The following is a 55,752-nucleotide window of genomic DNA, read 5'->3' as shown; positions in this document are numbered from 1 at the left end:
CTCCGCTCGGTCATGGGCCCTCCTGCGTCGGAAGGAGTGACCACCGGAACGCGCCCTCGACTCCCTCACTCCGCTCGGTCATGGGCCCTCCTGCGTCGGAAGGAGTGACCACCGGAACGCGCCCTCGACTCCCTCACTCCGCTCGGTCATGGGCCCTCCTGCGTCGGAAGGAGTGACCACCGGAACGCGCCCTCGATTCCCTCGCTCCGCTCGGTCATGAGGTTTCCGTGCGCAGGGCGCGGCTGTTGCCGCGGAACTCGGCGACGACCTCGCCGTCGGCTCGGCGGACGGTCACGTCGTAGACCCCGGCGCGGCCGAAGCGGACGCGTTCGACGGCCTCGGCGACCAGGACGTCGCCCGCCCGCGCCGGCGCGACGAAGATCACGTCGGCGGCCGCCGCGACGGTGGCGATCTCGTAGGTGTTGCACGCGAAGGCGAAGGCCGTGTCGGCCAGCAGGAACACGTAGCCGCCGTGCGCGATGCCGTGCCCGTTGACCATGGTGTCCGCGACGGTCATCCGCGCGCGGGCGCGGCCCGCCGCGACGTCGCTGATCTCGATGCCGAGGTGCTGTGACGAACGGTCGGCGGCGTACATCTTCTCGGCGCAGCGCCGCGCCACCTCATCGGCCTCCGTCACGCCACCAGTGGACCACGCATCGGTGATCAAGGGAACACCTCGATGCTCATGATCCCGGTATGAGATATCTTCATGATTGTGTATCGGAGCGAGCCTCTCGTGGCGCGCCTGCACGTCGACCTTCGACGGCAGGCCAGCGCACTGTGTGCGGCCTGATCCAGTCTCTGAGCCTCCGCCCCTGATCACCAGGCATCTCGCGCCTCGGTCTTGATCTCCCCCTTTTCCGGTCAAGTTGCGGCTGTCATCCTCTGTGACAGTCGTGTCATGCCGCCGTCATCGCCCTGAATGGGAAACCTGTGATGCGAAGAAGCGCTGCCCTGCTCACCACCGCCGCCCTGCTGACCGCCGCCGCGGCCTGCTCCTCGGACCACGGCTCCTCCTCGTCGGGAGGTGCGGCGTTCGACCCGAAGAACTGCCAGGGAGGAACGCTCTACGTTCTCAACCAGAGCGACTCCACCGGTCACCACCTCGACCCCGCCCGGATCTACACCTCCGGCGGCGGCTCGGTCACCTCTCTGATCTTCCGTACGCTCACCACCCGGCACCGGGTGCCCGGTGAGGCGGGCGACCAGGTCGTGCCCGACCTGGCCACCGACACCGGCAAGGCGAGCGCCGACGCCAAGACCTGGACCTATCACCTGAAGGACGGGCTGAAGTTCGACGACGGCACGCCCATCACCGCCAAGGACATCAAGTGGGGCGTGGAGCGGGCGTTCGCGCCCGAGCTGCCCGGCGGCATCCCGTACCTGCGCGACTGGCTGGTCGGCGGCGAGGACTACAAGGGCCCGTACAAGGGCAAGGAGCTGGACTCGATCCAGACGCCGGACGACAAGACGATCATCTTCAAGCTGCGCAAGCCCGAGGGCGACTTCCCGTACGTGGCGACGGCGACGCAGTTCGCCCCGGTGCCCAAGGCCAAGGACGACGGCACCGGGTACGAGAAGCACCCGGTGGCCAGCGGCCCGTACAAGGTGCAGTCGCACGAGCAGGACAAGAACCTGGTGCTGGTCCGCAACCCGTACTGGTCGCGCTCGGTCGACGACCAGCGGCTGGCCTGCCCCGACCGGATCGAGGGCACCTACGGGCTGAACGCGGCCGTGATCAACCAGCGGCTCAGCTCCAGCGCCGGCAAGGACGCGAACGCCATCACCGCCGACACCGACCTGTCCCCCGCCGAGCTGGCCCGGATCAGCAATGACCCGAACCTGAAGAAGCGCGCGGTCAAGGGCGAGTTCGGCGAGACCGACTACATCGCCTTCAACCCCAAGGTGAAGCCGTTCGACGACATCCGGGTGCGGGAGGCGGTCGCGTACGCGGTCAGCCGCCAGTCGGTGGTCAACGCGGCGGGCGGCAGCTCGCTCGCCAAGGCCGCGACGACGTTCCTGCCCGACCAGGCCGCGTTCGGCTACCAGCCGTACGACTACTTCCCGGCGGGGCCGGGCGGCGACGCGGCGAAGGCCAAGGAGCTCCTCGCCCAGGCCGGGCACGCGAGCGGGCTGACCGTCACGCTCGCGCACCGCAACGCCGACTACAACCACGACGGACCGGCCGTGGCCACCGCCGTCCAGGCCGCGCTCAAGCAGGCCGGCATCAACGTGACCCTCAAGCCCTACGACGACGCCGCGTACGGCGACGCGATCCAGAAGCCCTCGACCGAGCCGGGCATGTTCCTCACCACCTGGGGCGCGGACTGGCCGACCGGCGGGCCGTTCCTCGGGCCGATCTTCGACGGCCGGCAGATCCTCAAGGACGGCGGCAACTTCAACGCCTCCCAGCTGAACGACCCGAAGATCAACGCCGAGTTCGACGCCATCAACAAGATCACCGACCCGGCCCAGGCCCGGCCCCGCTGGGGCGCGCTGGACGCCGAGATCGGCAAGCAGGCGCTCACCGTGCCGCTGATCCACCCGATCTACATCCGGCTGACCGGCAAGAACGTCAAGAACGCCTACCTCGACCAGTGGCGCGGCTCCTACGACCCGGCCATGGTCTCGGTTAAATGACCGCAGAACTGGTCACCGAGGTCGGCGCCGCTCCGGAGGCGCCGACCCGGGGCCGTCAGGTACGGCAGCGGCTGTTCGCCGACCGGATGGCCATGGCGGGACTCGTGGTGGCGGTCCTCATGATCGTCGCCGCGGTCGCCGCGCCGCTGCTCATTCACCTGGAGGGCCAGGACGCCACGTCGTACCACCCCGAGCTGCTCGACTCCGCGCGCGGCGGCGTGCCGCGCGGGGCGTTCGGCGGCGCGAGCGGCGCGCACTGGCTCGGTGTGGAGCCGACGACCGGCCGTGATCTGTTCGCCCGTGCGCTGGGCGGTGCGCAGATCTCCTTCCTGGTGGCCTTCGGCACCCTCATCGTGCAGATCCTGCTGGGCGTCGGCGTGGGGCTGGCGGCCGGGCTGGGCGGCAAGGTCGCCGACTCGGTGCTCGGCCGCCTGATCGACCTGGCCATCTCCTTCCCCCAGCTCATCTTCGCCATCGCGCTGCTGGCGATCGTGCCGTCGGGCTTTCCCCGGCCGCTGCTGCTCATGCTCGTCATCGGCCTGTTCGGCTGGGGCGGCACGGCCCGGCTGATCCGCGGGCAGGTGCTGTCGCTGAAGACCCGCGACTACGTGTCCGCGGCGCGACTGTCCGGCGCGAGCCGGGCCCGCGTCGCGGTGCGGGAGATCCTGCCGGGTGTGTCGGCCCCGCTGGTGACGTACGCCGCGCTGCTCATCCCGTCCAACATGATCTCCGAGGCCGGGCTGTCGTTCCTCGGCGTGGGCGTGCGGCCGCCCGGCTCCTCCTGGGGGCAGATGCTGTCCAGCGCGACGACGTGGTTCCAGGCCGACCCGACGTACGTGCTCGTGCCCGGCCTGCTGCTGCTCGTCAACGTCCTGGCGTTCACCGTGCTCGCCGACGGCGTCCGCACCGCCCTCGACCCGAAGGCGCGCTCACTGCGGGGAGGCCGGAGATGACGGAGCGAACCCGACGTAGCGAGCGGAGTGGGTGGCTGAGGAACGAGGCCACCCGCGGAGCGAGTGAGGAGTGGTGAGCGACCAATGACACGATTTCTGCTGCGGCGGTTCGCCAGCACGGTGGTGCTGCTGCTGGTCATGGTCGCGCTGGTCTACCTCATCTTCTACACGCTGCCGTCGGACCCGGCGGTGCTCGTGTGCGGGAAGGGCTGCGGCGGCGGGCAGCTCGCCGTCATCGACCACAAGCTGGGCCTCGACCAGCCGGAATGGGTGCAGTTCTGGCACTTCCTGGAGGGCATCTTCGTCGGCCGCGACTACAGCTCCGGCCCGGACGTCTCGCACTGCGCGGCGCCCTGCCTGGGCTTCTCCTTCCAGAACGACCAGCCGGTGCTGTCACTGATCGGGCAGCGCCTGCCCGTGTCCCTGTCACTGACGATCGGCGCCATGGTGATCTGGCTGCTCATCGGCGTGCCGGCCGGCGTCCTGTCGGCGCTGCGCGCGGGCCGGATCACCGACCGCGTGGTGACGGCGGCGTCGGTGCTCGCGTTCGGCGCCCCCATCTTCGTCAGCGGCATGCTGCTGCTGATGCTGTTCTGCGGCTACCTGCACTGGCTGAGCTTCCCGGTGTACGTCCCGTTCACCGAGAACCCGGCCGAGTGGGCCAAGAACCTGCTCCTCCCCTGGTTCACGCTCGCCATCGCGCAGGCGGCCATCTACGCGCGGCTCACCCGCACCGGGATGCTGGAGACCCTGTCGGAGGACCACATCCGCACGTTCCGGGCGTACGGGCTGCGGGAGCGGCGGATCGTCGGACGGCACGCGCTGCGCGGCGCGATCACGCCCGTCATCACGATCAGCGCGTACGACTTCGGCTACATCCTGGTCGGCGCGATGCTCACCGAGACGCTGTTCGGCCTGCCCGGTCTCGGGCAGCTCATCGTGCAGTCGTCCAACAACGTCGACCTGCCGGTCGTCGCCGGGCTCACGCTGGTGGCCGGCGCGGCGATCGTCGTCGCCAACACCGCCGCGGACCTGCTGTACGCGGTGGTCGACCGAAGGGTCGTGCTCTCATGAGCGAACCACTGCTGTCGGTCCAGGACCTGAGCGTGGAGTTCCCCACCGGGGACGGCGTGCTGCGCGCGGTCGACGGGGTCTCCTTCGACCTCGCCGCGGGCGGGGCGCTGGGCATCGTCGGCGAGTCCGGGTCGGGCAAGAGCACGACCGCGCTCGCCCTGCTCGGCCTGCACCGTGGCACCGGCGCCCGGGTGTCGGGACGGGTCCTGCTCGGCGACGACGACGTGGGCGCGCTCGACGACGAATCGGTACGCCGGCTGCGGGGCCGGCGCATCGCGATGATCTTCCAGGATCCGCTGTCGGCGCTGGACCCGTACTTCCGGATCGGCGACCAGATCGCGGAGGTCTACCGCAACCACACCGGTGCGGGCCGCCGGGCCGCGTGGGCGCGGGCCGTCGAGGTGCTCGACCGGGTCGGCATCCCGGACGCGGCGCGGCGGGCGCGGGCCCGGCCGCACGAGTTCTCCGGCGGCATGCGGCAGCGGGCGCTGATCGCGATGGCGCTGGCCTGCGAGCCGGAGGTCCTCGTCGCCGACGAGCCGACCAGCGCGCTCGACGTCACCGTGCAGGCGCAGATCCTCGACCTCATCGACGAACTGCGGGCCGACACCGGCATGGCGCTGCTGCTCGTCACCCACGACCTGGGCGTGGTGTCCCGTTCGGTGGATCGGGTGCTGGTCATGCAGGACGGCCGGGCGGTCGAGGAGGGGCCGGTGGGCGAGGTCCTCAGGGCGCCGACCGCCCCGTACACCCGTGCGCTGCTGGACGCCGTCCCTCGCATCGACGGGCCTGTCTCCCCCCGGCCGACCCACCAACCTCCCGGTGAGCCGTTGCTGACCGTGACGGGGCTCACGCGGGAGTTCCGGCGGCCGGGCGGCGGGTTGCGCCGCGACGTGCTGCGGGCGGTCGACGACGTGTCCCTGGAGATCCTCGGCGGCGAGACGCTCGGCGTGGTCGGCGAGAGCGGCAGTGGCAAGACCACGCTCGCCCGGATGATCGTGCGGCTGCTGGAGCCGACGTCGGGCGGCATCGTGTTCGACGGCCGCGACCTCACGGGGCTGCCGGAGCGCGCGCTGCGGCCGGTACGCCGCGACCTGCAGATGGTCTTCCAGGACCCGGTCTCCTCCCTCAACCCGCGGCGCACCGTGGGCGACAGCATCGCCGACCCGCTGCGGGTGCAGGGCACCGGCGACCGGGAGGCGCTGCGGACCGCACGCGAGCTGATGGAACGCGTCGGGCTGGACCCTGCGCGGCACGACCGGTATCCGCACGAGTTCTCCGGCGGCCAGCGGCAGCGCATGGGCATCGCGCGCGCCCTGTCGCTCCGGCCGAAGCTGCTGGTCTGCGACGAGCCGGTGTCGGCGCTGGACGTCTCGACACAGGCGCAGATCCTCGACCTGCTGCGCGACCTGCAGGAGGAGTACGAGCTGACGATCGTCTTCGTCTCGCACGACCTGGCGGTCGTGCGGCAGGTGAGCGACCGGGTGGCGGTCATGCGGAACGGCGCGCTGGTCGAGCTGGCCGACGCGGAGGAGCTGTACACGTCCCCGCGGCACGAGTACACCCGCACGCTGCTCGCCGCCGTTCCGGTCCTCGCCTAGGACGCGGAGACGCCGACGCCGGCCCTCCCGGGAGGACCGGCGTCGACATTCGTGAGAGCCGTGCTCCGCGGCCCGCTCGCGCCAACGAACCGCGCGGAGACCGGCGTGTCCGCGCCCTAGAACGCGCAGATGGCGTACACGCTGATGCCCACCGTGCTGTACCTGTTCTGGCGGCCCAGGGCGATCCAGCCGCGCCCGTCCGAGGTGGGGAAGCTACCCACCAGGATGGCGTCGTTGCCCTGTGCCTCGCCGCCTCCGCCGATCACGTGCTTGCCCGCCGGGCAGTACACCGTACGCCGGGTGAAGTTGCCGACGTTGGCGTTGGGCAGGACGACCACCTGGTAGCCGTCCACCTTCTTGCCGGCGCGGCCCGCGTCATCGGCGTTCGCGGCCGCCCCGCTGCCGAGGACGGCGGCGAGGGCCAGAACTCCGGTGCCGAGCGTGCACAGTTTGCGCATGCATGATCCCCATTCCGAGTAGAAGACTGCCGTGCGTTGAGGAATCCGGGTGCCCATCTCGAAACCGCACAGTCGAGCACCCGGATCCGGAGCGTCTTCTACCCGGACCGGCTTTGGTCACACTCCGTGATCACACATTTTCATTTCGCCGGGAAACTACATCCGGGATCTGCGGCGAATGTGCGGGACGTCTAGCGCGCCCACGTCCAGGCGTAGTCGCCCACCTCGACCGATGACGCCTGGTGGCCGATGTTCAGCGGGCGGAAGGTGTCCACCATCACGGCCATCTCGGTCGTTTCCGTGTGACCCTTGCGGACCGCCTCGATGACGCCCTCGACCGCGCCCGGCGCCGGACCGTGGGTGAATCCGGACGGATGCAGGCTTATCGAGCCGACATCGATGCCGGATCCCTTACGCGCCGAATAGTCACCACCGACATAGAACATCATCTCGTCGGAATCGACGTTGTGGTGGTTGTACGGAATGGGAATGGCTTCGGGGTGGAAGTCCAGTGGCCGCGGACAGAACGAGCAGATCACGAAATTGGGACCCTCGAACGTCTGGTGGACCGGCGGCGGCGCGTGCGTGCGCTTCACGACCGGCTCGAAGTCGTGGATGTTGAACGCGAACGGATAGAGGCAGCCGTCCCAGCCCACGACGTCGAGCGGATGGTTGCGGTACGTCAGGCGCGACAGCCCGCCGCGGTGACGGACGAGCACCGGCACGTCCTCGCCCTCCAGCACGAGCGGCTCGGACGGCGCGCGCAGGTCGCGCTCGCTGTACGGCGCGTGTTCGAGGAACTGGCCGTACTGCGACAGATAGCGCTTCGGCGGCCGGATGTGCCCGGAGGCCTCGAACACCATCAGCCGCAGCAGGTCCTCTCCCGTGCGGACGAAGCGGTGGATCGTGCCGGTCGGGATGACGACGTAGTCGCCCGGTCCGACCTCCAGCGCGCCGTAGGTCGACTCCAGCCGGGCCGTGCCGCTCTCGACGTACACGCACTCGTCACCGACGGAGTCGCGGTACAGGTGGCCGTCGGCGTCCGCGGCGACGTAGGAGATCCGCACGTCGTCGTTGGCCATCAGCAGGTGACGGCCGAGCACCGGGTCGCCGCCCGCGGTCAGGTCGTGCGGCTTGAAGTGGCGCGGCATCAGCGGGTGGTTCGGGCTCGCGCCGCCGGCGTGCGCGGGCAGGTCCACGCCCTCGCTCTTGACGATCGCGGTGGGCAGGTGCACGTGGTACAGCAGCGAGGAGTCGGAGGAGAAGCCCTCCTCCCCCATGAGCTCCTCGGCGTACAGGCCACCGTCGGGCCGGCGGAACTGGATGTGACGCTTGCGGGGGACCTCCCCCGTCACGCGGTAGTAGGGCATCTCGCCTCCCGCAGTTAATCAAAGCTTTGATTACTACTCGTCTTCGACTCTAAGCTGTGGTCCGTGACCGCACAAGACCTCGACTTCTGGTCATTCGTCGACGCCGCGGTCGAGCGCACGCGGGACCGGCTCCCGGCGATCGACCCGGAGGCCATGCGCCTCATCCTCACCCTTTACCGGGTGACGAACATGGTCGTGTACGACATGGAGTCGGTGGTGCACCGCCCGCGCGGCTGGAGCTACCCGGGGTTCCGGCTCCTGTTCACGCTCTGGGTCGCCGGCCCGATGGAGGCCAAGCGCGCCGCCGAGCTGTCCGGGATGAGCCGGCAGGCGGTCTCCGCGCTCGTCGGCACGCTCAGCCGTGACGGCCTGGTGAGCAAGGCGCCCGACGTCAAGGACCGCCGGGCCGTACGCCTCAGCCTCACCGACGCGGGCGAGGAGGCCATCAGCACGGCGTTCGCCACGCACAACGACCGCGAGCGGCTGTGGGCCGGCACACTGTCCGACGAGGAGCGCGACACCCTCGTACGGCTGCTGGGCAAGCTCGGCGCCCGCGAAGGGGTACGCCGACGCCGATAGGGTTTACCTCGTGTTCCAACGAGTGATGCGCGGAGGCGTACGCGTGCCGGCGGCGATCGTCGCGATCGGGATGCTGGCGGGGTGCAGCGACCCGGCCGGCGCGGTGCGGCGGGAGCGCACGGCCGCGCGGAAGGCGTCTCCGAGCCCCTCGGCGTCGGCCAGTGCCGGGCACCAGGCGGCCATCTGGTGGCAGGCCCCGGGCGGTCTGAAGACCGCGAGCGGCCTGCGCGTGCACACGGGCGCGCTGCGCTCCGGGCGGATGCGCGTCGCGATCACCGACGTCGCCCACCGAGCCCACCGGACGATCACCGCGACGACCGTCCCGCACGGCGCAACGATCGGGCAATTCACCCTCACGGGCATAAAGGTCGCCAAGTCCCCCAAGGCAGGGACGTACGGCGTGACCTTCCACTACCGCCAGCGCTGAGCGGTACCGGACGCGACGGAGAACGTCTTCCGGCACCTGAGCGCTGTTCTCCAGAACTCGATTCTGGTTTCATGCGGGTGGGAGGCCACTCATGTCCGAACCGCTCAGCATCGTCATCGTCGGAGCCGGCTTCGGGGGCATCGGCATGGCCATCCGGCTCAGACGCGCGGGAGTCCGCGACGTCACGGTGCTGGAGAAGGCCGGTGATCTCGGCGGCACCTGGCGGGACAACGTCTACCCGGGCGCGTCCTGCGACATCCCGTCCCACCTGTACTCCTTCTCCTTCGAACGCGGGCGCGACTGGTCGCGGCGCTTCCCGCCGCAGGAGGAGATCCTGGACTACCTGCGCGCCTGCGCCGCCAAGTACGGCATCGAGCCGCGGTTCGGCTCCGAGGTCGAGGAGGCGGCCTTCGACGAGGAGCACGGGCTCTGGCGGATCCGTACGACCGCCGGAGACGAGCTCACCGCACGGGCCCTCGTCGCCGCCTGCGGACAGCTCAACCGGCCCGCCTACCCCGACCAGCCGAACGCCTTCGCCGGCCCGGCCTTCCACTCCTCCCGCTGGAACCACGACTGCGACCTGACCGGCAAACGGGTCGCGGTGGTCGGCACGGGGGCGAGCGCGATCCAGTTCGTGCCGCACGTCGCGGAGCGGGCGGCCCGGGTGCACGTCTTCCAGCGGACGCCGCCGTACGTCATCGAGAAGGCCGACCGCCCGTACGCCCCCTGGGAGCGGCGCCTGCTGCGGTGGGCGCCGGTGCTGCGGACGCTCAGCCGGGCGAACCTCTACACGCGGCTCGAGGCGCGCGGGCTGGGGTTCGTCACCGCGCCGCGCCTGATGCGCCTCGTCGAGCGGGCCTTCCGCCGGCGGCTCGCCGAACAGGTTCCCGACCCGAGCCTGCGCGCCGCGCTGACGCCGGCGTACGTCATGGGCTGCAAGCGCATCCTGCTGTCCGACGACTACTACGCCGCCCTGAACCGCCCGAACGTCGAGCTGGTCACCACGCCGATCGACCGGTTCTCCGAGCAGGGAGTGATCACCGCGGACGGGCGGGAGTACCCGGTCGACGCGGTCATCTACGGGACCGGGTTCCGCACGCAGGCGTTCGTCGCGCCGATGACCGTACGGGGGCTGGGCGGGCGCACGCTCGACGAGGCGTGGCGCGGGGGCGCCGAGGCGTACCTCGGCATCGCGGTGAGCGGTTTCCCCAACCTGTTCCTGCTCTACGGGCCGAACACCAACCTCGGCCACAACTCGATCATCTACATGCTGGAGTCGCAGTTCAACTACATCGTCGGCTGCGTCCGCGCGCTGACCCGCGCCAGGTACATCGACGTGCGGGCCGACGTGCAGAACGCGTTCAACCAGGCGTTGCAGCGGCGGTTCCGGCACACGGTGTGGACCAGCGGCTGCCGCAGCTGGTACATGACGGCCGAGGGGAAGATGGTCAACAACTGGCCCGGCCACACGTTCGCCTACCGCCGCGCCACCCGCCGGCCCGACCCGCGCGACTTCCGCGTGCGGGCCTGATCCTGCCCTGATCGAGCTCAGGCGGGCGCCGACGTCGAGACGCGGTGATCGGCTCAGCCCAGGCGGGTGAGGTGGTCCAGCAGGCTGGGAGCGTGCAGCGGGCGCGTCAGGCGCAGGCGGGTGTGGTCGGGGCCCGCCGTGATCGACGCGACGGCACGGCCCGCCGGCGCGTGGCGGGGCACCCTGCCCTCGAGGCGCAGCCGTACCGTCAGGCCCGGCCAGCCCGTCGTCGTGACCGGTGTCGTCGCGGCGAGCGGGATCCGGTGGCCGAAGCCGTCGTCGACGCGGGCGAGCACGGCGCCGGCCCGTGCCAGCGTGACGCGGGTCAGGGCGTTCTCAGCGGCCACGACCAGCGGCTGGGCGGCGGAGATGGCGACGGCCGAGCTCGTGGCCTGCGCCTGTGCCATCACCGCGCCGACGATCAGCCGGCCGCCCGCGCGGGCCGCGAAGACGTAGTTGCCCCCGGCCTTGCCGGTGTAGCCGGTCTTGCCGCCGATCACGCCGTACGAGCCGAGCAGCGTGTCGCTGCCCGCGCGTGTCTCGCCGCCGGTGCGCGGCGTGAAGCTCGGCTTGCTCACCACCTCGGCGAAGGCCGGGATGCGCATCGCCGCCTGGAAGAGACGCACCTGGTCGGCGGCGGTGCTGACGGTGGTCGGGTCGAAGCCGCTCGGGTCGGTGTAGCGGGTGGCGGTCATGCCGAGCCGGCGCGCCGCGGCGTTCATCTTGGCCGCGAACGGCGCGTCGCCTCCGGCGTCCCAGCGGGCCAGCTCGTGCGCGATGTTGTTGGCCGAGACGACCATCAGCGCCTCAAGGGCCTCGCGCTCGGTGAAGGGCTGGTTCGCCACCACGTCGACGTGGCTCTCGTCGCGTGCGATGCGCCAGGGCAGGCGGGCGGCCTCTTCCGGCGAGATCCGGTACGTCGGGCCCTCCTCCCCGGTGCTCAGCGGGTGGTCCTGGAGGAAGACGTAGGCGGTCATCACCTTGGCGACGCTGGCGGTCGGTGTCGGCCGCCCGCTGCCGGAGGCGCCCATCCGGCCGACGCCGTCGACCTCGATCACGGCCTGGCCGGCGGCGGGCCAGGGCAGGTGCAGCGCTCCGGGGACCGTATGACTCGCGGGCGTGACCAGCCGCAGCCGGGCCGACGGCAGCGGCCGCACCATCTGGAAGACGACGAGCGCGAGCAGCAGCAGGCCCATCGCCCCGCAGACGATCGCCAGTATGCGGCCGGTGTGCCGCCGCGGACCGCCGGTCTCCTCGGCGGGCGGCAGCACCATGCGTTCCGCGATCCCCGTCACCGCACTACCCCCGTCGTTCTCCCAGAGCGGCGCAGAAATGCTCCGCGAACAGAGTAGATGCACGTGACGCCGTTTCGGTTCGCACCGGGCCGGGTGAGTCGGGAACAAGCGCACGGTGACGTACGGCGCGGCAGCGTACTGCGCGGTAACGTACGCGCATGCCCACCGCACTCATCACCGGCGCGACGGCCGGCATCGGCGCGGCGTTCGCCCGTCGTCTGTCCGCCGACGGCTTCAGCCTGATCCTGCTCGCCCGCGACGCCGAGCGCCTGGCCCGCGCCGCCGAGGAGTACGGGAACTCCGAGGTGGTGGTCGCCGACCTGTCCACCGAGGAGGGGATCGTCAAGGGCGAGGAGGCGGCGCGCCGCGCCGACCTGGTGGTGAACAACGCCGGGTTCGGGCAGAAGGGGCGCTTCCTCGACGTTCCGCTACAGGACGAGCTGACCATGCTGCGGGTGCACTGCGAGGCGGTGCTGCGGCTGACCCACGCGGCGCTGCCCGCGATGCGCGAGCGGGGCCGCGGCGGCGTCATCAACGTGGCGTCGGTGGCGGCGTTCTTCCCGCGCGGCACGTACGGGGCCTCGAAGGCGTGGGTGGTGAGCTTCAGCCAGGCGGTCGCGCAGGACTACCCGGGCGTGCCGGTCATGGCACTGTGCCCGGGGTTCGTGCACACCGAGTTCCACGAGCGGGCGCGGATCGACATGTCCCGGCTGCCCTCGGCACTGTGGCTGGACGCCGACGACGTGGTCGCCGCCGGTCTGCGCGACTTCCGCCGCGGCCTCACCGTCAGCGTGCCGGGCCCGCAGTACAAGGCCCTCGTCGGCGCCGGCCGGCTCATCCCGCGCGGCCTCATCGCGCGGTTCTCCAGCCGTACCGGCCGCACGTACCGCTGACGGAGCCGCCCGGAGGGGACGGTCGCGTCATCGGCTCGCGCACGGTGTCCGGTACCGCTAGGTTTGCCCCATCCGAACGGAGGTTCCCCCATGCCCCTGTTCCCACGTCGCCTCGCCGCCCTCGTCTCGGCGGCGCTGCTGTCCGCGGGCCTGCTCGCCGGGCCGTTCACCGCGCCGGCCGCGAACGCGGTCGTCGGCGGCACCGCCGCCGCCCCGCCGCCCTGGCTGGCGGCCGTGGGCACCCCCGCGTTCCTCATCCGGCCGTCCGGGCAGTTCTGCGGCGGCACGCTGGTCGCCGCGGACAAGGTCGTGACGGCCGCGCACTGCGTCGACTTCCTGCGCTCGGTGCCGACGCTGCTGAGCGCCACGTTCGGCCGCGCCGACCTGACCAAGAAGGACGGCGAGACCGTCCAGGTGAAGTCGGTGTGGGTGCAGCCGGGCTTCAAGGAGACCGAGTTCAAGGGCGAGACGGTCGAGCACCATGACGTCGCCGTGCTGACGCTGAGCCGCCCGATGCTGGACCGCCTCCCGCTGCCGCTGATCGGCCAGGGGGGCCTGTACCCGCCCGGCGGGGCCGCCCAGGTGCTCGGCTGGGGCACGACGTCCGAGTCCGACCTGGTCAACGCGCGGCTGCGCCAGGCCACGATCCCCCTGGTGACCGACGCGCGCTGCGCCTCCGCGTACGGCTCGTCCTTCGACCACCGCGACATGGTCTGCGCGGGCTCGCCGAAGGGTGACACGTGCCAGTTCGACAGCGGCGGCCCGCTGGTGGTGAACGGCCGGCTCGCGGGCATCACGTCGTGGGCGTACGGCTGCGCCCGCGACGGCTACCCGGGCGTCTACACCCGGCTGGCCCCCTTCACGCTCCCCCTCTGACCCCGTCCGGATCCGGACGTCAAGGCCGGATCCGGACGTTGACAGAAGATCGGCGGCGGGCCTTTGCTGGGCGGCACAACAAATGCCGGAGGCCCCCATGCGTCGTCCGCACATCGCCGTGCTCGCCGTCGCCCTCACCGTGCCGCTCGCCGGGACTCCGGCCGGCGCCGCGCACGCGGCGGACGGCCCGGGCGTCGTCTCCCACTTCGACCTCGCGCGCAAGGACTGTGTCGGCACCGCGCACGGCGGGTCGAAGATCTGGTTCACCGTGGCGGGCGGTGTGCTGTCCGACGTGTACGAGCCGACGATCGACAACACGAACATCGAGTCGATGCGGTTCGCGGTCACCGACGGGCGGACGTTCACCGAGTTGCAGGGCCGGGACACGACCTACAGCGTCGCGGCCGATCCGACCGGCATGGCCTGCACGGTCACCACGGCGAGCAGGGCCGGGCGGTACCGCCTCATCACGACGTACGTGACCGATCCACGCCGCGACGCCGTCGTCGTGCGCACGCGTCTGGAGGCCAAGAGCCCGCTGCGGCTGTACGTGCGGCTGGACACGAGCGTGAACGGCAACGGCGGCGGCGGGGACGCCAACGCCGGCGGCGACACCGCGACGGTCCGCCACGGCGTGCCCGTCGTCGGCGACGAGAACACCCTCACCAGCGCCACGAACCGCGACTACGCCGTCCCGACGTACGTCGCCCTGCGCGCCGGCCGGGCGCTGCCGGAGGCGAGCGTCGGCTACGCCGGCACCGCGAGCGACGGCGCGGCCATGCTGGACGCGCGGCACACGCTCACCCCGGAGGACGCGGCCCCGGACGGCAACGTCGTCGCGACCGCGCGGCTCCCGCTCCAGGACGACGAGACGACCTTCGCGCTCGGCTTCGGGCGTACCGCGGACCAGGCGACCGGCACGGCCGGTGACGCCGTCTCCCGGCCGTTCGCCGCGACGGAGAACGACTACCTCGGAGGCTGGCGGGCCTACGACCGCGGCCTGCGCCGGCCTCCCGCCGCGTACGCGAACGCCTACTACCGGTCCGCCAACGTCATCAAGGCGAGCGAGGACAAGACCTTCCCCGGCGCGGTCGTGGCGTCCTTGGCCAGTCCGTGGGGGCAGGCGATCGGCGCGGCGGACCGCTCCGGCGGGCGGCCGTTCTACTTCGGCTCCTACCGCGAGGTGTTCTCCCGCGACCTGTACGAGGCCTTCACCGGGTTCCTCACCGACGGCGACCTGGCGACGGCGCGGGCGTCCGCGCGGTTCCTGCTGGAGCGCCAGCAGCTGCCCGACGGACGGCTGCCGCGCAACTCGCTGCTGAACGGACAGGTCGCCCCCGACACGGGCGGCGACCAGCTCGACGAGACCGCGTACCCGATCCTCATGGCCGACCAGGCGGGGCTGGGCGGCGACGCGGCCCTGTGGCGCGACCACGTGCGCGAGGCCGCGGACTTCCTGGTCTCCCACGGCCCGTCGTTCGGCGTGGAGCGCTGGGAGGAGCAGTCCGGGTACTCCCCCTCGACCATCGCCGCCGAGATCGCCGGGCTGGTCGCGGGCGGGCGGATCGCGGCCCGGCACGGCGACGGCGCGCGGGCCCGGCTCTATCTCGCGACCGCCGACCACTTCGCGCGTTCGGTCAAGGGCTGGACGGTGACCACGACCGGGCCGTACGCCGCCCGGTACTTCTTGCGGCTGTCCAAGACCGGCGACCCGGACGCCGCCACGACGTACGGGCTGGGCAACGGCGGGCCCACTGAGGACCAGCGGCGGGTCGTCGACGCCGGGTTCCTGGAGCTGACCCGCCTGGGCGTGCTCGCCCCGGACGACCCGGACGTGACCGCCTCGCTGCCGGTCGTGGACAAGGTGATCGGGCATCCGACGCGGACCGGCCCGGCCTGGTACCGCTACGGCTCCGGCACGGCCGGCACCGAGGACGGGTACGGCGACTGCCACGTGGCCGACCCGACCGACTGCGACCCGGAGGGCAGGCCGTGGCCGACCGGGAACACCGGGTCCGGGCACGTGTGGCCGGTGCTGTCCGGCGAGCGGGCCGAACACGACCTCCAGGTCCACGACACGCGGTCGGCCTCGGCCCTGCTCGCCTCGATGAGCCGCTACTCCCCCACCGGACTGGTGCCGGAACAGGCCTGGGAGGACCAGGACGTGCCCGCGAGCCCGTACGGCGCGGACCCGGCCACCGCCTCGATCGGCTTCACGAACGGGCAGGCCGCCGGCTCGGCCTCCCCGCTCACCTGGGCGCAGGCGCAGGTCGTACGGCTGGCGCTCGACCTCGGCGCGGGACGTCCGCTGGAGCGGCCCGCGGCGGTCCGCGACCGGTACGCCCACGCGCCGGCCGCCCTGCCCCTGACGGTCACCGGCCCCACGGACGGCGCCTCGATCTCCGGCGCGACGACCGAGGTCACCGGCACCACGGCGCCGGGCGCGCGGGTCGAGGTCGCCTCGGCCGGCACGGACGTCGGCGCCGACACGGCGGTCGCCTCCGCACGGGCCGGTACGAACGGCGCCTTCACGGTACGGGCGCCCGTGAGCTTCGGCACGACGGTCCTGACGGTGTCGGCGACCGCCGGCGGGCGCACGGCGTACGCGCAGCGCACGGTCGTCGGCGAGCTGACGGGTGGCACCACCGCGCTGGACGTGAGCGACCCGGACGGCGACGACCACGGGCCGGGCACCTTCGCCTACCCGACCGCGGCCGACTTCCGCCCCGGCGCGTACGACCTGGAGCGATTCCAGGTGATCAGTGACGCGACGACCGTGTACCTGCAGGCGCGGCTGCGCGACCTGACGCCGACGTTCGGCAGCCCGATCGGCGCGCAGCTCCTCGACGTCTACGTCCGGCAGCCGGGCGTCTCGGCCGCCTCCGACCAGGCCGCGTCGCCCGCGCGGAACTACACGCTCGGCGACTCCTGGACCCAGCGCGTCGAGGTGCAGGGCTTCGCCGCGCCGGTCTGGGTGGACGCGGCCGGGAACGCGAAGAGCGGCGCGGCCGTACGGTCGTCGCAGACCGCCCGTACCATCACGATCGCGCTGCCGAAGGCCACGTTCGGCGCGCCGGGCCCGGGCTGGAGCTTCGCCGTCGTGCTGCACGGCCAGGACGGCTACAGCGCCGACCAGGCCCGCGGCTTCGCCGCGACGCCGCAGCCGTACGCCTTCGGGGTCTGCGGCCCGGATGCCTCGGGCCCGATCTGCGCGGCCGACCCGGCCGGCGTGCCACGGGCGATGGACGTGATCACCCCGTCCGGCGTCTCCCAGTCCGACGAGCTGGACCCGACGAAGGGCCCCGTGAACGTACGGTCGGTCCCGATCCCCTGAGCCCGGCCTCCCCGGCCCGGGCGGGATGATGGCCGGGACGAAGGAGGCAGGATGGCCCGGGAGAACCACCGCGTCGCCGTGCTCGTGCTGGAGGGCGCGAAGCCGCTCGACGTCGGCATCCCCGCGCAGGTGTTCGCCGGCCGGCCGGGCATGCCCTACGAGGTACGGGTGTGCGGCGCCGCACCCGGGCCGGTGACCGGCGGCGACGGCCTGTCGTACCACGTGGCCGACGGTCTGGAGGCCCTGGAGCGGGCCGACACGATCTTCATCCCCGGCTACCGGGAGCCGGCCACCACCGACCCGCCGGCGGCGGTCGTCGGCGCGCTCCTGGCCGCGCGCGAGCGCGGCACCCGGCTCGCGGCCATCTCGACCGGGGCGTTCGCGCTGGCGGCGACCGGCCTGCTCGACGGCAAGCGGGCGACAACGCACTGGCACTACACGAAGGCCCTGACCGAACGGCATCCGCTCGTGCGGGTGGACGAGAACGTCCTGTTCGTCGACGAGGGCGACGTACTGACCTCGGCGGGCGCGGCGTCCGGCATCGACCTGTGCCTGCACCTGGTGCGGCGCGACCACGGCGTCGCGCTGTCCAACCGGGTGGCGCGACGGCTGGTGGCGGCGCCCTACCGCAGCGGCGGGCAGGCGCAGTACGTCCCCCGGAGTGTGCCCGAACCACTCGGCGACGCGTTCGCGAGCACCCGTGAGTGGGCCCTGAAGCACCTCGACGAACCCCTGACCCTGGAGGCGCTCGCCCGCAACGCCGGGGTGTCGGCGCGCACCTTCTCGCGGCGGTTCGTGAAGGACACCGGCCACACGCCGATGCAGTGGGTGCTCCGGGCACGGGTGGACCTGGCCCGCGAACTGCTCGAACGCACCGAACTGGGCGTGGAGCAGATCGCCGACCGGGTCGGGCTCGGCACCGCCGCGAACCTCCGTCTGCACTTCCAGCGCATTCTCGGCACCTCGCCGACGGAGTACCGCCACACCTTCTCGGCCTGAGCCGGTTGGCGTGATCCTTGCGGCCGGTGGCGAAAATACTGGCGAGATCCTTGCGCACGTTGTCGTTCGGGCCACTTTCGGCGAGTCGCGGTGGTGCCGAGCATGGAGGGCGGGACGAAAGGAGCCTCCATGACCGAGCGCAGCGAGGGAATCAAAAGACACGCCCCAGTGGTCACTCCCTCCGACGAAGGAGGGCGCATGACCCGCATCGCCGTCAACGGTTTCGGCCGCATCGGACGCAACACGCTCCGGGCCCTGCTGGAGCGTGACAGCAAGCTCGAAGTGGTCGCCGTCAACGACCTCACCGCCCCCGAGACACTGGCTCACCTGCTCAAGTACGACAGCGCGCTCGGCCGACTCGGCCGTTCCGTGGAGATCGACGGATCCGCGCTCGTGGTCGACGGCCGCCGCATCACGGTGCTCGCCGAACGCGACCCCGCCGACCTGCCGTGGGCCGAGCTGGACGTCGACATCGTGCTGGAGTCGACCGGCCGCTTCACCTCGGCGGACGCCGCCCGCGCGCACATCCGCGCCGGGGCCGCACGCGTGCTGGTGAGCGCCCCGTCCGCCGGCGCCGACGTCACGATCGCCTACGGCGTGAACACCGACGCGTACGACCCCGCCGAGCACGTGATCGTCTCGAACGCCTCGTGCACCACCAACGCGCTGGCTCCGCTGGCATCCGTGCTGGACGACCTGGCCGGCATCGAGCACGGCTTCATGACCACGGTGCACGCCTACACGCAGGAGCAGAACCTCCAGGACGGGCCCCACCGCGACCTGCGCCGCGCCCGCGCGGCCGGGGTGAACATCGTGCCCACCACCACCGGCGCCGCCAAGGCCATCGGCCTGGTGCTGCCGAACCTCGACGGCAGGCTGTCGGGCGACTCGATCCGCGTGCCGGTGCCGGTCGGCTCGATCGTGGAGCTGAACACCACGGTCTCGCGCGAGGTCACCCGCGACGAGGTGCTCGCGGCCTACCGCGCCGCCGCCGACGGCCGGCTCGAGGGCGTCCTCGACTACGCCGACGAGCCGCTGGTCTCCAGCGACATCACCGGCCACCCGGCGTCGGCGATCTTCGACGCCGCGCTCACCCGCGTCGACGGCCGGCACGTCAAGGTGGCGGCCTGGTACGACAACGAGTGGGGCTTCTCCAACCGCCTCATCGACACGCTGGAGCTGCTCGCCGAACGTCAGGTCCCGATCCCCTGACGTGAACCCGCCGGTCGCCATCCCCTGAGCCGATCGCGGATCCCGGCGAGCCACCCCGGACGTCACGGCTGTCGCGCGCTACCTGGCCGAAGATGGACAGTCGTGACCGAGAGGTCACTTAGGGCATAGCGTCACCAAACCCACCGTGGCACCCTGTTGGCGGGGGAACGGGGCGCAGGGCGAACGGGGTGACGCCTCATGGACGTTTCCACGGTGGCTCCATTGATCTGGGACGTGGTCAAGGAGCTGATGGCGTACTCCGAGCAGTCGGCGGACCGGGCCGCAGGCGAGGCGTTCCGCAGCTCCATGGTCCGGCGGGTCAACGTCGGGAACGCCCTCAGCCTGCTGGGCGTCGGTGCGAGCGTCGCCACGGCCGTCACCGTCGCCCGGCAGTCGCAGGGCCAGGCGCGCGCGGCGCAGGCGGCCGCCGAGCTCCAGCTGCGGCTCGCCCGCGAGGCGCGCGAGCACGAGGCGTTACGATCCGCGCTCGAACACGCCCGGGCCCGTGAGCTGCAGCTCTTCCAGCACGAGCTCGCGCAGAAGCTGCTGGATCACCAGGCGGTGAAGGACACCTACCCGTTCACCGGCGGGCTGGCCGCGACGGGGATGCTACGGAAACAGCTCGACGAGCGCGGACGAGGGCTGCCGATCCTCCTCATCCCGGCGGTCTACCCCGACGCACCCGCCGACCACCCCTGGCGCGGGCTGCACCAGCGCCTTCTCAGTGAGCTCGAGCAGTACCGCGACGTCGTACGGATCCGGCTGGCCGACCGGCACTTCACCTGGCCGCACCCGGGCCTGCTGCGCTACGACCTGGACGGCGTACCCGTCATCGTCCTCGACGTCGTGCCGCTGGGCGAACGCCTGGACATCCGCCTCGCGGCGACCCGCCTCTTTCCCGGCGAGCTGCTCCAGTGGCTGCCGCAGACGACCATCGACACGGTCTACTACCGGCATGATCACGAATGGGAGCCGGCCGAGCGGATCCGTGGTGTCACCGAGCGGAACCTGGAGTTCGCCGCACGGTGGATCGCGTTCCTCGCCGTGCGTACCGTCGACACGCACCATCTGGTCAACCGGCCGCTGTACCGGGAACGGACCGACGCCGCCGCGGCCCGCGCGAACCAGGCCACCGGGCGGTGGCCGGCCGATCATGGCTTGCGGCTCGACGACATCCGCGACCAGGGCTACCACCTGCTTCACCGCTCGCTGAGGCACCACGCGCGAGACGAGCCCGACCAGGCCGAAGAGGCCCTCCGCGCCGCGCTCCGGTGGTTCTCCGGCGACGACCACGGCAGGCTCGCGCCGGCGCTGCGCGCCGCCGCGCAGTCGGGCAACCTGACCGCGGCGCACCTGGAGCTGCTGCGACAGGCGCTCGCCGCGATCCAGCCCCGGCTGGACCGGCACCTGGCCAACCCCCGGCTGACCACCGCGCCGGCCGAGGCCGCACTCCCCGAGCCACCGCCGCCTCGGCCCGCGTGGCTGCCGCGCGGCGAGCTGCCACCGCTGTGAGGACGGTCGTCATCGGCCCGCCGGGAGCGGGCAAGACGGCGCTGTGCGCACTCGGCGTCGACCGGATACGCCGGTCGGGTCTGCCGCTGCGCCTGGCCGACCGTGCGGGGCAGACGGCCTGGCGCCGGCTGCGCGGCCGGTCCGCGCGGGGCAGCACCACGCCATCGGACCAGATCACCGCCTGGTTCTGGCAGATCCGGGGGCCCGCGCTGCCCGCCCAGGGCGCCGCGCGGCTGAACTGGCGGGCACGGCGCACCTGGGGCACGTTGGAGATCGTCGACGTCCCCGGGTCCCTGGTCGTGAGCACTCCCGCGGGCACGGCGACCGGCCTCCTGCGCGCACACCTGAGTTCCGCCGACACCGTGGTCATCGTCCTGCGAGCCGACTCCGGGCCGCTCGACCACACCACGCTGCGCCACCTCGTCGGGCATCTCCAGGCCGCCGAACCCTCCGTCAGACGCGACATCGTCGTCGCGGTGACCGGTGTCGACGGCGACGACGAGGCCGCCCGGCTCGACCAGACGGTCGCTCCGCTGGCGACCTACCTCGGGGCCCTGCGCAGGCTCAGCCACTCGACCGTCACGGTGCTTCCCGTACGGCCACGGGGCCGGCGCCGGTCCCGCAACGTCGCGGTGCCCTTCCTGCCATCGTTGGCCCGGGTGAGCCCGATCCGCCCGCGCTATGTGGCACGGGCCGAGCACGTGCTGCGCCAGGCGACGGACACCGAACACGTGGCCTGGCGGCCCCGGCGGTACAACGTGAAGACTTCCCGTCTGCTGAGCGGCAAGGCATTCCGGTACGTGGACGACTGCCGGGTCACCGTCTTGGGCGTGCCGGGATCGGGGCGCAGCGGGCTGGTGTACGGGCTGTTCCGCGCGCTCGGCCCGGAGCTGCCGCTGTGGCTGCACGCGCCGGACCTCGGTGTGTTCCACGACCTGATCTCGGGCGGTCGGCGTCGTGGTGCCGGAGCGCGTACGGACTGGTGCTTCGAGGTCGTCGACGGAGCCCATCCTCTGGTCGAGATCGACTGGCGGGAGGTGGACGCCCCGCGGAGCGATCCTTCGGCGGAGGTACCCGAGCGGGGTGATCCGGCGGCGACCGACCTGGTGCGCGAGAGCGACTGTGTGATCGTGACCATCCGCGCCGAGCACGTGGAGATCCCCGTGTCGCCTGAGCGCAGCGGCGAGATCCGCGATCTGACCGGGATGCGGATCGCCAGCGTCGCCATGGACGCGACGGTGGCGTACCGCGCGGCCACCGAGCGGCCACCGCCCCTGTTCGTGCTGGTCGTGACCCACGCCGACATCCTCGACCGGACGCGGACGGGCCTGATCGACGATCTGCGGCTGCTGGTGCCCGCCGCCTTCGGCCCCGACGCCCTGGCCATCGTGACCACGGTCGCCGGCCCTGAGGAGGGCCTGGTCCGCGGTGTCACCGGCCTCGCGCACGCGCTGCTCATCGCGGCCCTCACGAAGAACATGACCGCCTCACGCGACGCACGGCGCGGCGCGCTCGAAGAACAGGAGCGGCATCTCGCCGAGGTCGAGCGAATCCAGAACTCCGGTGCCCTGACGCGTCTCTTCTCCTGGTCGAAGAAACGCCGGAGCCAGAACGCGGCGAACGCGAGCGGCGTGGAGGCGTCCGCAGCGGAGTCGGCCGGCGCCAGCGCGTGGGACTTCCTGACGAGAACGATCAGCGACCTGCCGGGCATGACCCTGCTGCAGTCGGGGCAGCCGCTGGACGGGCCGCCGAACCCGCCGCCCGCCGCGGCTGTCAGCGAGTAGCCGATGTGAAGGCCGCGTTCACCCGGAGATCGGAGCGCGGGACCTGACCGGCCCCAGCGCTCAGAGGTAGAGACCGGTGCCGTACTCCGGGCGCTCGCTGGCGACGGCGTGCAGGTCGCGTTCGCGCATCACCAGGTACATCGCGCCCTGCACCTCGACCTCGAACTGGTCCTCGTCCTTGAACAGGACCTTGTCACCGACCTTGACCGAGCGCACGTGATGGCCGACGCCGCACACCTCACCCCAGACGAGGCGGTTGGCCATCTCGGCCGTCGCGGGGATGACGATGCCGCCGGTGCTGCGGCGCTCGCCCTCCTTGTCGGGGCGCACCATCACCCGGTCGTGCAACATCTGTATCTCGAACTTCACCTCGGGCACGGTGCGGAGTCTACTTTGTGCCAGAAGCTTCCGAACGGCCGAGACGGCTCATCGCCGTCCGCGTCACCGTTCGGCGAAGGCGAGACGCTTGAGGAACTCGATCGCCGGCCGGCGTACCTCGACGGGCTGAATGCCCCCGAGGACGTCGATCGCCTCTTCGTACGTGCGGGTGGTGGCGCAGGTGACCGCCACCGATCCGGCGACGGCCTTCTCGAACGACCCGGCCGGCGCCTGGTCCGCCATCTCCCGGGCGGTCGTGGCCAAGTCGAGGTTGTCGGGCGGTTTCGGAGTGCTCAACGGTCCTCCTCCGGTGACGACGGCCCGGTGGCCCCGACGGCCGGGCCGCCGCGAATGTCGAGGGAAGCACATCCTAAGCAAGAACTCACGGCGTGCGTACACCGAGGTCACCGAAACGGTGCCGAAGGCGTTCCTCAGCCGGCGAAGCCGTCGAGGTACGCGTGGTACGCCGCGCGCTCCTCGGCGAGTTGCTCGTGCTCGCCGGCGTACACGTGCTCGAAGATCGCCTGCGGCTCCGGGTCGGGGAGCGCGCGGCAGTCCTCGCGCACCTGCCGGCCCAGCGCCTCGGCGTCGGCGTCCACGGACGCGAAGAAGTCCGCGTCGGCCAGGCCGTTCCGGCTGAGGTACGCCCGGACGCGCTCGATCGGGTCCTTCAGCCGCCAGGCCTCCAGCTCGGCGCCGGTGCGGTAGCGGGTCGGGTCGTCGGAGCTGGTGTGGGCGCTCATCCGGTAGGTGAAGGCCTCGATCAACGTCGGCCCCTCACCGGCGCGCGCCCGCTCGAGCGCGGTACGCGTCACCGCCAGGCTGGCGAACACGTCGTTGCCGTCGACGCGCACGCCGGGGAAGCCGTACCCGAACCCGCGCCGGTACAGCGGCACGCGCGTCTGGGTCTCCAGCCGGGCGGAGATCGCCCACTGGTTGTTCTGGCAGAAGAAGACGACCGGGGCGTTCTGCGCGCCCGCCCACACGAACGCCTCGTTGACGTCGCCCTGGCTGCTCGCGCCGTCACCGAAGCAGGCGAGCACGGCCTCTTCGGCGCCGTCGCGCTGCACGCCCATGGCGTACCCGACCGCGTGGAGCGTCTGCGCTCCGATCACGATCGCGTAGAGGGCCATGCGGACCTTCTCGGCGTCCCACCCGCCGTGGTCGACGCCGCGCCAGTTCTTCAGCAGCTCGGCGACCGTGACGCCGCGCACCATGGCGATGGCGTGCTCGCGGTAGCTGGGGAAGACGTAGTCGGCGGACACCAGCGCGCGGGCCGCACCGACCTGCGCGGCCTCCTGGCCGAGCAGCGGCACCCAGAGTCCCAGCTCACCCTGCCGTTGCAGGGCCATCGCCTCCGTGTCGAGCCGCCGCGCGAGGACCATGTCCCGAAAAAGCTCCTGGATCTGACCTGCGGTCAGATCCAGCGGGTAGTCGGGATGGTCGAGTCTCTCGCCCTCCGGAGTGAGCAGCTGCACGAGTTCGGTCACGGCAGCTGATTTTGCCAGTCCTCCGGTAGGCCCGGCATGTGTCCGGGTACAAACCGGAGGAACCATGACCTGTCCAGATCCAACAGATGCTCGGACCCCCTAGCATATTCCCCAGTAGCTTTGTCGGGATTACGTGCCAGGACGGCGTCGGCGCTGGTCATGTCGCGGTTCGTGACGATGCCGCCCTGCCGAAGGAGTGTGGCGTGGCCCTCTGGAAGCCCGACCCGACCTTCTACCCCTCCCCCCGTGACGCGGTGAACGCGCCGCCGGAGACCCTCGCGTACATCGTCGCCTTCGATCGCGCGGCCGAGAAGCCCGACGCCATCGCCGTGATCGACGTCGACGAGGAATCCGCGTCGTACGGTTCGGTGGTCGGCTGGACCGACCTGCCCTACACCGGGGACGAGCTGCACCACTTCGGCTGGAACGCCTGCAGCAGCGCGCTGTGCCCGTACGCGCCGCACCCGCACATCGAACGGCGCTACCTGGTGGTGCCGGGGCTGCGCTCCTCACGCATCTACGTCGTCGACGTGAAGGACGACCCCGCCAAGCCCACGATCGTCAAGATCCTGGAGGCGGACGAGCTGGCCAAGCGGGCGGGTTACTCACGGCCGCATACGGTGCACTGCGGGCCGGAGGGGTTGTACGTGTCCGCGCTGGGCGGGGCTAATGGAAGCGACGGGCCGGGGGGCATCGCGCTGCTGGACCACACCTCGTTCGACGTGCTCGGGCGGTGGGAGGTCGACCGGGGGCCGCAGTACCTGGCGTACGACTTCTGGTGGCACATCGCGCACGACGTGGTCGTCACCTCGGAGTGGGGCACGCCGTCGATGATCGAGGACGGTGTCGACGCCGACCTGCTGCTCGGCCGCGAGTACGGCCACGCGCTGCACTTCTGGGACCTGCGCAAGCGGCGCCACGTCCAGCGCGTCGACCTGGGCGACGAGCACCAGATGGTGCTGGAGCTGCGGCCGGCCCACGACCCGACCAGGACGTACGGCTTCGCCGGCGTCGTGGTCAACGTCGAGGACCTGTCCGCTTCGGTCTGGGTCTGGTATCGCGAGGGCAAGGAGTTCAAGGTCCGCAAGGTCATCACGATCCCCGCCGAACCGGCTGAAACGGGCGACCTGCCGCCGGTGATCGCGCCGTTCGGGGCGGTGCCGCCGCTGGTCACCGACATCGACCTGTCCGTGGACGACCGCTACCTGTACGTCTCCTGCTGGGGCACGGGCGAGCTCAAACGCTACGACGTGAGCGACCCGTTCCACCCGGTCGAGGCCGGCTCGGTGCGGATCGGCGGCATCGTGAACCGCACCCCGCACCCGTCGGCGCCGGACCGGCCGCTCGCCGGCGGCCCGCAGATGGTCGAGGTCAGCCGTGACGGCAAGCGCGTGTACGTCACCAACTCTCTGTACGGGGCGTGGGACGACCAGTTCTATCCCGACGGCGTCGGAGCGTGGATGGCCAAGGTCGACTCGGGCGACGACTTCACCTTCGACCCGCGTTTCTTCCCGAACGGCGACGACTTCCGCGGCCTGCGGCCGCACCAGACCCGGCTCCAGGGTGGGGACGCGTCCTCGGACTCCTACTGTTATCCATGAGCCGGGAGGGCCGATGAAGGACGGCTCGCTGATCGCGCTCGTGGCACTGGGAGCCTTCCACGGCCTCAATCCCGGCATGGGCTGGCTGTTCGCGGTCGCCCGCGGGCTGCAGGAACGGTCGCGGGCGCTCGTGCTCCAGTCGCTGCCGGCGATCGCCGCCGGGCACGCCGGGTCGGTGTTCGTCGTCGCCGTGATCGTGACGCTGACCGGGTCGGTGCTGACGTCCCGCGTGGTGTCGATCGCCGGAGGGGTGGTGCTCGTCGGGTTCGGGCTGTGGCGGCTGCTGTCGAGCCGGCACTTCCGCTGGGTGGGGATGCGGCTGTCGCTGTGGCAACTCGCCGGCTGGTCGTTCCTGATGTCGTCGGCGCACGGCGCGGGCCTGATGCTGCTGCCGGTACTCACCCACGGTTCGATCCCGGTCCCCCACGCCCACTCCCACGGGATCACCGGCGGCGCCGGGGACGCGGTGTCCGCGGCGATCTTCGTAACGATCGTGCACACGCTCGCGATGCTGACCGTCGCGGGGATCATCGCCGTTCTCGTCTACGAGGTGGTGGGCCTGACCATCCTGCGGCGCGCATGGTTCAACCTCGACCGCCTCTGGGCGGCCGCCCTCATCGCGGCGGGCGCGACGACCCTGCTGCTGGCGACCTGACCGCCCGGAGCTCACACGGTGATGACGACCTTGGCTCGCGCGTGTTCGGTCTCGACGTGGCGGATGGCGGCCGGGGTCTCGGCCAGTGGGTAGGTGCGCTCGACGACCGGGGTGATCTTTCCGGCCTCGGCGAGTTCCGTCAGCGCGGCCAGGCCGGCGCCGTCCGACTTCGTCATGAGGACGATCAGGCGGTCGCGCACGAAACGGGACGCCGCCCGCGTTCTGATGATCAGTCCCATCGGGCCGATCAGGCTGCCGCCCTCGAAGACACCGCCGCCGGAGAGCACGAGCGTGCCGCCGGGCGCCAGCGTCCGGCGCAGGTCCCGCAGCGAGCGGTTGGCGACCAGGTCGAACACGACGTCGTAGGACCGGCCGGAACGGGTGAAGTCGTCCTCGGTGTAGTCGATGACGTGGTCCGCGCCGGCCGAGCGGACCAGATCGACGTTGCGCGTGCGGCACACGCCGGTCACCTCGGCCCCGAACGCCTTGCCGAGCTGCACGGCGAACAGGCCGACGCCGCCGGACGCGCCGTTGATCAGGACGCGCTGCCCCGGGCGTACCTCCGCCGCGTCACGCAGGCCCTGGAGGGCGGTCATGCCCGCCAGCGGCAGTGCGGCCGCCTCCTCGTACGTCAGGCGGGCCGGCTTGGCCGCGACGCGGTCGGCCGGGGCGCGGACGTACTCGGCGAACGCCCCTTCGCTCCAGGAGAGGTTGCCGTACACCTCGTCGCCGGGCGCGAACCGGGTCACGTCCGGACCGACGGACTCCACCTGACCGGCGAAGTCCTGACCGCGGACCCGCGCGCGCGGCCGCGTGAGCCCGATGCTGAGCCGCGCGAGGTAGGGGTCGCCGCGCATGACGTGCCAGTCGGCCGCGTTCACCGCCGCCGCGCGTACCCGCACCAGCACCTCGCCCTCTCCGGGCTCCGGCGCGGCGATGTCCGTTAACTCCAGCACGTCGGGCGCTCCGTACCGGTCCTGCACGATGGCCTTCATGGGGACTCCTCCGGGGGCGAGAAGACCGGGATCCCGGCCCGTACCGGCACGGTAACCGGACGGCCGGGATCCCGGCATCGGGGAAAACCCCGGAGTTCCCTGACGGCTCAGTGGCGGCTGGAGGCGGCCCAGAGGTTGATGCCGGCCTCGACCGCGTCGGCGTCGATGGCGGCCAGTTCCTCGTCGGAGAAGTCGAGGTTGTCCAGGGCGCCGAGGCTGTCCTCGAGCTGGGCGACGCTGCTGGCCCCGATCAGCGCGGACGTGACCCGCGGGTCGCGCAGCGTCCAGGAGAGCGCCATCTGCGCGAGCGACTGCCCGCGCTTTCCGGCCATCTCGTTGAGCGTCCGCACGTGCGCGAGGGTCTCGTCGGTGAGCAGGTCGGGCGACAGCGACTTGCCCTGGCTGGCCCGCGACCCCTCGGGGACGCCGTTCAGGTACTTGTCGGTCAGCATGCCCTGGGCCAGCGGCGAGAAGGCGATGCAGCCGGCGCCCACCTGCTCCAGCGTGTCGAGCAGGCCGCCCTCGATCCAGCGGTTGAGCATGGAGTACGAGGGCTGGTGGATCAGCAGCGGGGTGCCCATGCTCTTGAGGATCGCCGCGGCCTCCTCCGTACGCTCCGGGGAGTAGGAGGAGATCCCGGCGTACAGCGCCTTGCCCGACCGTACGGCGTGGTCCAGCGCGCCCATCGTCTCCTCGAGGGGCGTGTCCGGGTCGAACCGGTGGCTGTAGAAGATGTCGACGTACTCCACGCCCATCCGCTTGAGCGACTGGTCGAGGCTCGCGAGGAGGTACTTGCGCGATCCCCACTCGCCGTACGGGCCGGGCCACATGTCGTAGCCGGCCTTGGTGGACAGGACGAGTTCGTCCCGGTACGGGCGGAAGTCCTGCGCGAAGATCGTCCCGAAGTTCTTCTCGGCCGAGCCGTACGGGGGTCCGTAGTTGTTGGCGAGGTCGAAGTGGGTCACCCCGAGGTCGAACGCCCGGCGCAGGATGGCCCGCTGCGTCTCGATCGGCTTGTCGTCCCCGAAGTTGTGCCACAGCCCGAGGGAGATCGCGGGCAACTTGAGCCCACTCCGCCCGGTGCGGCGGTAGGAGATCTGGTCGTACCTGTTGTCAGCGGCCTCGTAACTCATACCGCGCAGTCTGCCGTGCCACGCGGAGGTGAAAACCGGCGGCCCGCCCCGAACAGGGACAAGAATCGCTAGCGTGACCAGATGACCACGGAGAGCAACAGACGGCGGGTGGCGTGGCCGTGCGGACGAACGTGAATCTCGGCCCCGGACCCGTACCCGTACCGACTTGGTGCTGGTCGACGCGAAGGTCGGGCATGTGTGGCGGGTGGAGGAAGACGATCGCGGGCCGGTCGTGTACGCGTTGCCGCGGTAGGTCAGGGTGCGGGTGGGGCGGTGGAGCCGCGGACGATGAGTTCGGCCGGCAGGGACACGTCCGGCGGTGCCTGGCCGTCGAGGCGTTCGAGGAGGGCGGTCATCGCCTGGGCGCCGAGGCGTTCGGCCGGCAGGCGGATGGTGGTCAGTTCCGGTTCGAGGGCGGTGGCGACGAGGATGTCGTCGAAGCCGGTGACCGACACGTCGCGCGGGACGTCCAGGCCGAGGTGGCGGGCGGCCTTGTAGGCGCCCGCGGCGATCAGGTCGTCGTCGCAGACCACGGCCGTGGGCCGGTCCGGGCGATCGAGCAGCGCCAGCGCGGCCTCGCGGGCGGCGGCGACGTCGATCGCGCAGTGTTCGCGGGCGGTCAGGGCGCCCGTCTCCGTGAGGACCTCGGCCCGTACGCGGAAGGTCCAGGTGTCGACGGCGGCGGCGAGGTGCCCGAGGCGGCGGTGTCCGAGGTCCGCGAGGTGCCGGGCGACCGCCCGCATGCCGCCGGCCACGTCGAAGTTGACCGAGGTCGCCGGGTCGGCCGGGTCGTTGTCCAGTACGACGAGCGGCACGTCGCCGAAGCCCGCGACGCCACCGCCGAGTGACGAGGCGAGGACGCCGTCGATGGCCTCGATGTCGACCGGGCTGCGCGCCGGGGCCGCCTCGTCGGTCCACGGGTGCACCACGACGCCGAACCCGCGCTCGCTCGCGACGCGCGCCGCGCCCGTGTAGACGGCACCGAAGAACGGGCTGGTCAGCGTGGGCACGACGAGCAGCACCGTACGGGTGCGGCCGAGCCGCAGGCTGCGCGCGGCGAGGTTGGGCCGGTAGCCCAGCCGGCGCGCCGCCTCGCGCACGGCCCGCCCGGTCTCCGGTTTGACCCGGCCCTCGGACTTCCCGGCGAGGACGAGCGACACGGTCGACTGCGACACTCCCGCGACGCGTGCCACGTCGCGGCTGGTCGGTCTCTTGGACACCCGTCAACAGTAGAGCCACGCCGTCGTACGTGATACGTATGACGTCAAAGCCTCCGTAATACGTATGACGGGAATCCATGCGCACCTATCTCCACTTCCTGCGGCGACCGTACGCCGCACGCCTGCTCGGCGGCACGCTCCTCGGCCGGCTGCCCAACGGCATGGGCCCGCTGGCGATCGTCCTGTTCGCCCGTGCGCACGGCGGCGGGTACACCCTCGCGGGTGCGCTGTCCGCGCTGTACGGGCTGGCGATGGCGGCGGGTCAGCCGGCGATCGGGCGGGCGATGGACCGGTTCGGCCAGCCGCGCATCCTGACGGCGAGCGCGGTGGCGGCCGCCGCCGGGTTCGCGTCGCTCGCGGTGGTGGGGCTGCGCCCGCTGCCGGTCGCGGTCGCCGGGGTGCTGGTGGCCGGGTTCTTCACGCCACCGCTGGAGGCCGGGCTGCGGGCCCTGTGGCCGTCGGTCCTGCCCGGCGAGGCGGAGGTCCAGGCGGCGTACGCGCTGGACGCCGCCTCACAGGAGCTGCTGTTCACCTGCGGACCGCTCATCGTCATCGCCGCCGCCGCGTTCTCCGACGAGGTCGCGGTGCTGCTCACCGGGCTGCTCGGCGTCGCCGGCACGCTCATCGTGACCTCCTCCCGGCCCTCACGCGCCTGGCGCGGCGAGGGCGGCGGCGGGCACTGGGCGGGGCCGCTGCGCTCTCCCGGCATCCGGGTGCTCATCGCCACGCTGACCTTCGTCGGCGTCGCCCTCGGCGTGATCAGCGTCGGCGCCGTCACGTACGCGGACGCCCGCCACATCTCGTACGCCTCGGGGCTGCTGCTCGCGCTCACGGCGGGCGGCGCGTTCGTCGGCGGCGTGACGTACGGGAGCCGGCCCCGGACCGGCCCGGCGTACCGGCGGCTGGTCCTGCTGATGACGGGCCTGGCCGCCGGTTATCTGCCGCTGATGTGGGCGCCGCCGCTGCCGGTCATGGTGGTCCTGGCCATGCTCAGCGGCGTCTTCCTCGCTCCGGTGCTGGCGTGCGCGTTCACGCTGGTGGACGGGCTCGCGCCGCGCGGCACGGTGACCGAGGCGTTCGCGTGGCTGGTGACGGCGTTCTGCGTGGGCAGCGCGGCGGGCTCGGCCCTCGCGGGCGTCGCGGGCGACGCGGCGGGGGTGCACGGAGCGTTCGCGGTCGCGGGCGCGGGCGGCGTCCTGGGCCTGCTGACCCTGCTCACCGCCGGCCCGATCCGCGTACCCGCGCCGTCGCCGGAGCCCCCGGTCTAGTGCCGCAACGGCAATTGCGCTCGGGTTCGCAGGAATTCAACGGCCAACTCGCACCATCATTTCGACACTGTTCAGCGACGGGTCCTGGGCCAGCGGCTTGGTTTCTCCCGTGGGCCGGAACCCGGTGCGGGTATACAGGTCGATCGCCGGCTTGTTGTTCTCGCGGACCCACAGTCTGACCTTGCCGTGTCCTTGGTCGCGAGCCCATTCCAGGGCGGTTCGCACCGTGAGATCGCTGATGCCGGTGCCACGCGCTTCCGGCAGCACCAGCACACCCTTGAGTTCCAAGACGCCCGGTTCATCAGGGGCAAGTCGGACTCGGGCGACCGGCGCGCCATCGCGCGTCCCCACGAAAGTCGGCATTTTCTGCAAGCCGTCCCTGATCTCGGCTTCCGTCATGGAGAGAACCTTGGCGCGAGTCACGTTGAAGTCCAGCGGGTAATCATGGAGCCGCAATGAGAACGATCTCTGGATCGCCCAATCGTCGGGGGCCAGCAACCGCACCTCGCCGACAGGCGGACGCGGCCCCGTCTTGGGGACTCCGACGAGGACGGTCTCGGCCTTGGCGGCACCCGTACGAGGCGCCTCACGCAGGTACCATCGCGCGCCCTTGAACAGACCCAACTGCTCGGCGGCACGAGCGGTGGCTCTCCCGAGAACGCTCACCGTGCCTCCCGCATCCACGTCCGCGCCGAGGAGAGGTCCCGCAGGAATCCGGCCGCACCGGCGATCGATCCGCCGCCCGCCAGCGTGCCGGGGCCCCGCACGGTGATGACGCCGGAGGACATGACACCGGCCCCTTCCGCCTTGCCGGAGACACGCTGGACGAACGACGCGCTTAACTCACCTCGTTCACTGATCCCTGCTCATCGGTGTCACCTCCTCTCGGATGTCCTCCGCGGCGTCGGGGGAACGCACGGCTCGCGCCTCCCGCATCCAGGTCCGCGCAGGAGAGAGGCCGAGCAGGATCCCGGCCACACCCGCGATCGCGACGGTGTTCGCGGCTCCGAACAGATCGGACAGCCCGCCGCCGACCAGCGCGCCGAGGCCCTGCACGGTGATGAGGCCGGAGGACATGGCACCGAGCGCCTCCGCCTTGCTGGACGCGGGGACGAGCTGGACGAACGACGCGCCGATCTGCATGTGGTACGCCGTGGCCAGCGCGCCCGACATCGCGAACAGCAGTGCGGAGACGGCGAGCCCCGGTCTGAGGGCGCACAACGCCAGCGGGACACCGGCGAGCAGGGCGATGGGTCCGAGGGCCCTGATCCGCGCGTGCTCCGGCACGAACCGCCCGAAGACGAACGCACCGACGACGGAGCCGATCGGGTCGCTCGCCATGATCAGGCCGACCGTCACGGCCGTACCGGCGCCGACCGCGTCCGCGTACGGCGCCGCGATCCCCTCGGGGACGATGTAGCAGCCGGCCAGCCAGCTCAACGCGGTGAGCGAGCGCAGCCCGGGATGGCGCAACACCATCATGAGCCCGCCGCCGGTCGCCCGCCGGCCGGAGGGAGGGCCGTCGACATCCGCCCCGGTGGGAGCCGGCCTCGCGTGGACACCGAAGCGCACGAGGAGGGCGGCCGCGCCGAAGCTGAGGGCGTCCACGCCGAGCCCGGCGGACGGGCTGACGGCCTGCGCCAGGACACCTCCGACGAGAAAGCCGCCGACCTGGGCGGACTGGATCGTCATGTGGCGTATCGACAGCGCCAGCACGTAGCGATCGCCGGTCAGTACGTCCGCGAGCAGGGCGAGCTGAGCGCCCTTGAACGGCCCGCCCAGCGTGGTCATGGCCGTGAGCAGCACGCAGAGGACCGGCAGCGGAAGGCCGGGTATCGCCATGAGCCCGGTCAGCACCGCCCGCAGCACGTCCACGGTGACGACGACCTCGCGCCGCGGGTGCCGATCGGCCAGGCCGCCCAGCAGCACGCCGCCGATGAACGACGGGATGTACGTGAGGGCGTAGACCAGTCCGGTGAGCAGGGCCGAGGACGTCCGCTGGTAGACGAGCACCGCGAGCGCGACCCTGGCGAACTGGTCCCCCACCTGGGAGAACAGCTCACCGGCCCACAGCGCACGGAACTCACGGACCGCGAAGACACTCCCGTACCCCACTCGGGCCGGTGCCGTCCCTGGTGCTGTCATGACGTTGCCGTCCCTCTGCTGACGGGTGAAGCCGGTGGCGTACGGGCGGAGGAAGGCGACCGTCGCCACACCGATCTCGGCCGGGACCGGCGCGGAACGACGACGCCGTCACTCCAGGGGAGACCTGTAAGTCCATCAAGGACGCCTTACGGATGGCTGACGTGAACGTCATGACGTCGGCCGGGAGGGGTCCCCGGGCACGCGGTCTACGGTGCTGCCGGCCCACTTGGAGGAGGAACTGTGAGACCGATGACCGTTCAGCGCCCTGACGACAGACCGCGACGCATGCCCGCGAAGGTCGGCTGGGCGGTCGCGGGACTGTGGTTCGAGACGGCCCTCTTCGTACTCGCCGTGGCCGAAATGTTCGTGACCGCCCATGACCGGAGCTCCCATGGTCAGAGCGGCGTCGGGCAGACGGTCGTCGCCGGTCTGTTCCTCGTGCCGGTCGTCGCGCTCTGGGGCGGGTGTGCCGTCGCCGCGGCGCGCCGTGCGTACTGGGTGTGGGTCCCAGTGATCTCCCTCCAGGCGTTCTTCGTCTTCGGCGGGCTCGTCGTGCTGGTCGTCGCCCTCGCGGTCCAGGACGTCATCGGGATCGCGGTCGCGGTCGTCTTCCTCGCCCTCCCAGCGGCGGTCGCCTGGCTGTCGCTCACGCCGGCCGCGCGGGAGTGGTTCCGCCGCTGACATCAACGGTTCGGCCGGGACCGGTCAGCCTCATCGCCAGGAGATCCGGCGGATGGTAGGACGACAACGTTGTCATGATCTCCTGACTTCGGCGGTGAGCGATGAGAGCCTCCATCCCCTTCACGCGCAGAGCGTTCCTCGGCACCCTGACGGCGGCCGGCGGCCTGGCCGTCGCGGGTCTCCCGGCCGGCCCGGCGAACGCGGCCGGGCACCGTGACTGGCACCGGGTCGCCGAGGACGTGCGGGCCGAGCTGCGGCACGCCTGGGGGTCCTACCGGCGGTACGCGTGGGGCCATGACCAGCTGCTTCCCGTCAGCGGCGGGCACAGCGAGTTCTTCGACTCGGCGCATCCGGTCGGGCTGAGCATCGTCGAGGCGCTCGGCACGCTCTACTTCATGGGCCTGGACGACGAGCTCGCCGACGGGGTCCGGTGGGTACGCGACCACCTCGACTTCGCCGGGGTCGACGCCGACGTGCAGGTCTTCGAGACCAACATCCGGATGGTCGGCGGGCTGCTGTCGGGGTACCTGTGCACGGGCGAGCGCGCCCTGCTCGACCAGGCGCGGACGATCGCCGACATCCTCCTGCCGTGCTTCACCGAGTCCCCCACCGGCCTGCCGTACCGCCGGGTCAACCCGTCCACGGGTGACATCACCGGGAACGTCAACGTGCTCGCCGAGGTGGGGACGATCATCGCCGAGTTCGGCACGCTGTCGCGGCTGGTGCACGACTCGCGGTACTTCGACGCGGCGAAGAAGGCACTGCGCGCGGTGTACGACCGGCGCTCCGGCCTCGACCTGGTCGGCACCGAGATCAACATCGAGACGGGCGAGTGGACGGACTCCAGCGCCCGCGTCGACCCGCCGGTGGACTCGTTCTTCGAGTACCTCTGGGACGGCTGGGACCTGTTCCGCGACCGCGACCTCAAGCACTGGTACGACACGCTGACCAGGGCCGTACTGCGGCATGAGGAGGAGCGTCTCGACGGTGGGCTGTGGTTCCACCGGGCCGACATGACGACCGGCGCGGCCCTCGGACGCGAGACGTCCGAGCTGACCAGCTACTACGCCGGCCTGCTGGGCCAGAGCGGCCACCTGCGCGAGGGCGAGGCGTACCACTCGGCGTGGGCGTCGGTGCTGGCGTCGTACCCGCTGCTGCCGGAGGGGTACGACTACGGCACGGGCAAGGCGACCGACCCGGGCAACCAGCTCCGCCCGGAGTACGTCGACGCGGCGTTCAACCTGTGGCTGGTGACCGGCAAGGAGCTCTACCGCGAACGGGCGTACGACTACTACCTGCGGCAGAAGCGCGCCTCCCGCGTGGCGAACGGCTGGACGATCGCCACGGACGTCACCGCCTCCCCGGTCAAACTCGGCGACCTGACTCCGGGCTACTGGTGGGCGGAGCAGATGAAGTACTGGTACCTGCTGTTCGCCGACTGCCCGCGCTTCGACTACCGGAACAACTACCTGTCGACGGAGGGCGCGGTCCTGCGGGGAATCATCCGGCGCTGAGGTCCGCCGCGGCCGACGGCTCGCCAGGGGCACGTCCTTCGCCGGCCGCCTCCCCTTCCCATGGCTTCGACCGCCACAACGACCACCTGCCGGCGGAGGGCACGGTCCCGCGCCGGCCGAACCGGAGATGAGCGACCTGGCCGAGACACCGCGCCTCGTCCAGCCGACGGCGGCCCTACGTGATTCGTTCCTCACCGGCGAGCGAGCCGACTGCCTGGCGGAAGGGAGGAGTACGGAGTGGCTCGCCCCGGCCGTCGAGGACTTCGACGCGTTCGTCGCGGAGCGGCGCGGTGTGTTCCTCCGGTGGGGCGTGCCGTGCACCGGCTTCTGGTACGTGGCCGGACAGGACTACCTCGGCATGCTCATCATCCGGCACCGGCTCACACCGGAACTCGCCGAGGTGGGCGGCCATGTGGGGTACCACGTCGTCACTCCCTGGCGCCGACGCGGCCACGCGACTCGGATGCTCTCGGCCGGGCTGCTGGAATGCCGGCGGCTCGGCCTCGACCGCGTACTCCTCACCTGCGGCCGGGACAACGAGGCGTCGCGCCGGGTGATCCTCGCCAACGGCGGAGTACTCGACCGTCCCCACGGCGACGAGGACCGCTTCTGGATCACTCTCGACGAGGGTCCGGGCACGGCCTGAGCGGCCGTTTCCCGGACCGGCACGCGATTCCGCTCGGGAGGCCACGGAGGAACTCGGCCTTCCCGCAGTGTCGAGCGGAGCGGCGGCGCCTCGTAGGTGTCCTCCGGGGCGTCGGGTGGGTCCATCGACCGCCGCCGGTGCCGCACGTCGTTGCGCGCCATGAGCGCCGGGAACTCCCGGCGGAACCTGGGCTCGATCTCGGGACGGCCTCGCACGGATCATCTCCGGGAGCCGGACCGCCGCCCGCGACACCGTCCGGCGAGTGGGCGGCGCCCGTATGACCGGCGACAAGCTCCTTCGCACCGGCCAGGCCCGCCCCCAGGTCAGGTCGTGACGGTCAGGGTGGAGCCGGTGCGGGTCTTGGCGACGCGGAGCTGGGCCGGGATGCGGGTGCGGAGTTCGGCGACGTGGCTGACGATGCCGACCGCGCGGCCGCCGTCGCGGAGGCCGTCGAGGACCTCCATGACCTCGTCCAGGGTGTCCTCGTCCAGGGTGCCGAAGCCCTCGTCGACGAACAGGGTGCCGATCTCGGTGCCGCCGGCCTCGGCGGTGACCACGTCCGCCAGGCCCAGTGCCAGCGACAGGGACGTGATGAACGTCTCGCCGCCCGACAGGGTGCCCGGCTCGCGGTGGCGGCCGGTCCAGCCGTCGATGACGCGCAGGCCCAGGCCGCCGGTGCCGTGGCCACGGGAGCCGGCCGCCTTGTCGACCGTGTGCTCGAGGGAGTAGCGGGTGCCCGACATGCGGGCGAGGCGTTCGTTCGCGGCGGCGACGACCTGTTCGAGTCTGGCGGCCAGGACGTAGGCCGACAGCCGCATGCGGGTGCGGTTCGCGGTCGGGTCGCCGGAGGTCAGGGCGGCGACGCGTGCGGCCAGGGCGTGGTGTTCGGCGGCCGGGCGCCACTCGGCGGCGCGGGCGTGCAGCTCGCGGGCCAGCGTCACCAGCCGGGACCGGCGGTCCGTGAAGCGGTCACGGGCCGAGGCGACGGACTGGTGGTGCTCCTCGGCGGCGCCGAGCGCGGCCTCCAGGGCGGCCAGGTCGGGCGGTGGCTCCGCCGCGGCGGCGCGCAGCGACGGGTCGTCGAGCAGCGCGGCGACCCGTGCCTCCTCGTCGTCGTAGGCCTTCACCCGCCGTGCCAGCTCCTGGCGGGCGGGGTCGTCCAGGGCGGCGGCGCGTGCGGCCTCGGACGAGTCGAAGCCCTCGGCCGACGCGGCCGCCGACGCCTCGTCGGACGCGGTCTCGGCCTCGGCGGCGGCGGCACGGAGCTGTTCGGTCGCGGCGGCCGTGTCGCGCAGCAGCGCGGCCTCGTGGTCGAGCCGCCGGACGCGTGCCTCCAGGGTCGGGTCGTCGCCGCGTGCCGCGTCGATGCGGTCGCGCAGGCGGCCGGCCTCGGCGGTGAGCGTGTTGTGCTGCGTCTGGAGTGCGGCCAGCGCGGTCTGGATCTCGCCGTGCCGGTCGCGGGCCTCGTCGAAGTCGGCGTCGACGCGCCGCAGCTCGTCCTCGATGCGGTCGATGTCGGTCTCGGCGCCCGCGAGGCCGGCCAGATCCTCCTCGGCCGCGGCCAGCGCGCTCGCCAGCTCCGGCTCGGGAGAGGAACCGGCCTGGTCGCAGGCGGCGTCGAGCTCGGCGGACAGCCGCGTCACCGTGTTGCCGGTCTCCTCGCGCCGGGCCAGCGCCGCGTCGTACGCGGCGGCGGCCTCCGCCTCGGCCTCCTCGCCGGGCCCTTCGATCTCGGCGTGGGCCGGTGACGGGTGCGACGCCGAGCCGCAGACCCGGCAGGGCTCGCCCTCCGACAGCTCTTTGGCCAGCGACGCGGCCATGCCCTCCAGCCGGGCCTGCCGGATCTCCTGGACGACGTCGCGGGCGGCCTGGGCCTCGTCGACGGCCGCGCGGTGGGCCGCCTCGGCCTCGGCGAGCGACGCCGCGAGGAAGTCGCGCCGACGCGCGGCCTCCAGGCGCGCGGTGGCCTCGGCGACCGCCGCGTCGGCCGCCGGCAGGGCGGCGGCACGGGTGCGGGCCTGGTCGAGCTGGGCCCGCAGGAGGTCGCGGTGGGCCGGCGAGTCGGTCAGGAACAGCGCCAGCTCCGCCTCGCGGGTCTCCAGGTCGTCGGCCTCGTCGGTGAGCGTGCGCAGCTCGGCGCCGATCGCGGTCAGGCGGGTCTCGTCCTCGCGCCGCTGGGCGAGCTCGACCAGCTCGTCACGGCGGGCGCGCTCCTCCTTGCGCATGAGGTCGGCGTCGGCGTCGTCGGGCAGCAGCCCGCCGAGCGCGGCGCGGCGGCGCGTGACGACGGCGGCGACCTCGTCGCGCCGGGCGGCCCGCGCGGCGGCGGTCTGGAGCCGGGGCAGCACCCGCCCGGCGCGTTCGGCCGCCCGCAGGCGGCCGGTCAGCTCGGTGCGCTCGGCCGCCCGCTCGGCGAGGTCGGCGGAACGCCGGAGCGCGTCGGCGTGCCGCTCCTGCCGCTCGGCGACGGCGCGGGCGTTGTCCAGGAGCGCGCGGGCCGCGTCGCGCGCGGCGCCGGCGTCGGCGGCCTCGGCGGCCGTCACCGCGGTGAGGTCGGCGACGTGGCCGGACAGCTCGGTCACCCAGGCCGCCAGGGCGGGCGGCGTCAGCTCGGGGCGTGCGGCGCCGGCCGCTTCGGCGGCCCGGTCGGCGACCGACTCGGCGGCCGCGCGCAGCTCGTCGGCGGCGCGCCCGCTCTCGCGGCGGCGCTCGGCCAGCCACATCTCGACCTGGGCGAACACCTCGGTCGCGAACAGTTTCTCCAGCACGCCCCGGCGTTCTTCGGCCCCGGCGCGCAGGAACGCCGCGAAGTCGCCCTGCGGCAGCAGCACCACCTGGCAGAACTGCTCCGCCGACATGCCCAGCAGGTCGGTGACGAACTGGCCGGCCTCGTCGAACCGGGTCGACCAGGTCTCCCACGCGCCGCCGCGCCACTCCTGGAGCAGGACCTTGGCCTTCTCCTCGGTGGTGCCCTGGCCGCGGCGTTTCGGTCGTTCCCACTTGGGCGACCGGGTGACCTTGAAACGCCGGCCGCGGATCGTCACGTCGAGCACGACCTCGGGCGCCCGGTCGGGCGGCGCGTGCTGGCTGCGCAGGTCCTTGGCGTCGTTGCGGACGCTCGGCACCCGGCCGTACAGGGCGAAGCAGACCGCGTCGAGCACGCTGGTCTTGCCGGCGCCGGTCGGACCGTTGATCAGGAACAGCCCGGCGCCCGACAGCGCCTCGAAGTCGACCGTCTGCGTGCCCGCGTACGGGCCGAAGGCGGTGATGGTCAGCGAGTGCAGCCTCATCGCGCCGCCTCCGTCAGCCGGCAGCACTCGAACGCCTCGCCGAGCAGGTCGCGCTCGGCCTCGTCGGCGGGCGCGCCGCGTACCTCGCGGACGAAGTCGTAGGCGATGTCGAGGTCGGAGCGGTCGCGGATGCGCTCGGCCCAGCCGCGGTCGTCGGCGGCCGGCCCGCCCTCGGGCTCGAAGACCAGCGCCAGCGTGTGCGGGAACCGTCGCCGCAGGCGCTCCATCGCCCCGGCGGGCCGGTCGGGATCGGTCAGGGTGACCTGGAGCCAGTGGTCCTCGTACGGCGCCCAGCGCTCGCCGGACAGCAGGTCGTCGATCCGCCCGCTGATGCGCGCGGACCGGCGGGGCACGGGCGCCTCGACGAACTCGGCGGTCACCGTCTCGCCGAGATCGACCAGCCAGCCGCCCTTGACGTGGTGCTCCTCGGAGAACGAATAGGCCAGCGGCGAGCCGGAGTAGCGCACGGTGCCGGACATGCGCTGGCGCCCGTGCAGGTGGCCGAGGGCGACGTAGTCGACGCCGTCGAACACGCTCAGCGGCACGCTGGCGACGCCGCCGACGGAGATGTCGCGCTCGCTGTCGCTGGCCTCTCCCCCGGTGACGAACGCGTGCGCGAGCACCACGGAGCGGCCGTCGCGTTTCGCCAGGTCGGCGCGGACGCGCCGCATCGCCTCGGCGAGCGCGGCGGTGTGGCCGCGCTCGGACAGGTCCCACGCGCTGCGCACGACCTCGGGCTCGAGGTACGGGATGCCGTACACCGCCGTGCCGTCGGCAAGCAGCACCGGCTCACCGACCCGCCGCGGATCGGCGATCACGTGCACGCCGGCCGCGGACATCAGCCCGGCGCCGAAGCCGAGCCGCTGGGCGGAGTCGTGGTTGCCGCTGATGGCGATGACCCGCACCTTTTCGGCCGCCAGCCGCCGGAGCGCCTCGTCGCACAGGGCGACGGCGTCGACGGGCGGCAGCGCGCGGTCGTACAGGTCACCGGAGATGAGCACCGCGTCGACACTCTCCGCGCGCACGGTCTCGACCAGGTGGTCGACGAACCGCGCCTGGGCGGCGAGCATGTCCTCCCGGTGGAAGGACCGGCCCAGGTGCCAGTCGGAGGTGTGCAGCAGGCGCATAGGGCGGGAAGCTAACAGGCCCCACCGACAACATCGCCCTCACACGCCGCCTGATGCCGCTTTGACATCTTTCGCGGCCCGAGCGTGGCACCAGAGCCGGAAGGCACGATGCCCGTTACGCGTCTCCGTAGGCGGCTATCGAATCGACATGTCCACTGACCGCGCCGAACCCGACGCGGAGCGAGTAGCGCTGTAGCCCGACGCCGGTCCCGGTGCCTCCGCTGTAGTAGAACGCGGTGAGGGCGCACGGCCCCTGGGCGTGGTACTGGGTGGCGGACGTGTAGGCGGAGGGCACGTCCCACACCCAGCGGTGGACATTGGGAGGAGGGCAGTAATCGGACATCATTCCGAGGTAATCACCGCCCTTGTAAAAGGCGACCGACCAGGAACCCGGTTCCGACTGTGCCAGGGAGTCCGGGGCCGCCTGAACAGCGGTCGCACCGGCGAACAACAGGGATCCCCCGGCCAATGCGACCAGCGCCGACCGTACGATGTTCCGCACTTCTCCTCCTGTTGATATCTCAGGTGGACCTCGTCTGATCAGCCAGACGGTAAACGGCGCCACGGTGTACACGTCGCCGTTTCGCGCACGCGGACTCGCCATTCGGGCCGGGCCGGTGCCCCCGAGCACGACCGGGCAGGTACGGAACCAGCCGGGCGAGCACGCCGGCGGGAGCGCCGCTACCGTACGGTCCACGGCTCGCCGCTGTCCGACCACGGCGCGCTGCTCGCCGAGACGCTGACGCACACACTGCGCGAACGCGCCGCCCGCCGGGCTCCCGGCGTGGAGGCGGTGACCGTCGACGCCGAGCTGTGGGTGGAGCCGCGTGTGTGGCAGGACTTCCTCATGCGGCTCGGAACGCGAGGCCGAGTCCCGTTTGGTCCTATAGGCTCCGCACTTTGCACAGGTCGGGCCACGGAGGCGGGTGCCGGTGGAGCCATTGCGGGCGGGCGACCCACGTGAGGTGGGCAGGTATCACCTTCTGGGCCGGCTCGGCGTGGGTGGCATGGGCGAGGTGTTCTTCGGCCTGACTCCGGGGAGACGCCCGGTCGCGGTCAAGCTCATCCATCGGGTTCACGCCGCGAACCCGGAGTTCCGTCGGCGGTTCCGGTTGGAGATCGAGGCGGCCCGCAGGGTCAACGGCCTGCACACCGCCGGAGTCGTCGATGCCGACCCCGCCGCCGACCCGCCCTGGATGGTCACGGCCTTCATCGCGGGCCCCTCGCTGGAGCGAGCGCTCGCCGAACACGGCCCGTTCCCGGAGAAGACCCTGCGTGTGCTGGGCGCCGGGATCGCCGAGGCGCTGGAGGCCATCCATGAGGCCGGCCTCGTCCATCGCGACCTCAAGCCGTCCAACGTCCTTCTCGCGGCCGACGGCCCGCGCGTGATCGACTTCGGTATCGCCCGCGCCACGGACGCGTCGCAGACCACCGCCCTGGCGGGCACTCCCGGGTTCATGTCTCCCGAGGTACTCACCGGGGAGCCGCTGACCCCCGCGTCGGACATCTTCGCCTTCGGCCTGGTCCTCGCCCACGCCGCGGGAGTGCGCCCCTTCGGCGAGGGCCCTGCGCAGGCTCTGAGCTACCGGATCGTCCACCAGGAGGCCGATCTCACCGGCCTGGAGGGTGACATCGGGGAACTCGTCGCCCGGTGCCTGGCCAAGGAGCCCGCCCAGCGGCCCACGACCGCGCGGATCCTCAAGGCGCTCGTCCCTCCCCTCACGCGGGACTCATGGCTGCCGGCTCCCGTCCAGACCATGGTCGACCAGCCGACACCGCCGGCCCCGCAGGGCCCCGCCCATGCGCCGAGCCGGACCGCGCGCGTCCCGTTCCCGCCCTCCGCCGCACAGCCGCCGCGAAGAACAGGGTCTTCGTGGCTCCTCCCCCTGCTCGCCGCGGCGGTGCTCATCCCGAGCCTGGTCTTCTTCGCCCTCGGGCTGTCCCAAGGCCGGAACGACGGCTGCAGCCTCCTGGCGGCCGGCGGAGACACCGCCGTGCCGTACGGGCACCGGACCATGGCCGCCGCGGTCACCTGCGAGGAGACCACCCCGAAAGTGGAAGTCCTCCTGGGTGCCATCGGGATGGTCGTCGGCGTTTCCCTCGTCATCGTCGCCGTACGACGGCGGCGTTCACAGGTCGTGCGGGCGTAGCGCCGCGGTCAGCGTCCTGAACTCGGTGATGCGCAGTGCGCGGGCGATGAGGGCATAGAGGCCGCCGCCGGCCGCGGCCGCGACGGTGACCGTGAGGAGCGAGGCCGTCCAGGCGGTACCCGTCGCCGAGCCGACGACCCACGCCGTACCGGCGGTCGCCGGGGCGGCGAGGGCCGCGGCGACGAGCATCCGGACGTGGGCGTTCAGCAGGCGGTGCCCGTCGAGGCGGCCCATTCGGCGGCGGAGCGCGTACGCGGTGAGCAGCAGCCCGGTCGTGTACGCGAGCGCGGAGCACGCCGCGAGCGCGACGACCAGGTGCGGGCCGTGGTACAGCCGGGCGGCGGCCAGGCAGGTGCCGACCGTCACGGCGGAGACCACCACGCTGATCAGGGCCGGGGTACGGGTGTCGCCGAGGGCGTAGAAGACGCGCAACATGATCTGGTACGCGGCGAACGGGACCAGCGCGAGCCCGTACGCGGCCAGGACCAGGCCGGTGAGGCGGGCCGCGGCGGGCGAGGCGTTGCCGTGGTCGAACAGCACGGTGGTCAGGCGCGGGCCGAGCGTGATGAGCGCGGCGGCGACGGGAACCAGGACGACGCCGGTCAGCCGCAGGCTCTGGGACAGATCCGCGATGACCCGGCCGAGGTCGCGGTCGGCGGCTGCCCGGCTCAGCCGGGGCAGGACTCCGGTGATGACGGTGACCGCGATGACGGCGTACGGCAGCTGGAACAGCGTGCCCGCGTTGGAGTAGACGGCGACCGCTCCGGGCCCGGCGTGCGATGCCAGCCTGGTGATCACCACGAACACCGCCTGGGCGGCGCTCACCGACGCGATCGTCCACCCGGCCATGGCGGCGATCCTGCGGACCCCGATGCCCCGGGGGTCGGCGTGCAGCCTCGGCCGGAAACCGGCCCGGCGGCCGGACAGCAGGAGCACCGCCATCTGGACGGCGACCCCGGCGCTCGTACCGACCGACAGCAGCAGCGTCTGCCCCTGGGTGAGGGACTCCAGCCTGCCGGTGCCGCCGATCAGCAGGAACGACACGGCGGTGGCGATGACGACGAGGTTGTTGGCCACCGGCGCCCACATCGGCGCGGCGAAGCGACCACGGGCGTTGAGCACCGCGGACAGGGTCGCGCTCACCCCGTAGAACAGGATCTGCGGCATGAAGTACCGGGTGAACACCACGGCCAGCTCCCGCTGCCCCGGCGTGAACCCGGGGACGGAGAGGCCCACGATGAACGGCGCCGCGATGATCGTCACGATCACCACGATCGACAGGCCGTAGACCACCAGGGACAGCAGCCGCTGCGCGAACAGGTCCCCGTCGACGCCGTCGTCGGCGGCCGTACGGACCAGGAGGGGCACCAGCACGCTGGCCAGGGCCCCGCCCATCACCAGCTCATAGATCGTGTTGGGGGTGACGTTCGCCGCCGTGTAGGCGTCCAGCAGCCGGGTGCCCAGGCCCAGCGCGGCCACCAGAGCCAGCGTGCGCACGAACCCGGTGATGCGCGAGACGGCGGTGGCCACGGCCATCGCCCGGCCGGCCCGCACCAGCCGCGGTCGCTCCGACATTCGCGTCCTCTCCTTCATCCCGGGAGGGCCGGTCGAGGTGAGTTCCGGGGAGGCTCCCAGCGTACGGCCGAGCGGTCCGGCATCTGACGCATACTCAACGTCACCACCGTCTGTTCCGGGAGGAACCAGTGAGCTGGCTCCCCGTTGAGGAATACGTTCAGACCCTTCCCCACGCGACGATGTACGCGGCGCTGTACTTCACCGATCGCGAGGGGAATCCCTTCGCGTTGCGGTCCGCGCAGAAGGCCGAGGCCTGGCAGCTGCCCGGTGGCAACGTCGAGCACGGCGACGCGACGCCGTTCGCCGCAGCGGTACGGGAATGCCTTGAGGAGACCGGGATCGCGTTCGCCGGAGCTCCCGCGCTTCTGCTGACGCACTTTCTGGGACCGGGCTCCGGCTGGCCGTGCGCCAAGGTCGGATTCGTCTTCGACGGCGGTGTGCTGACGCCGGAGGAGCTCGACGCGATCGTCCTCGACCCGGCCGAGCACTCCGGATGGCGGGTTCGGCCCCTGCGGGAATGGCAGAAGGTGATGAGCCCGCGCCTGTTCGCCCGCACCGCGGCACTCGCCGAGGCCCGCCGTACGCGCCGCGCCACCCTGCTCTGCGAAGCCGCACCCCCCGATCAGGGGATCTCCAGGACGGTGGCGAGGTGACGGATGCCCTCCTCGATGCGGTGGGGCGTGAGCGTGCTGTAGCCCACGACGAGGGCCGATGGCTGGGAGGGCCGGCCCGGGCCGGATCGTAGCGGGCGGACGAGGATGCCGTGCCGGGCGGCGGTGTCGGCGGCACGGGTGGCGTCGGCTCCGTCGGGCAGCCGGACCACGGCATGCAGGCCGGCGGAGATGCCGGTCGTGTGGCAGGCGGGCAGGTGGCGGTGCAGTGCCTCGATGAGCGCGTCACGGCGCTGGCGGTAGATGCGGCGGGTACGCCGCAGGTGCCGGTCGAGATCGCCGTGCCGGATGAAGTCGGCGGCGGTGGCCTGGATGATCGAGGTGGTGAACCGGTCGCTGTGGGCGCGGACCGCGAGCAGTTCGCCGCGCAGCGCCGGGGGGACGACCAGCCAGCCGAGCCGCAGCCCGGGGGCCAGGCTCTTGGACAGGCTGCCGGCGTGGATGACGTGGTCGGGCGCGACCCCCTGAAGGGCGCCGACGGGCTGTCGGTCGTAGCGGTACTCGGCGTCGTAGTCGTCCTCGATGATGTAGCCGCCGCTGGTGCGGGCCCAGTCGGTCAGGGCGATCCGCCGGTCGGCGGACAGCACCACGCCGGTCGGGTACTGGTGGGCGGGCGTGGTGAGCACCGCGCCCGCCCCGGACGCGGCCAGCCGGTCGACGCGCACCCCCTCGTCGTCGACCTCGACGGGAAGGCAGGCGGCGCCGGCCCATTCGATCTGCCCGCGCCAGGACGGGTGGCCGGGATCCTCCACGGCGACGCCCCGCTCGGCGGTGTCCCGGTCGGCGAGTACCCGGGCCAGCAGGCTCAGCCCGTGCGAGAAGCCGTTGCACACCACGACATCGTCCGGTGCGCACGACAGGCCGCGGACCCGGCGCAGGTAGTCGGCCAGTGTCTCGCGCAGTACGGGGAGACCGGCCGGGTCGCCGTAGCCGAGTGCGTCGTCGGACAGTGACCGCAGTGCGGCGCGGGTGGCCCGTGCCCAGGCCGCGTGGGGGAACAGACCGACGTCCGGATCTCCGGGCCGGAAGTCGTAGCGGACCGTGGCCGGCGATGGGTCGCGACGCCGTGGCGGGTCGGGCCGGGTGACGGCGTTGACGACGGTGCCCTGGCCCTGCCGGGAGGTCAGGTAGCCCTCGGCGGTGAGCTGGTCGTAGGCCGCGACGACGACACCGCGGGTGATCTGGAGATCCGCGGCCAGCGCCCGGGACGACGGCAGCCGTACGCCGGGGCGCAGCCGGCCCGCCCGGATGGCGTCCCGCAGGCTCCGCTCCAGCTGGGCGCGCAGGCCACGGGGGCGGGAGCGGTCGAGCTCCACGAACAACTCAGGCGAACTGGTACTCATAACTCATCCAATATTGGACCTCTTATTCGCTCCACTCTACTCATAGCTTGGGGTCACGGCCCGAGAGTGCGGCCGCAACGGTTGAAGGGACAGCCATGACAGTGTTGAAGCAGGCCCTGCCCGTCACGCCCCAGCTGGACGGCCTGGTCACGGGAATCCGCTCCGAGGTCGACCGCGGCGGCGACTGGCGGCGCACCGCCGAGCGCGTCGCGGGCGCGCTGCGGCGTGACCTGCCCCGGCCCGAGGCGCTGGCCGGCGACCTCGCCAACGGCCAGGACGGCCCGCGCAGCCGCCTGCTGCACGTGGAGCCCGACGGGACCTTCTCCATCCAGGCCATCGTGTGGCCGGCCGGGCGCGTCACGCCGGTCCACGACCACGTGAGCTGGTGCGTGTTCGGCGTCATCCAGGGCGCGCTGGACGAGGAGTTGTTCACGCTCGCCGACGGCGGCGACGTCCTCGTCCCGGCGGGACGCGTCACCAACACGACCGGCGCGGTCACCGGCTTCGCCCCGCCCGGCGACCTCCACCGGGTCGCCAACCCCGGCGACCGCACCGCCATCTCGATCCACGTGTACGGCACCGACCTGTCCCGCCTCGGTTCCAGCGCGCTGCGCTACTACGACCTTCCCGTCCGGCCCTGAACCCCCACCACCGAGGAGACCGATCATGAATCAGAGCGCTGTCGACGAGGTCCTCGCCCGGCCGATCAGCCAGGAACTCCTGACCCGTGACCTGGCCCGGATGGCCTTCGTCGCGCTGGACGGCACTCCACGGGCGATCCCGATCGGGATCACCTGGAACGGCTCGGAGATCGTCATGTGCACCGCGAAGAACGCACGGAAGCTGCCGGCGTTGCGCCGCAACCCGGCGGTGGCCCTGACCATCGACACCGAGGCGCACCCGCCGAAGGTCCTGCTCATCCGCGGTCAGGCCGAGCTGGACGTCGTCGACGGCATCCCCGAGGAGTACATGCAGTGGAACGGCACCTACGAGATGACGCCCGAGCAGCGGGCCGAGTGGGAGGCCGGCGTGCAGGCGCTCTACGACGGCATGGTCCGGATCGTGGTGAAGCCGACCTGGGCCAAGCTGATCGACTTCGAGACGACCCTGCCCACCGCCATCGAGGAGCTCATGCAGCAACAGAAGCAACGCCAAAGCGCCTGAACACGGACGGCCGGACCTGAACGGACCCTGTGACCAGCATCGTCACGATGAAAAGGGTTCGATGACGCGGTTCTTGTGTGAGTAGAGAATTCTGGTGTCACAAGAACGCCGAGCGCTGCCCTGGAAGTGCCCTCCTCCGGCCTCAACCCGTGGGGGGCGTGGGGGGCGGAGCCCTCCACATCGGGGGGCTCCGGGGGGTCGTCCCCCCGGACCGGCACTGTGGACAAGACCCGGGGCAGCGGCGAAGATGCCAAGCAAGCACTCGGTTACTTCCTCCCGCCTCCGGAGGCTCGTATGCGGCAGCACGATCGGCTCTACATCGGCGGCGAGTGGGTCGCGCCCGCCGGCACCGGCACCATCGACGTCGTCTCGCCGCACACCGAGGAGGTCATCGGCCGGGTGCCCGAGGCGACGCCCGCCGACGTCGACCGGGCGGTGGCCGCGGCGCGGGAGGCGTTCGACAACGGGCCGTGGCCGCGCATGGATCCGGCCGAGCGCCGCGCCGTCGTCGGGCGGCTGACCGCGCTGTTCGGCGAACGGATGCAGGACATGGCCGAGCTGATCACCGAGGAGATGGGCTCGCCGATCTCGTTCTCCCAGCTCGGGCAGACCGGGCAGGCGCTCGCCGTGTACGGCTACTTCAGCGAGCTGGACGTGCCCTGGGAGGAGGAGCGCGCGGGCATGCTCGGGCCGGTCACCGTACGCCGTGAGCCGGTCGGTGTCGTGGCCGCGATCGTGCCGTGGAACGTCCCGCAGTTCATCATCGCGCTCAAGCTCGCCCCCGCCCTGGTCGCCGGCTGCACCATCGTGATCAAGCCGGCGCCGGAGACGCCCCTCGACGCGTACCCGCTCGCGGAGATGCTGACCGAGGCGGGTGTGCCCAAGGGCGTGGTCAGCATCGTCGCGGCCGGCCGCGAGACCGGTGAGCACCTCGTACGGCACCCCGGCGTGGACAAGGTGGCGTTCACCGGCTCGACGGCGGCGGGCCGCCGGATCGGCGCCATCTGCGGCGAGCAGCTCAAGCGCTGCACCCTCGAACTCGGCGGCAAGTCGGCGGCGATCATCTGCGACGACGCCGACCTGGACGCGACGATGGGCTGGCTCAAGCTCGCGTCGCTGATGAACAACGGGCAGGCCTGCATCGCGCAGACCCGCGTCCTGGCCTCGCGCGGCCGGTACGACGAGGTCGTGGGCGCGCTGACCGAGACCGTTCGCGGCATGCGGGTGGGCGACCCGGCCGATCCGGCGACCGAGATCGGCCCGCTCGTGGCCGCCCGCCAGCGCGAACGCGTGGAGAACTACATCCGCATCGGCCAGGACGAGGGCGCCAAGGTGGCCCTCGGCGGGGCGGGACGGCCGTACGACCGGGGCTGGTACGTCACGCCGACCGTGTTCGCGGGCGTGTCGAACGACATGCGGATCGCCCGCGAGGAGATCTTCGGTCCGGTGCTCACGGTGATCCCGTACGAGGACGAGGACGACGCCGTGCGCATCGCGAACGACAGCGACTACGGCCTGGCCGGCACCGTCTGGACCGCCGACGCCGACCACGGCCTCGACATCGCCCGCCGCGTACGGACCGGAACGTACGGCGTCAACACCTACATGATCGAGTCCTCGTCGCCGTTCGGCGGCTACAAGTCCAGCGGCGTCGGGCGCGAGCTCGGCCCGGAGGGCCTGTCCGCCTACCTGGAGTACAAGTCGATCGCCCGGCTCGCCTGAACCTCGGCCCCGGTCAGGGATTCGGCGCGGGAGCGGAGGAGCCGGCTTCGACCTCGGCGGCGGTCGCCTGGGCGAGGAGGTAGAGGGCGGCCTGTGACGAGGAGCCCGGCGCGGCCGTCGCCAGCACGACGAGCCGTTCCTCGCTGCCCGGCGGACGCAGGCTCTGCTGCGTCACGGTGAGCGTGCCGACCAGGGGGTGGTGCATCTCGAACACTCCGGAGTCGCAGGGCCGGACGCTGTGGTCGGCCCACATCGCGGCGAACTCCGGGCTCCTCATGCTGAGTTCACCGACGAGTGAGGCGAGCAGGGCGTCGTCGGGGTGCCGGCCGGCCACCATCCGCAGGTTTCGCACCACCGCCCTGGCCTTGGCCGGCCAGTCGGCGTAGAGCGCGCGGGTGTGGGCGTCGAGGAAGACCAGCCGGGCCAGGTTGGGCCGGTCGGCGGGCCTGCTCGGGCTGTCCGGGTCGAGGTGGGCGGCGAGCAGCGCGTGTCCCAGCGGGTTCCAGGCCAGCACATCGCTCCGGCGCCCGCTGACGAGGGCCGGAACGTCGCCGAGGGCCGCCAGCAGTTCGAGGGTCGACGCGTCCACGTGCTCGGCGGGCGGGCGGCGGGTGACCGCACCCCGTTTCGCGCTGCCGGCCAGGTCGTGCAGGTGGCGGAGCTCGGACTCGTCCAGGCGCAGGGCCCGGCCGATCGCGTCCAGCACCTCGGGTGAGGCGCCCACCGACTGCCCCTGCTCCAGGCGGGTGTAGTAGGACGAACTCACTCCGGCCAGCAGCGCGAGCTCCTCCCGCCGCAGGCCCGGCACCCGGCGCCGTTCACCGTAGTCCGGCAGGCCGACGTCCTCGGGCCGCAGCCGAGCCCGCCGGGTCTGCAGGAAGTCTCCGAGCTGCCGTTGTCCGCCCATGCATCCCAGTATGGGACTCGCCGAAGAACGGAGCCTGACCCTGCCGGGGGTAGGCATCAGCCGGTCTGGCCCGCCCGCCAAGACGCCGGTGACAGTGGTCCGGTACCGACCGCTGACATTGGAGAACGACCGTGGACACCATCACTCTGGGCGATGTGACGCTGACCCGGGTCCGGGAGTACTTCGGGCCCGTGGACATGACGCCCGAGACGTTCTTTCCCGAGAGCCCCGCGGAGGTGTGGGACACCCATCGGTCCTGGCTGGCGCCGGACTTCCTGGACACCGAGACCCGGATCGTCAACGCCGCCATCCAGACCTGGCTGCTCCGTAGCGAGGGCCGGATCATCCTGGTCGACACGGGGGTCGGCAACCACAAGGACCGGCCGTACTCCCCGGTCTGGAGCCGGTTGGAGACCGGCTTCCTGGACGACCTCGCCCGCGTCGGAGTCCGCCCCGAGGACGTGGACGTCGTGGTCAACACGCATCTCCACGTGGACCACGTCGGCTGGAACACCTGTCTGGACGGGCGGAGATGGGTGCCGACGTTCCCGAACGCCACCTACCTGATGCCGAAGGCGGACTTCGACTTCTGGAATCCGGCGAACGGTCATCGGCCGCTCCTCGGTCGCGGCAACCAGAACGTCTTCGAGGACAGTGTGGCCCCCGTGCACGAGGCCGGCCGGACGCTGCTGTGGGAGGACGGCCACCGGATCGACGCCAACCTGCGCCTGGACCCGGCTCCCGGGCACACGCCGGGCTCCTCGGTGCTCACCCTCACGTCCGGCTCGGACCGCGCGGTGTTCGTCGGCGACCTGCTGCACAACCCCGTACAGATCTTCGAACCGGACGCCAACAGCTGCTTCTGCGAGGACCCCACCGGCGCCCGCGCCACCCGCCGCAGGCTGCTGGGCTGGGCCGCCGACAACCACGCGCTCCTGATCCCCGCTCATCTGGGCGGCCACGGCGCCGCGGAGGTCGAGCGCGACGGAAGCAGGTTCGCGATCAAGGGCTGGGCGCCCTTCACCCCGTACTCCGCGCAGGGCTGAGACTCGATGGAAGGCATCACCGTGACCCACCCGATCGTGACCACCGCGCGGGGCGCCGTCCGTGGCCTGCGCCGGCACGGCATCGCCACCTTCCTGAACATCCCGTACGCCGCCCCGCCTCGGGGCGCCGGCCGGTTCGCTCCGCCGCAGCCGCACGAGCCGTGGGACGGCGTACGGGACGCCACCGTGCCCGGCCCCACCGTCCCGCAGTCCGAACGCCGGCTCGGCAGCGTGGACATGTCCCCCTATTTCGGCACCGGATGGAGCCGTGGGGAGGACTACCTCACCGTCAACGTCTGGACGCCCGCCCCGGACGGCGAGCTGCCCGTCATGGTGTTCGTCCACGGTGGCGGATTCGTCGCCGGGTCGACGCGGGCCGCGCTGTACGACGGATCGGGTTTCGCCCGTGACGGCGTCATCCTCGTCACCCTCAACTACCGGCTGGGCATCGCCGGATTCCTCGACCTGCCCGGAGCCCCCGCCAACCGCGGGCTGCTCGACGTCGTCGCCGCGCTGCGCTGGGTACGGGAGAACATCGCCGCCTTCGGCGGCGACCCGGACAACGTCACGCTCTTCGGCCAGTCGGCCGGAGCGACCATCGCCGGTGGCGTCCTCGCCGATCCCGAGGCAGCGGGGCTGTTCCGGCGGGTGATCGTGCAGAGTGGCAGCGGCCTGGGCGCCTTCACGACCGAGCAGGCCGCGCGCGTCACCAGGGCGGCGGCCGGGGCCCTCGGCGTCGAGCCCCGCGCCGGCGCCTTCGCGGAGATCTCCGACGAACGCCTGGTCGAGGCCGCCTCCGGGCTCGCCGGCATCGACCTGCGGACCGAGACCCACTACGACCCGCTGATCGGGCTGAGCCCGTTCAGCCTGGTTCTGGACACCCAGCCCGCCGTGTCGGTGGCCGCCGGCCACGGCGACCGCGTCGACCTCCTCGCCGGGACCAACACCGAGGAGGGGAATCTCTACCTGGTCCCGGTGGGCCGGTACTCCACCTCGACCGCCGAGGACGTCGACGCGGCGGCGGCCGGCACCCACCCGGATCCGGTACGGCTCGTCGAGACGTACCGCGAGACACGTCCCGAGGCGTCCTTCGGTGCGCTGCGGTCCGCCATCATGGGCGACGGGTTGTTCGGCGCGGGCACCCGGGCCCTGCTCGGCGCGCACGCCGCCCATGCCGGATCCGCGACGTTCGCGTACGAGTTCGGGTGGCGTTCGCGCGCTCTGGGCGGCGAGCTCGGCGCCGCCCACACGATGGAGCTCCCCTTCGTCTTCGATCTCGCGCACCTCCCGCAGCTGCACGGGCCGGACGCCCTGCTCGGTCCCGACCGGCCGCCCGCGGACCTCGCGGCCCGCATGCACGACGCGTGGATCCGCTTCGCCACGATCGGTGACCCGGGCTGGGAGCCGTACGACCGTGAACGCCGGGCCACGATGCGCGTCGGCGCCGAGTGGACCCAGGTCGACGACCCGCACCGCCAGGAACGGCAGGCGTGGAGCACGGACGACGCGTAGCGGTGAGCCGGGCGGTCAGCCTGCGTCCGTCGTCACGATCGGAGGTAGTGCAGGACCGCCAGCACCCGGCGATTGTCGCCCTGTGAGGGAGGGAGGTCGAGTTTGGTGAAGATGCCGGCCACATGCTTCTCCACCGATCCGGTGGAGATGACCAGGCTCTCGGCGATGCCGGCGTTGGATCGGCCCTCGGCCATCAGGGCGAGCACGTCGCGCTCGCGGAGGGTCAGCATGTCCAGGCCGGGCCGGCCGGTGCGGAGGAGCTGGCCGACGACCTCGGGATCGAGCGCGGTGCCGCCCGCGGCGACCCGGGCCAGCGCGTCGGTGAACTCGGCCACGTCGGCGACCCGGTCCTTCAGCAGGTAGCCCATCTTCGCGGCACCGCCCTCGAGCAGCCGGGCGGCGTACCTCGGCTCGATGTACTGGGAGAAGACCAGCACCCCGGTCGCCGGATGGTCGCGACGGATGTCGAGGGCCGCGCGCAGCCCTTCGTCGGTGTGGGTGGGCGGCATTCGGATGTCCACCACCGCGACGTCGGGACCGTGCTCGGCCACCGCGGTGAGCAGCGCCTCGCCGTCCGCCACGGCGGCGCACACCCGATGGCCACGGTCGGCGAGCAGCCGGATGAGGCCCTCCCGCATCATCGCGGCGTCTTCGGCGATCACGACACGCATGTTCCGGATGCTTTCACGCGTGCGGCGGCAGCCGGATGCTGACGCGGGTCGGCCCGCCGGGTGGGCTGGCGATGTCGATGTGGCCGTCGACGGTACCGACTCGATGGGCGAGTCCGGACAGGCCGGTGCCGCGGGCCGGGTCGGCCCCGCCGACGCCGTCGTCGGTCACGGTGAGCAGCAGCCACCCGCTCGGTTCGGCCACGTGGATCGTGATCGTGTCGGCGTGGCTGTGCTTGACGGCGTTCGCGAGCAGCTCGGCGGCGCAGAAGTAGGCGATCGTCTCGATCGCGGGTGTGGGCCGGCGGGGAATCTCGCTGGTCACCTCGACCGGGATGGCGCTGCCGAGGGCGAGTGTTGCCAGCGCGTCGGGCAGGCCGGTGTCGAGTATCGGCGGGTGGATGCCCTTGACGAGGTCGCGCAGCTCGCCGAGGGCGTCTTTGGCGCCCTGGTGGGCGGCGTCGACCAGCTCGCGGATCTGGGCGAGCTGGCCGAGGTCGTCGTCGCCGAGCTTCTCCTTGGCCAGGCCGAGGTTCATCGCGAGCGCGGCCAGCCGGGCCTGCGCGCCGTCGTGCAGGTCGCGTTCGAGCCGGCGCACCAACGCGGCGGAGTCGTCCACCGCCTGGGCCCGGGTCTGCTCCAGGTCACGGACCCGCTGCATGAGCCTGCCGGGGCCGAGCAGGGTGCGGATCAGCCACCGGTCCGCCAGCACGACCGCCCTGCTCACCCAGGGCGCGACCAACAGCGACGCGGCGCCCGCGGCGAAGACGAGGAGCGTCCCCGGGTACGTGGCGACGTGGAACGGACCGCTCCGGAGCGGGGTCAGGAACGGGACCGGACTCAGGTGGACCTCGGGCCGGTGGTTGCGGAACAGCCCCCACCAGAACGGGTAGCTCAGGTTGACCAACCCGGTGACCCAGTACTCCACGGCGTACAGCCCCAGCAACGCGACCGGCACTCTCAGCAGCAGGTACGCCACGGCGCGCCAGCCGGCGCCGTCGCGGAGCCTCGCGGCCGGCCGGCCGAGAACGCCCCGGCCGGGACGGAACGACGGTGGCTCCGCGACCCGCTCGCCGAGCAGCCGAGCCGCCAGCTGGCGCTGGAACGAGCCGAGCCGTCGCGCGACGCGGGTCGCCAGAAGAAGCAGCACCAGCGCACCGGCGGCCAGGCCGGCGAAGGAGACGTTCTCCGGCTTGGCCGGGCCGGGCGCGAGCAGTCCCATGACGATGAGGAACGCGAGGGCCGCGACCGGCACGGCGATGCCGGTCGTCGCCGAGACGACGAGGTATGACAGCTCGGCCCGTGCACGGCGAGTGAACGGCGCCGTCGCGAACGCGGTGAGCGTTCTCCTGAGACTCGGCGGGTCCGCGGCCATCGCGTTCATCCGTTCATCCTCCGCTCAGGCGTCCCGGCGGACCAGCAGCCATGCGCCGGCCCCCAGCACGACGGCGGCGTACAGGCAGAGCACGGCGAGCCCGGACCACGGCGACAGGATGTGATGTCGTGCGTCGCCCTGCGGCTGAACCGCGCCGAGCGAGCTCCCCACGATCGTGATCGGAACATATCCGATCACCGGCCGGGCGATCATGACGATGAACTGCGCCACCACGAACACCCCGCCGACGAGCACGGCGATGGCGGCGGCGGTGTGCCGGACGATGGCGCCGATGCCGAGACCGAGCAGCCCGATCAGGCACAGTCCCACACCGGTCAGCACGACCGCTCGCAGCACCCCCGGCTGGCCGAGTGAAGGGGGCGGCACCCTGGCCGGCAGGGCGGCCCCGCCGGCCAGGAACGCGAGGAACGCCCCGGCCTCTCCGACCGCCAGCACCGAGCCCCCGTACACCGCCGTCTTCGCGGCCAGCAGCAGCCGCCGGTTCGGTACCGCGGCGAGTGTGGACCTGATCGCGCCGGAGGAGTACTCACCGGTCATGACGAGCACACCCAGGACGCCGATCGTGAGCATCCCGGGGATCACGCCGGCGAGCGCGTTGTTCGTCAGGTCGCCGGACGCGTTCTTGGTGTTGGCTCCCACGACGACGGCCATGCCGACCGCGCCGGCGAAGGTGATCGCCAGGGTCCACCACGTCGAGCGCAGGCTCCACAGCTTGGTCCACTCCATCCGCGCCACATGCCTGAACCGGTAGTGCCCGGCCGGTGCACGTGACTCCCACGTGGCGGTGGTCATGACATCCCTCCTCGTCTCGGTGCGCCGAGATCGCCACCCTGGACCGCTGGGTCGCCTCGATACTCGGCGCTGTCACGGGTCAGCTCGAAGAACGCGTCCTCCAGCGAGGTCGACCGGGCGGACAG

General features: G+C 72.2%; 51 protein-coding genes (1 of these 51 running past the window's edge). 28 read left to right on the top strand and 23 right to left on the bottom strand.

The annotated features are described in order from the left end of the window. Positions 1-214: 214 nt before the first annotated feature. Positions 215-595: a hydroxyphenylacetyl-CoA thioesterase PaaI gene (gene paaI / locus QSK37_RS41955; protein ID WP_285632930.1), complete on the bottom strand. Its 381-nt coding sequence runs from the start codon at positions 593-595 to the stop codon at positions 215-217. A 114-nt stretch (positions 596-709) separates the two neighbouring features. Here paaI and QSK37_RS51930 point away from each other — a divergent pair, with 114 nt between their 5' ends. The 5 genes from QSK37_RS51930 (at position 710) to QSK37_RS41935 (ending at position 6,268) form a co-directional block, all read left to right on the top strand. After that, the gene (locus tag QSK37_RS51930) at positions 710-793 is read left to right on the top strand and encodes a putative leader peptide (protein WP_425550916.1); all 84 of its coding nucleotides are present in this window, start codon (positions 710-712) and stop codon (positions 791-793) included. Between the two features lie 143 nt (positions 794-936). Beyond that, positions 937-2,640 carry an ABC transporter substrate-binding protein gene (locus QSK37_RS41950; RefSeq protein WP_285632706.1) on the top strand — a complete coding sequence of 568 codons (1,704 nt, stop codon included), beginning with the start codon at positions 937-939 and terminating at the stop codon, positions 2,638-2,640. Continuing rightward, on the top strand, positions 2,637-3,593 hold the full coding sequence (locus tag QSK37_RS41945) for an ABC transporter permease (protein ID WP_285632703.1): 957 nt from the start codon (positions 2,637-2,639) through the stop codon (positions 3,591-3,593). The genes QSK37_RS41950 and QSK37_RS41945 overlap by 4 nt, the downstream gene beginning before the upstream one ends. An 84-nt stretch (positions 3,594-3,677) precedes the next feature. After that, a complete protein-coding gene (locus QSK37_RS41940; RefSeq protein ID WP_285632700.1) occupies positions 3,678-4,667 on the top strand; it encodes an ABC transporter permease in 990 nt (329 codons plus the stop codon). Then, on the top strand, positions 4,664-6,268 hold the full coding sequence (locus tag QSK37_RS41935) for an ABC transporter ATP-binding protein (protein ID WP_285632697.1): 1,605 nt from the start codon (positions 4,664-4,666) through the stop codon (positions 6,266-6,268). Before QSK37_RS41940 ends, QSK37_RS41935 begins: the two co-directional genes overlap by 4 nt. 116 nt (positions 6,269-6,384) lie before the next feature. On the opposite strand, the gene QSK37_RS41930 is transcribed toward QSK37_RS41935, so the two are convergent. Beyond that, positions 6,385-6,726, bottom strand: a complete 342-nt coding sequence (locus tag QSK37_RS41930; RefSeq protein WP_285576690.1) for a hypothetical protein — start codon at positions 6,724-6,726, stop codon at positions 6,385-6,387. 191 nt (positions 6,727-6,917) lie between these two features. Further along, positions 6,918-8,096 carry a homogentisate 1,2-dioxygenase gene (locus tag QSK37_RS41925; protein ID WP_285632695.1) on the bottom strand — a complete coding sequence of 393 codons (1,179 nt, stop codon included), beginning with the start codon at positions 8,094-8,096 and terminating at the stop codon, positions 6,918-6,920. Positions 8,097-8,159: 63 nt separating this feature from the next. Between QSK37_RS41925 and QSK37_RS41920 the strand changes: the two genes are divergently transcribed. The 3 genes from QSK37_RS41920 (at position 8,160) to QSK37_RS41910 (ending at position 10,633) form a co-directional block, all read left to right on the top strand. Beyond that, complete coding sequence (locus tag QSK37_RS41920; protein ID WP_432705652.1) at positions 8,160-8,675, top strand: MarR family winged helix-turn-helix transcriptional regulator; 516 nt, start codon at positions 8,160-8,162, stop codon at positions 8,673-8,675. A gap of 10 nt (positions 8,676-8,685) precedes the next feature. Then, on the top strand, positions 8,686-9,102 hold the full coding sequence (locus tag QSK37_RS41915) for a hypothetical protein (protein ID WP_285632692.1): 417 nt from the start codon (positions 8,686-8,688) through the stop codon (positions 9,100-9,102). Positions 9,103-9,193: 91 nt separating this feature from the next. After that, on the top strand, positions 9,194-10,633 hold the full coding sequence (locus QSK37_RS41910) for a flavin-containing monooxygenase (protein ID WP_285632689.1): 1,440 nt from the start codon (positions 9,194-9,196) through the stop codon (positions 10,631-10,633). A gap of 53 nt (positions 10,634-10,686) precedes the next feature. Here QSK37_RS41910 and QSK37_RS41905 read toward each other — a convergent pair whose 3' ends face one another. Then, on the bottom strand, positions 10,687-11,928 hold the full coding sequence (locus QSK37_RS41905) for a D-alanyl-D-alanine carboxypeptidase family protein (RefSeq protein WP_285632686.1): 1,242 nt from the start codon (positions 11,926-11,928) through the stop codon (positions 10,687-10,689). 158 nt (positions 11,929-12,086) lie between these two features. Between QSK37_RS41905 and QSK37_RS41900 the strand changes: the two genes are divergently transcribed. The 7 genes from QSK37_RS41900 to QSK37_RS41870 all read left to right on the top strand — a co-directional run bounded on the left by QSK37_RS41900 (position 12,087) and on the right by QSK37_RS41870 (position 22,538). After that, the gene (locus QSK37_RS41900) at positions 12,087-12,821 is read left to right on the top strand and encodes an SDR family NAD(P)-dependent oxidoreductase (RefSeq protein ID WP_285576680.1); all 735 of its coding nucleotides are present in this window, start codon (positions 12,087-12,089) and stop codon (positions 12,819-12,821) included. A 90-nt stretch (positions 12,822-12,911) separates the two neighbouring features. Further along, entirely contained in the window at positions 12,912-13,697 is a 786-nt protein-coding gene (locus QSK37_RS41895) for a serine protease (RefSeq protein WP_285632684.1), read from the top strand. 97 nt (positions 13,698-13,794) lie between these two features. Next, entirely contained in the window at positions 13,795-17,031 is a 3,237-nt protein-coding gene (locus tag QSK37_RS41890) for a glucodextranase DOMON-like domain-containing protein (protein WP_285632681.1), read from the top strand. A 51-nt stretch (positions 17,032-17,082) separates the two neighbouring features. Then, positions 17,083-18,030, top strand: a complete 948-nt coding sequence (locus QSK37_RS41885; RefSeq protein WP_285632678.1) for a GlxA family transcriptional regulator — start codon at positions 17,083-17,085, stop codon at positions 18,028-18,030. A gap of 198 nt (positions 18,031-18,228) precedes the next feature. Continuing rightward, the gene (gap, locus tag QSK37_RS41880; RefSeq protein ID WP_285632676.1) at positions 18,229-19,242 is read left to right on the top strand and encodes a type I glyceraldehyde-3-phosphate dehydrogenase; all 1,014 of its coding nucleotides are present in this window, start codon (positions 18,229-18,231) and stop codon (positions 19,240-19,242) included. Between the two features lie 198 nt (positions 19,243-19,440). Next, the gene (locus QSK37_RS41875) at positions 19,441-20,754 is read left to right on the top strand and encodes a hypothetical protein (protein WP_285632673.1); all 1,314 of its coding nucleotides are present in this window, start codon (positions 19,441-19,443) and stop codon (positions 20,752-20,754) included. Then, complete coding sequence (locus tag QSK37_RS41870) at positions 20,751-22,538, top strand: hypothetical protein (RefSeq protein WP_285632670.1); 1,788 nt, start codon at positions 20,751-20,753, stop codon at positions 22,536-22,538. The genes QSK37_RS41875 and QSK37_RS41870 overlap by 4 nt, the downstream gene beginning before the upstream one ends. 60 nt (positions 22,539-22,598) lie before the next feature. Here the strand turns inward: QSK37_RS41870 and QSK37_RS41865 are convergent, their stop codons facing one another. The 3 genes from QSK37_RS41865 to pdhA all read right to left on the bottom strand — a co-directional run bounded on the left by QSK37_RS41865 (position 22,599) and on the right by pdhA (position 24,406). Further along, positions 22,599-22,916 (bottom strand): GroES family chaperonin, encoded by a 318-nt coding sequence (locus QSK37_RS41865; protein ID WP_285576667.1) that lies wholly within the window; start codon positions 22,914-22,916, stop codon positions 22,599-22,601. A 63-nt stretch (positions 22,917-22,979) separates the two neighbouring features. Beyond that, entirely contained in the window at positions 22,980-23,213 is a 234-nt protein-coding gene (locus QSK37_RS41860; RefSeq protein ID WP_285632667.1) for a hypothetical protein, read from the bottom strand. A 134-nt stretch (positions 23,214-23,347) separates the two neighbouring features. After that, on the bottom strand, positions 23,348-24,406 hold the full coding sequence (gene pdhA / locus QSK37_RS41855; protein WP_432705651.1) for a pyruvate dehydrogenase (acetyl-transferring) E1 component subunit alpha: 1,059 nt from the start codon (positions 24,404-24,406) through the stop codon (positions 23,348-23,350). A gap of 203 nt (positions 24,407-24,609) precedes the next feature. Here pdhA and QSK37_RS41850 point away from each other — a divergent pair, with 203 nt between their 5' ends. Both QSK37_RS41850 and QSK37_RS41845 read left to right on the top strand, forming a co-directional pair. After that, complete coding sequence (locus QSK37_RS41850) at positions 24,610-26,007, top strand: selenium-binding family protein (RefSeq protein ID WP_285632661.1); 1,398 nt, start codon at positions 24,610-24,612, stop codon at positions 26,005-26,007. A gap of 13 nt (positions 26,008-26,020) precedes the next feature. Then, entirely contained in the window at positions 26,021-26,662 is a 642-nt protein-coding gene (locus QSK37_RS41845) for a hypothetical protein (RefSeq protein ID WP_285576659.1), read from the top strand. 11 nt (positions 26,663-26,673) lie between these two features. Here QSK37_RS41845 and QSK37_RS41840 read toward each other — a convergent pair whose 3' ends face one another. From QSK37_RS41840 to QSK37_RS41830, 3 genes are all read right to left on the bottom strand, one after another. Continuing rightward, positions 26,674-27,657 (bottom strand): NAD(P)-dependent alcohol dehydrogenase, encoded by a 984-nt coding sequence (locus tag QSK37_RS41840; protein WP_285632658.1) that lies wholly within the window; start codon positions 27,655-27,657, stop codon positions 26,674-26,676. A 107-nt stretch (positions 27,658-27,764) separates the two neighbouring features. Then, positions 27,765-28,790, bottom strand: coding sequence for an L-glyceraldehyde 3-phosphate reductase (mgrA, locus tag QSK37_RS41835; protein ID WP_285632655.1), 1,026 nt, complete (start codon positions 28,788-28,790; stop codon positions 27,765-27,767). A gap of 254 nt (positions 28,791-29,044) precedes the next feature. Further along, on the bottom strand, positions 29,045-30,010 hold the full coding sequence (locus QSK37_RS41830; RefSeq protein ID WP_285632652.1) for a LacI family DNA-binding transcriptional regulator: 966 nt from the start codon (positions 30,008-30,010) through the stop codon (positions 29,045-29,047). Between the two features lie 77 nt (positions 30,011-30,087). On the opposite strand from QSK37_RS41830, the gene QSK37_RS41825 reads away from it, so the two are divergent. Next, positions 30,088-31,278, top strand: coding sequence for an MFS transporter (locus QSK37_RS41825; protein WP_285632649.1), 1,191 nt, complete (start codon positions 30,088-30,090; stop codon positions 31,276-31,278). Between the two features lie 36 nt (positions 31,279-31,314). Here the strand turns inward: QSK37_RS41825 and QSK37_RS41820 are convergent, their stop codons facing one another. The 3 genes from QSK37_RS41820 to QSK37_RS41810 all read right to left on the bottom strand — a co-directional run bounded on the left by QSK37_RS41820 (position 31,315) and on the right by QSK37_RS41810 (position 33,492). Continuing rightward, positions 31,315-31,944, bottom strand: coding sequence for a GNAT family N-acetyltransferase (locus QSK37_RS41820; protein WP_285632646.1), 630 nt, complete (start codon positions 31,942-31,944; stop codon positions 31,315-31,317). Continuing rightward, positions 31,941-32,066 (bottom strand): hypothetical protein, encoded by a 126-nt coding sequence (locus QSK37_RS41815; protein WP_285632643.1) that lies wholly within the window; start codon positions 32,064-32,066, stop codon positions 31,941-31,943. Before QSK37_RS41815 ends, QSK37_RS41820 begins: the two co-directional genes overlap by 4 nt. Positions 32,067-32,130: 64 nt before the next feature. After that, positions 32,131-33,492 (bottom strand): MFS transporter, encoded by a 1,362-nt coding sequence (locus QSK37_RS41810; RefSeq protein WP_285632640.1) that lies wholly within the window; start codon positions 33,490-33,492, stop codon positions 32,131-32,133. Between the two features lie 216 nt (positions 33,493-33,708). Between QSK37_RS41810 and QSK37_RS41805 the strand changes: the two genes are divergently transcribed. From QSK37_RS41805 to QSK37_RS41795, 3 genes are all read left to right on the top strand, one after another. Then, positions 33,709-34,104 (top strand): hypothetical protein, encoded by a 396-nt coding sequence (locus QSK37_RS41805; RefSeq protein WP_285632637.1) that lies wholly within the window; start codon positions 33,709-33,711, stop codon positions 34,102-34,104. A 101-nt stretch (positions 34,105-34,205) separates the two neighbouring features. Then, positions 34,206-35,618: a glycoside hydrolase family 47 protein gene (locus QSK37_RS41800; protein WP_285632634.1), complete on the top strand. Its 1,413-nt coding sequence runs from the start codon at positions 34,206-34,208 to the stop codon at positions 35,616-35,618. A 127-nt stretch (positions 35,619-35,745) separates the two neighbouring features. Continuing rightward, positions 35,746-36,264 (top strand): GNAT family N-acetyltransferase, encoded by a 519-nt coding sequence (locus tag QSK37_RS41795; protein WP_285632631.1) that lies wholly within the window; start codon positions 35,746-35,748, stop codon positions 36,262-36,264. Between the two features lie 323 nt (positions 36,265-36,587). Here the strand turns inward: QSK37_RS41795 and QSK37_RS41790 are convergent, their stop codons facing one another. The 3 genes from QSK37_RS41790 to QSK37_RS41780 form a co-directional block, all read right to left on the bottom strand. Further along, positions 36,588-39,554 carry an AAA family ATPase gene (locus QSK37_RS41790; protein ID WP_285632628.1) on the bottom strand — a complete coding sequence of 989 codons (2,967 nt, stop codon included), beginning with the start codon at positions 39,552-39,554 and terminating at the stop codon, positions 36,588-36,590. Next, complete coding sequence (locus QSK37_RS41785) at positions 39,551-40,681, bottom strand: exonuclease SbcCD subunit D (RefSeq protein ID WP_285632625.1); 1,131 nt, start codon at positions 40,679-40,681, stop codon at positions 39,551-39,553. The genes QSK37_RS41790 and QSK37_RS41785 overlap by 4 nt, the downstream gene beginning before the upstream one ends. 115 nt (positions 40,682-40,796) lie before the next feature. Then, positions 40,797-41,183: a hypothetical protein gene (locus tag QSK37_RS41780; protein ID WP_285632622.1), complete on the bottom strand. Its 387-nt coding sequence runs from the start codon at positions 41,181-41,183 to the stop codon at positions 40,797-40,799. A 463-nt stretch (positions 41,184-41,646) separates the two neighbouring features. Here QSK37_RS41780 and QSK37_RS41775 point away from each other — a divergent pair, with 463 nt between their 5' ends. Continuing rightward, complete coding sequence (locus QSK37_RS41775) at positions 41,647-42,831, top strand: serine/threonine-protein kinase (RefSeq protein ID WP_285632620.1); 1,185 nt, start codon at positions 41,647-41,649, stop codon at positions 42,829-42,831. Here the strand turns inward: QSK37_RS41775 and murJ are convergent. After that, the gene (gene murJ, locus QSK37_RS41770; RefSeq protein WP_285632616.1) at positions 42,811-44,406 is read right to left on the bottom strand and encodes a murein biosynthesis integral membrane protein MurJ; all 1,596 of its coding nucleotides are present in this window, start codon (positions 44,404-44,406) and stop codon (positions 42,811-42,813) included. The two genes, QSK37_RS41775 and murJ, sit on opposite strands and share 21 nt — an antisense overlap. 128 nt (positions 44,407-44,534) lie before the next feature. Here murJ and QSK37_RS41765 point away from each other — a divergent pair, with 128 nt between their 5' ends. Continuing rightward, a complete protein-coding gene (locus tag QSK37_RS41765; RefSeq protein ID WP_285632612.1) occupies positions 44,535-45,059 on the top strand; it encodes an NUDIX domain-containing protein in 525 nt (174 codons plus the stop codon). On the opposite strand, the gene pdxR is transcribed toward QSK37_RS41765, so the two are convergent. Continuing rightward, positions 45,029-46,420 (bottom strand): MocR-like pyridoxine biosynthesis transcription factor PdxR, encoded by a 1,392-nt coding sequence (gene pdxR / locus QSK37_RS41760; RefSeq protein ID WP_285632611.1) that lies wholly within the window; start codon positions 46,418-46,420, stop codon positions 45,029-45,031. The genes QSK37_RS41765 and pdxR overlap by 31 nt on opposite strands. A 95-nt stretch (positions 46,421-46,515) precedes the next feature. Here pdxR and QSK37_RS41755 point away from each other — a divergent pair, with 95 nt between their 5' ends. The 3 genes from QSK37_RS41755 to QSK37_RS41745 all read left to right on the top strand — a co-directional run bounded on the left by QSK37_RS41755 (position 46,516) and on the right by QSK37_RS41745 (position 49,306). Further along, a complete protein-coding gene (locus QSK37_RS41755) occupies positions 46,516-47,061 on the top strand; it encodes a cysteine dioxygenase family protein (protein WP_285632610.1) in 546 nt (181 codons plus the stop codon). Between the two features lie 25 nt (positions 47,062-47,086). Then, on the top strand, positions 47,087-47,584 hold the full coding sequence (locus QSK37_RS41750) for a pyridoxamine 5'-phosphate oxidase family protein (RefSeq protein WP_285632608.1): 498 nt from the start codon (positions 47,087-47,089) through the stop codon (positions 47,582-47,584). Positions 47,585-47,878: 294 nt separating this feature from the next. Continuing rightward, positions 47,879-49,306, top strand: a complete 1,428-nt coding sequence (locus QSK37_RS41745) for an aldehyde dehydrogenase (RefSeq protein WP_285632606.1) — start codon at positions 47,879-47,881, stop codon at positions 49,304-49,306. Between the two features lie 13 nt (positions 49,307-49,319). Here the strand turns inward: QSK37_RS41745 and QSK37_RS41740 are convergent, their stop codons facing one another. Continuing rightward, positions 49,320-50,213, bottom strand: a complete 894-nt coding sequence (locus tag QSK37_RS41740) for a helix-turn-helix domain-containing protein (protein WP_285632604.1) — start codon at positions 50,211-50,213, stop codon at positions 49,320-49,322. A 131-nt stretch (positions 50,214-50,344) separates the two neighbouring features. Between QSK37_RS41740 and QSK37_RS41735 the strand changes: the two genes are divergently transcribed. Next, positions 50,345-51,259 carry an MBL fold metallo-hydrolase gene (locus QSK37_RS41735; protein WP_432705650.1) on the top strand — a complete coding sequence of 305 codons (915 nt, stop codon included), beginning with the start codon at positions 50,345-50,347 and terminating at the stop codon, positions 51,257-51,259. Between the two features lie 6 nt (positions 51,260-51,265). Further along, positions 51,266-52,771, top strand: coding sequence for a carboxylesterase/lipase family protein (locus QSK37_RS41730; RefSeq protein ID WP_285632601.1), 1,506 nt, complete (start codon positions 51,266-51,268; stop codon positions 52,769-52,771). Positions 52,772-52,803: 32 nt separating this feature from the next. On the opposite strand, the gene QSK37_RS41725 is transcribed toward QSK37_RS41730, so the two are convergent. The 4 genes in view from QSK37_RS41725 to QSK37_RS41710 are tightly spaced (at most 15 nt apart) and all read right to left on the bottom strand, a layout consistent with a single transcriptional unit that may run on beyond the window. Then, entirely contained in the window at positions 52,804-53,442 is a 639-nt protein-coding gene (locus QSK37_RS41725; protein WP_285632598.1) for a response regulator transcription factor, read from the bottom strand. Positions 53,443-53,455: 13 nt separating this feature from the next. Continuing rightward, positions 53,456-54,823 (bottom strand): sensor histidine kinase, encoded by a 1,368-nt coding sequence (locus QSK37_RS41720; protein WP_285632596.1) that lies wholly within the window; start codon positions 54,821-54,823, stop codon positions 53,456-53,458. Between the two features lie 15 nt (positions 54,824-54,838). Beyond that, a complete protein-coding gene (locus QSK37_RS41715) occupies positions 54,839-55,627 on the bottom strand; it encodes a hypothetical protein (RefSeq protein ID WP_285632593.1) in 789 nt (262 codons plus the stop codon). Then, on the bottom strand, positions 55,624-55,752 hold the 3' portion of the coding sequence (locus tag QSK37_RS41710) for an ABC transporter ATP-binding protein (protein ID WP_285632590.1). Its footprint extends 639 nt past the window's final position; only the last 129 of its 768 coding nucleotides appear in the window; its start codon lies off the right edge, out of view — the gene reads right to left on this strand; its stop codon occupies positions 55,624-55,626. The genes QSK37_RS41715 and QSK37_RS41710 overlap by 4 nt, the downstream gene beginning before the upstream one ends.

The sequence above is a fragment of the Actinoallomurus iriomotensis genome (assembly GCF_030269445.1).
Taxonomy (GTDB): Bacteria; Actinomycetota; Actinomycetes; order Streptosporangiales; family Streptosporangiaceae; genus Actinoallomurus; species Actinoallomurus iriomotensis.
The sequence above is the reverse complement of the archived record's forward strand: the minus strand, read 5'-3'. Positions and strand labels throughout refer to the sequence as shown.

Bases quoted from the DNA above. Each gene is read 5' to 3' on its own strand.
- QSK37_RS41725 (WP_285632598.1), bottom strand. From the start codon at position 53,442: ATGCGTGTCGTGATCGCCGAAGACGCCGCGATGATGCGGGAGGGCCTC.
- QSK37_RS41815 (WP_285632643.1), bottom strand. From the start codon at position 32,066: ATGTCCTCCGGCGTCATCACCGTGCGGGGCCCCGGCACGCTGGCGGGC.
- QSK37_RS41950 (WP_285632706.1), top strand. From the start codon at position 937: ATGCGAAGAAGCGCTGCCCTGCTCACCACCGCCGCCCTGCTGACCGCC.
- QSK37_RS41895 (WP_285632684.1), top strand. From the start codon at position 12,912: ATGCCCCTGTTCCCACGTCGCCTCGCCGCCCTCGTCTCGGCGGCGCTG.
- QSK37_RS41805 (WP_285632637.1), top strand. From the start codon at position 33,709: ATGCCCGCGAAGGTCGGCTGGGCGGTCGCGGGACTGTGGTTCGAGACG.
- QSK37_RS41945 (WP_285632703.1), top strand. From the start codon at position 2,637: ATGACCGCAGAACTGGTCACCGAGGTCGGCGCCGCTCCGGAGGCGCCG.
- QSK37_RS41925 (WP_285632695.1), bottom strand. From the start codon at position 8,096: ATGCCCTACTACCGCGTGACGGGGGAGGTCCCCCGCAAGCGTCACATC.
- murJ (WP_285632616.1), bottom strand. From the start codon at position 44,406: ATGTCGGAGCGACCGCGGCTGGTGCGGGCCGGCCGGGCGATGGCCGTG.
- QSK37_RS41900 (WP_285576680.1), top strand. From the start codon at position 12,087: ATGCCCACCGCACTCATCACCGGCGCGACGGCCGGCATCGGCGCGGCG.
- QSK37_RS41800 (WP_285632634.1), top strand. From the start codon at position 34,206: ATGAGAGCCTCCATCCCCTTCACGCGCAGAGCGTTCCTCGGCACCCTG.
- QSK37_RS41885 (WP_285632678.1), top strand. From the start codon at position 17,083: ATGGCCCGGGAGAACCACCGCGTCGCCGTGCTCGTGCTGGAGGGCGCG.
- QSK37_RS41755 (WP_285632610.1), top strand. From the start codon at position 46,516: ATGACAGTGTTGAAGCAGGCCCTGCCCGTCACGCCCCAGCTGGACGGC.
- QSK37_RS41720 (WP_285632596.1), bottom strand. From the start codon at position 54,823: ATGAACGCGATGGCCGCGGACCCGCCGAGTCTCAGGAGAACGCTCACC.
- QSK37_RS41795 (WP_285632631.1), top strand. From the start codon at position 35,746: ATGAGCGACCTGGCCGAGACACCGCGCCTCGTCCAGCCGACGGCGGCC.
- QSK37_RS41940 (WP_285632700.1), top strand. From the start codon at position 3,678: ATGACACGATTTCTGCTGCGGCGGTTCGCCAGCACGGTGGTGCTGCTG.
- QSK37_RS41745 (WP_285632606.1), top strand. From the start codon at position 47,879: ATGCGGCAGCACGATCGGCTCTACATCGGCGGCGAGTGGGTCGCGCCC.
- mgrA (WP_285632655.1), bottom strand. From the start codon at position 28,790: ATGAGTTACGAGGCCGCTGACAACAGGTACGACCAGATCTCCTACCGC.
- QSK37_RS41750 (WP_285632608.1), top strand. From the start codon at position 47,087: ATGAATCAGAGCGCTGTCGACGAGGTCCTCGCCCGGCCGATCAGCCAG.
- QSK37_RS51930 (WP_425550916.1), top strand. From the start codon at position 710: ATGATTGTGTATCGGAGCGAGCCTCTCGTGGCGCGCCTGCACGTCGAC.
- QSK37_RS41840 (WP_285632658.1), bottom strand. From the start codon at position 27,657: ATGAAGGCCATCGTGCAGGACCGGTACGGAGCGCCCGACGTGCTGGAG.
- QSK37_RS41825 (WP_285632649.1), top strand. From the start codon at position 30,088: ATGCGCACCTATCTCCACTTCCTGCGGCGACCGTACGCCGCACGCCTG.
- QSK37_RS41935 (WP_285632697.1), top strand. From the start codon at position 4,664: ATGAGCGAACCACTGCTGTCGGTCCAGGACCTGAGCGTGGAGTTCCCC.
- paaI (WP_285632930.1), bottom strand. From the start codon at position 595: ATGTACGCCGCCGACCGTTCGTCACAGCACCTCGGCATCGAGATCAGC.
- gap (WP_285632676.1), top strand. From the start codon at position 18,229: ATGACCCGCATCGCCGTCAACGGTTTCGGCCGCATCGGACGCAACACG.
- QSK37_RS41790 (WP_285632628.1), bottom strand. From the start codon at position 39,554: ATGAGGCTGCACTCGCTGACCATCACCGCCTTCGGCCCGTACGCGGGC.
- QSK37_RS41930 (WP_285576690.1), bottom strand. From the start codon at position 6,726: ATGCGCAAACTGTGCACGCTCGGCACCGGAGTTCTGGCCCTCGCCGCC.
- pdxR (WP_285632611.1), bottom strand. From the start codon at position 46,420: ATGAGTACCAGTTCGCCTGAGTTGTTCGTGGAGCTCGACCGCTCCCGC.
- QSK37_RS41715 (WP_285632593.1), bottom strand. From the start codon at position 55,627: ATGACCACCGCCACGTGGGAGTCACGTGCACCGGCCGGGCACTACCGG.
- QSK37_RS41740 (WP_285632604.1), bottom strand. From the start codon at position 50,213: ATGGGCGGACAACGGCAGCTCGGAGACTTCCTGCAGACCCGGCGGGCT.
- QSK37_RS41875 (WP_285632673.1), top strand. From the start codon at position 19,441: ATGGACGTTTCCACGGTGGCTCCATTGATCTGGGACGTGGTCAAGGAG.
- QSK37_RS41730 (WP_285632601.1), top strand. From the start codon at position 51,266: ATGGAAGGCATCACCGTGACCCACCCGATCGTGACCACCGCGCGGGGC.
- QSK37_RS41845 (WP_285576659.1), top strand. From the start codon at position 26,021: ATGAAGGACGGCTCGCTGATCGCGCTCGTGGCACTGGGAGCCTTCCAC.
- QSK37_RS41910 (WP_285632689.1), top strand. From the start codon at position 9,194: ATGTCCGAACCGCTCAGCATCGTCATCGTCGGAGCCGGCTTCGGGGGC.
- QSK37_RS41785 (WP_285632625.1), bottom strand. From the start codon at position 40,681: ATGCGCCTGCTGCACACCTCCGACTGGCACCTGGGCCGGTCCTTCCAC.
- QSK37_RS41890 (WP_285632681.1), top strand. From the start codon at position 13,795: ATGCGTCGTCCGCACATCGCCGTGCTCGCCGTCGCCCTCACCGTGCCG.